At 41.2% G+C, this 51,174-nt stretch carries 41 protein-coding genes, 9 tRNA genes and 1 pseudogene (1 of these 51 only partly in view); 10 read left to right on the top strand and 41 right to left on the bottom strand.

Translation table 11 applies throughout. From position 1 onward, the window contains the following. The 5 genes from BQ2679_RS00040 to BQ2679_RS00060 all read right to left on the bottom strand — a co-directional run. Nucleotides 1-373 carry the 5' portion of a response regulator transcription factor gene (locus tag BQ2679_RS00040; RefSeq protein ID WP_075564934.1) on the bottom strand. Its footprint begins 326 nt before the window's first position, so 373 of the gene's 699 nt are visible here — the first part of the coding sequence; it begins with the start codon at nt 371-373; its stop codon lies beyond the left edge, outside the window. Between the two features lie 80 nt (nt 374-453). After that, nucleotides 454-2,502, bottom strand: coding sequence for an SSURE domain-containing protein (locus tag BQ2679_RS00045; RefSeq protein ID WP_075564936.1), 2,049 nt, complete (start codon nt 2,500-2,502; stop codon nt 454-456). A 158-nt stretch (nt 2,503-2,660) separates the two neighbouring features. Further along, entirely contained in the window at nt 2,661-3,326 is a 666-nt protein-coding gene (locus BQ2679_RS00050) for a potassium channel family protein (protein ID WP_075564938.1), read from the bottom strand. Nucleotides 3,327-3,339: 13 nt separating this feature from the next. Beyond that, complete coding sequence (locus BQ2679_RS00055; RefSeq protein ID WP_075564940.1) at nt 3,340-4,716, bottom strand: TrkH family potassium uptake protein; 1,377 nt, start codon at nt 4,714-4,716, stop codon at nt 3,340-3,342. Between the two features lie 32 nt (nt 4,717-4,748). Further along, the gene (locus BQ2679_RS00060) at nt 4,749-5,513 is read right to left on the bottom strand and encodes a nucleoside phosphorylase (protein ID WP_075564942.1); all 765 of its coding nucleotides are present in this window, start codon (nt 5,511-5,513) and stop codon (nt 4,749-4,751) included. 188 nt (nt 5,514-5,701) lie between these two features. On the opposite strand from BQ2679_RS00060, the gene BQ2679_RS00065 reads away from it, so the two are divergent. Both BQ2679_RS00065 and BQ2679_RS00070 read left to right on the top strand, forming a co-directional pair. Continuing rightward, nucleotides 5,702-6,154: a DUF3290 family protein gene (locus BQ2679_RS00065; RefSeq protein WP_075564944.1), complete on the top strand. Its 453-nt coding sequence runs from the start codon at nt 5,702-5,704 to the stop codon at nt 6,152-6,154. Further along, the gene (locus BQ2679_RS00070) at nt 6,151-6,783 is read left to right on the top strand and encodes a DUF421 domain-containing protein (protein ID WP_075564946.1); all 633 of its coding nucleotides are present in this window, start codon (nt 6,151-6,153) and stop codon (nt 6,781-6,783) included. The genes BQ2679_RS00065 and BQ2679_RS00070 overlap by 4 nt, the downstream gene beginning before the upstream one ends. A 204-nt stretch (nt 6,784-6,987) precedes the next feature. Here the strand turns inward: BQ2679_RS00070 and BQ2679_RS00075 are convergent, their stop codons facing one another. Continuing rightward, nucleotides 6,988-8,223: a carbohydrate-binding domain-containing protein gene (locus BQ2679_RS00075; RefSeq protein ID WP_075565007.1), complete on the bottom strand. Its 1,236-nt coding sequence runs from the start codon at nt 8,221-8,223 to the stop codon at nt 6,988-6,990. 207 nt (nt 8,224-8,430) lie between these two features. On the opposite strand from BQ2679_RS00075, the pseudogene BQ2679_RS00080 reads away from it, so the two are divergent. Together BQ2679_RS00080 and BQ2679_RS00085 are read left to right on the top strand one after the other, a co-directional pair. After that, nucleotides 8,431-9,206 (top strand): annotated as a pseudogene (locus BQ2679_RS00080) (polyphosphate polymerase domain-containing protein). After that, nucleotides 9,199-9,882, top strand: coding sequence for a DUF4956 domain-containing protein (locus BQ2679_RS00085; RefSeq protein WP_075565013.1), 684 nt, complete (start codon nt 9,199-9,201; stop codon nt 9,880-9,882). Before BQ2679_RS00080 ends, BQ2679_RS00085 begins: the two are co-directional and overlap by 8 nt. Nucleotides 9,883-9,910: 28 nt before the next feature. Here BQ2679_RS00085 and BQ2679_RS00090 read toward each other — a convergent pair whose 3' ends face one another. From BQ2679_RS00090 to rpoB, 4 genes are all read right to left on the bottom strand, one after another. After that, nucleotides 9,911-10,474, bottom strand: coding sequence for a sugar O-acetyltransferase (locus BQ2679_RS00090; RefSeq protein ID WP_075564951.1), 564 nt, complete (start codon nt 10,472-10,474; stop codon nt 9,911-9,913). A 145-nt stretch (nt 10,475-10,619) separates the two neighbouring features. Further along, entirely contained in the window at nt 10,620-16,118 is a 5,499-nt protein-coding gene (locus BQ2679_RS00095; RefSeq protein WP_187364747.1) for a CshA/CshB family fibrillar adhesin-related protein, read from the bottom strand. A 264-nt stretch (nt 16,119-16,382) separates the two neighbouring features. Beyond that, a complete protein-coding gene (gene rpoC / locus BQ2679_RS00100) occupies nt 16,383-20,036 on the bottom strand; it encodes a DNA-directed RNA polymerase subunit beta' (RefSeq protein WP_075564955.1) in 3,654 nt (1,217 codons plus the stop codon). A 32-nt stretch (nt 20,037-20,068) separates the two neighbouring features. Beyond that, on the bottom strand, nt 20,069-23,659 hold the full coding sequence (gene rpoB / locus BQ2679_RS00105) for a DNA-directed RNA polymerase subunit beta (protein WP_075564957.1): 3,591 nt from the start codon (nt 23,657-23,659) through the stop codon (nt 20,069-20,071). Nucleotides 23,660-24,189: 530 nt separating this feature from the next. Here rpoB and BQ2679_RS00110 point away from each other — a divergent pair. From BQ2679_RS00110 to BQ2679_RS00120, 3 genes are read left to right on the top strand one after another with little or no spacing between them, the layout of a single operon-like run. Next, the gene (locus tag BQ2679_RS00110; RefSeq protein ID WP_075564959.1) at nt 24,190-24,495 is read left to right on the top strand and encodes a rhodanese-like domain-containing protein; all 306 of its coding nucleotides are present in this window, start codon (nt 24,190-24,192) and stop codon (nt 24,493-24,495) included. 20 nt (nt 24,496-24,515) lie between these two features. Then, nucleotides 24,516-26,171, top strand: a complete 1,656-nt coding sequence (locus tag BQ2679_RS00115; protein ID WP_075564961.1) for an FAD-dependent oxidoreductase — start codon at nt 24,516-24,518, stop codon at nt 26,169-26,171. Beyond that, complete coding sequence (locus tag BQ2679_RS00120) at nt 26,161-26,457, top strand: rhodanese-like domain-containing protein (protein ID WP_075564963.1); 297 nt, start codon at nt 26,161-26,163, stop codon at nt 26,455-26,457. The genes BQ2679_RS00115 and BQ2679_RS00120 overlap by 11 nt, the downstream gene beginning before the upstream one ends. A gap of 91 nt (nt 26,458-26,548) precedes the next feature. Here the strand turns inward: BQ2679_RS00120 and BQ2679_RS00125 are convergent, their stop codons facing one another. From BQ2679_RS00125 to BQ2679_RS00175, 11 genes are all read right to left on the bottom strand, one after another. Beyond that, nucleotides 26,549-26,806 carry a metal-sensitive transcriptional regulator gene (locus BQ2679_RS00125; protein WP_003002739.1) on the bottom strand — a complete coding sequence of 86 codons (258 nt, stop codon included), beginning with the start codon at nt 26,804-26,806 and terminating at the stop codon, nt 26,549-26,551. A gap of 86 nt (nt 26,807-26,892) precedes the next feature. Continuing rightward, nucleotides 26,893-27,747, bottom strand: a complete 855-nt coding sequence (locus BQ2679_RS00130; protein WP_075564966.1) for a VOC family protein — start codon at nt 27,745-27,747, stop codon at nt 26,893-26,895. A 130-nt stretch (nt 27,748-27,877) separates the two neighbouring features. After that, nucleotides 27,878-29,377 carry a zinc ABC transporter substrate-binding protein AdcA gene (locus tag BQ2679_RS00135; protein ID WP_075564968.1) on the bottom strand — a complete coding sequence of 500 codons (1,500 nt, stop codon included), beginning with the start codon at nt 29,375-29,377 and terminating at the stop codon, nt 27,878-27,880. A 10-nt stretch (nt 29,378-29,387) separates the two neighbouring features. Further along, nucleotides 29,388-30,194 (bottom strand): metal ABC transporter permease, encoded by an 807-nt coding sequence (locus tag BQ2679_RS00140; RefSeq protein ID WP_075564970.1) that lies wholly within the window; start codon nt 30,192-30,194, stop codon nt 29,388-29,390. Further along, on the bottom strand, nt 30,187-30,891 hold the full coding sequence (locus BQ2679_RS00145) for a metal ABC transporter ATP-binding protein (RefSeq protein ID WP_006147770.1): 705 nt from the start codon (nt 30,889-30,891) through the stop codon (nt 30,187-30,189). Before BQ2679_RS00145 ends, BQ2679_RS00140 begins: the two co-directional genes overlap by 8 nt. Continuing rightward, nucleotides 30,891-31,331, bottom strand: coding sequence for a zinc-dependent transcriptional regulator AdcR (adcR, locus tag BQ2679_RS00150; RefSeq protein WP_075564972.1), 441 nt, complete (start codon nt 31,329-31,331; stop codon nt 30,891-30,893). The genes BQ2679_RS00145 and adcR overlap by 1 nt, the downstream gene beginning before the upstream one ends. A gap of 246 nt (nt 31,332-31,577) precedes the next feature. Next, the gene (gene dltD, locus BQ2679_RS00155; RefSeq protein ID WP_075564974.1) at nt 31,578-32,846 is read right to left on the bottom strand and encodes a D-alanyl-lipoteichoic acid biosynthesis protein DltD; all 1,269 of its coding nucleotides are present in this window, start codon (nt 32,844-32,846) and stop codon (nt 31,578-31,580) included. Continuing rightward, on the bottom strand, nt 32,839-33,078 hold the full coding sequence (gene dltC / locus BQ2679_RS00160) for a D-alanine--poly(phosphoribitol) ligase subunit DltC (RefSeq protein WP_000351968.1): 240 nt from the start codon (nt 33,076-33,078) through the stop codon (nt 32,839-32,841). Before dltC ends, dltD begins: the two co-directional genes overlap by 8 nt. Nucleotides 33,079-33,109: 31 nt before the next feature. Next, the gene (gene dltB, locus BQ2679_RS00165) at nt 33,110-34,354 is read right to left on the bottom strand and encodes a D-alanyl-lipoteichoic acid biosynthesis protein DltB (protein WP_075564976.1); all 1,245 of its coding nucleotides are present in this window, start codon (nt 34,352-34,354) and stop codon (nt 33,110-33,112) included. After that, nucleotides 34,351-35,901: a D-alanine--poly(phosphoribitol) ligase subunit DltA gene (gene dltA / locus BQ2679_RS00170; protein WP_075564978.1), complete on the bottom strand. Its 1,551-nt coding sequence runs from the start codon at nt 35,899-35,901 to the stop codon at nt 34,351-34,353. The genes dltB and dltA overlap by 4 nt, the downstream gene beginning before the upstream one ends. A gap of 13 nt (nt 35,902-35,914) precedes the next feature. Then, nucleotides 35,915-36,046, bottom strand: a complete 132-nt coding sequence (locus BQ2679_RS00175) for a teichoic acid D-Ala incorporation-associated protein DltX (RefSeq protein WP_075564980.1) — start codon at nt 36,044-36,046, stop codon at nt 35,915-35,917. A 282-nt stretch (nt 36,047-36,328) separates the two neighbouring features. Here BQ2679_RS00175 and hslO point away from each other — a divergent pair, with 282 nt between their 5' ends. Both hslO and dusB read left to right on the top strand, forming a co-directional pair. After that, complete coding sequence (hslO, locus tag BQ2679_RS00180; protein ID WP_075565015.1) at nt 36,329-37,201, top strand: Hsp33 family molecular chaperone HslO; 873 nt, start codon at nt 36,329-36,331, stop codon at nt 37,199-37,201. Then, complete coding sequence (gene dusB, locus BQ2679_RS00185; RefSeq protein WP_075564982.1) at nt 37,188-38,168, top strand: tRNA dihydrouridine synthase DusB; 981 nt, start codon at nt 37,188-37,190, stop codon at nt 38,166-38,168. Before hslO ends, dusB begins: the two co-directional genes overlap by 14 nt. A 79-nt stretch (nt 38,169-38,247) precedes the next feature. On the opposite strand, the gene BQ2679_RS00190 is transcribed toward dusB, so the two are convergent. After that, nucleotides 38,248-38,952: a hypothetical protein gene (locus tag BQ2679_RS00190; RefSeq protein WP_075564984.1), complete on the bottom strand. Its 705-nt coding sequence runs from the start codon at nt 38,950-38,952 to the stop codon at nt 38,248-38,250. 293 nt (nt 38,953-39,245) lie between these two features. Between BQ2679_RS00190 and BQ2679_RS11010 the strand changes: the two genes are divergently transcribed. Next, the gene (locus BQ2679_RS11010; RefSeq protein ID WP_075564986.1) at nt 39,246-39,476 is read left to right on the top strand and encodes a hypothetical protein; all 231 of its coding nucleotides are present in this window, start codon (nt 39,246-39,248) and stop codon (nt 39,474-39,476) included. A 199-nt stretch (nt 39,477-39,675) separates the two neighbouring features. Here BQ2679_RS11010 and BQ2679_RS00200 read toward each other — a convergent pair whose 3' ends face one another. From BQ2679_RS00200 to BQ2679_RS00290, 19 genes are all read right to left on the bottom strand, one after another. Next, a complete protein-coding gene (locus BQ2679_RS00200) occupies nt 39,676-40,449 on the bottom strand; it encodes an NUDIX domain-containing protein (RefSeq protein WP_142324030.1) in 774 nt (257 codons plus the stop codon). A gap of 1 nt (nt 40,450) precedes the next feature. Beyond that, nucleotides 40,451-41,227: a nicotinamide riboside transporter PnuC gene (gene pnuC / locus BQ2679_RS00205; protein ID WP_075564988.1), complete on the bottom strand. Its 777-nt coding sequence runs from the start codon at nt 41,225-41,227 to the stop codon at nt 40,451-40,453. 9 nt (nt 41,228-41,236) lie between these two features. Continuing rightward, nucleotides 41,237-42,295, bottom strand: a complete 1,059-nt coding sequence (locus BQ2679_RS00210) for an AAA family ATPase (RefSeq protein WP_075564990.1) — start codon at nt 42,293-42,295, stop codon at nt 41,237-41,239. A 253-nt stretch (nt 42,296-42,548) separates the two neighbouring features. After that, the gene (locus BQ2679_RS00215) at nt 42,549-44,981 is read right to left on the bottom strand and encodes an ATP-dependent Clp protease ATP-binding subunit (protein WP_075564992.1); all 2,433 of its coding nucleotides are present in this window, start codon (nt 44,979-44,981) and stop codon (nt 42,549-42,551) included. Between the two features lie 6 nt (nt 44,982-44,987). Then, nucleotides 44,988-45,446, bottom strand: a complete 459-nt coding sequence (locus tag BQ2679_RS00220; protein ID WP_075564995.1) for a CtsR family transcriptional regulator — start codon at nt 45,444-45,446, stop codon at nt 44,988-44,990. A 118-nt stretch (nt 45,447-45,564) separates the two neighbouring features. Continuing rightward, the gene (locus BQ2679_RS00225; RefSeq protein WP_075564997.1) at nt 45,565-46,293 is read right to left on the bottom strand and encodes an ABC transporter ATP-binding protein; all 729 of its coding nucleotides are present in this window, start codon (nt 46,291-46,293) and stop codon (nt 45,565-45,567) included. Continuing rightward, a complete protein-coding gene (locus BQ2679_RS00230) occupies nt 46,293-47,300 on the bottom strand; it encodes an ABC transporter substrate-binding protein (protein ID WP_075564999.1) in 1,008 nt (335 codons plus the stop codon). The genes BQ2679_RS00225 and BQ2679_RS00230 overlap by 1 nt, the downstream gene beginning before the upstream one ends. Before the next feature lie 36 nt (nt 47,301-47,336). Then, nucleotides 47,337-48,095: an ABC transporter permease gene (locus BQ2679_RS00235; protein WP_075565001.1), complete on the bottom strand. Its 759-nt coding sequence runs from the start codon at nt 48,093-48,095 to the stop codon at nt 47,337-47,339. Further along, a complete protein-coding gene (locus BQ2679_RS00240; RefSeq protein WP_075565003.1) occupies nt 48,058-48,348 on the bottom strand; it encodes a thiamine-binding protein in 291 nt (96 codons plus the stop codon). Before BQ2679_RS00240 ends, BQ2679_RS00235 begins: the two co-directional genes overlap by 38 nt. A 286-nt stretch (nt 48,349-48,634) precedes the next feature. Beyond that, nucleotides 48,635-50,167 carry a cardiolipin synthase gene (gene cls, locus BQ2679_RS00245; protein WP_075565005.1) on the bottom strand — a complete coding sequence of 511 codons (1,533 nt, stop codon included), beginning with the start codon at nt 50,165-50,167 and terminating at the stop codon, nt 48,635-48,637. 181 nt (nt 50,168-50,348) lie between these two features. Further along, nucleotides 50,349-50,422, bottom strand: a tRNA-Pro gene (locus tag BQ2679_RS00250). Between the two features lie 15 nt (nt 50,423-50,437). Further along, nucleotides 50,438-50,511 (bottom strand) — tRNA-Arg (locus BQ2679_RS00255). Nucleotides 50,512-50,518: 7 nt separating this feature from the next. Then, nucleotides 50,519-50,604: transfer RNA gene (locus BQ2679_RS00260), tRNA-Leu, on the bottom strand. 7 nt (nt 50,605-50,611) lie between these two features. Then, a tRNA-Gly gene (locus BQ2679_RS00265) sits at nt 50,612-50,683 on the bottom strand. A gap of 27 nt (nt 50,684-50,710) precedes the next feature. Then, nucleotides 50,711-50,783: transfer RNA gene (locus BQ2679_RS00270), tRNA-Thr, on the bottom strand. Between the two features lie 12 nt (nt 50,784-50,795). Then, nucleotides 50,796-50,877: transfer RNA gene (locus BQ2679_RS00275), tRNA-Leu, on the bottom strand. Nucleotides 50,878-50,882: 5 nt separating this feature from the next. Next, nucleotides 50,883-50,955: transfer RNA gene (locus BQ2679_RS00280), tRNA-Lys, on the bottom strand. Between the two features lie 18 nt (nt 50,956-50,973). After that, nucleotides 50,974-51,046 (bottom strand) — tRNA-Asp (locus BQ2679_RS00285). A 2-nt stretch (nt 51,047-51,048) separates the two neighbouring features. Then, nucleotides 51,049-51,121, bottom strand: a tRNA-Val gene (locus BQ2679_RS00290). Between the last annotated feature and the right edge of the window lie 53 nt (nt 51,122-51,174).

Consider the following 51,174-nt stretch of genomic DNA (forward strand, 5'->3'; position numbering starts at 1 on the left):
CGCCTCGACTAAGGCGGCGCAAGATATTATTCACTCTCAAAACCAATTCCCGTGGGCTAAACGGTTTAGCTATAAAATCATCTGCCCCCAAACTTAATCCATAAATCTTATCTTGTTCGCTTGTCTTAGCAGTTGTAAAGAGAAAGGGTTGATCAGGAGCAATATACTGAACTTCGCTGATGAAATCATAACCGTCCATATTAGGCATCATAATATCTGTGATAATGAGATCGATAGATTTTTTTCTAAAAAGTTCTAATCCTTCCTTACCGTCTTGGGCAACTAAAACATCGTAACCTGCCTGTAAAAGATAGCGATTTTGAATATCTAGAATATCTATCTCATCATCAACCAACAAAATTGTCTTTTTCATCTGACACTCCTTTGACAAAAACAGTGTTATACTTTCTTTAGTATAACACTATTTTCCGTAATGTTTAAATGATTTGAGTCTTAATCTTCTCTTTTGGTTTTCCAACCCAAAAGTCCAACAATACCTGCCAAGGCTAGACCAACGATACCAAGGCTAGCTGTAGCTGGTTGAGCTTCCCCAGTATTTGGTAGCGTCGCTTTATCATCTTTTTTCATCATATTAGCCATTGGGCTAGAAGCTGGTTGATCTACTTTCATATCTGACATATGGTAATTTGTACCCATCATACCCTCAGTCGTACCTGTAGAGCCTGTTTCAGAAGGCTTCGTATCCATCTGACCTTGTTGAGATGGCATTGTCGCCATTTCTTTTCCACGAAGCTGAATCGTTACTTGACGAGTAGCAATCAGATTAGTCAAATCAGGTTTGCCATCTTTAGCACCATAGACTTTAACAGTAGCCAGATATGTATGGGTTCCGTTAGCTCGAAGTTGCTCCAGCAAGGCCTGACCATCTTTGCTAACCGTATTGTCATTCAAATCCACTTCGTAGAAATATTGGCCTTTAGCCAAGCCTTCAAGTGGCAATAGAGCAGGATTTTTAGCTGTTCCGTTGTCTGACCATGGGGCTTTGTCTGAGGCTTTTAATAAGAGGCGAGTCAACATACCATCTCCACCAAAAGCTTCGTATGGAATAACTTGGTTGACACCGGCCAAGAAAGGTCCAGGAACCTTAGCCTTATCAAGGTAGCTAGCTGGAACATCAATCATGTCTTTGACATTGTTAACAACAGACTCTTTAACCTGATTTGGTGTGGTCAAACCATTCAAATTAACAGTCAAATCTTTAGTAGCTACCAGATTAGTTAAGTCAGGCTTGCCGTCTTTTGCACCGTACACCTTGATAGTAGCTTTATAACTTTGCGTTCCATTTTGTTTCAAGAGGTCAAGAAGCTCTTTATCTGATTTACCTTGAGTACCTGCCAAATCCACTTCATAGAAGTAAAGGCCTTTGCCCAATTTCTCTACCGGTGGGAGAGCGGGATTTTTAGCTGAACCATTGTCTGACCATGGAGCCTTATCAGATGCTTTCAAGATAAGGCGAGTCAACATGCCGTCACCAGCGAAGAATTCGTATGGAATGACTTGGTTGATACCAGCTGTAAATGGTCCTGGGAAATTAGCTCTATCCAAGTAAGAAGCTGGGACATCTACTGTATCTTTGGTGTTGTCGGTCACACCCTTTTGCACTTCAGCTGGAGTAGTTAAGCCGTTCAAGTTGACATCCAAATCCTTAGTCGCTACGAGGTTGCTCAAATCCGCCTTGCCGTCTTTCGCACCGTACACTTTAATAGTAGCTTTATAACTTTGCGTTCCATTTTGTTTCAAGAGGTCAAGAAGCTCTTTATCTGATTTACCTTGAGTACCTGCCAAATCCACTTCATAGAAGTAAAGGCCTTTACCCAATTTTTCTACTGGTGGAAGAGCAGGATTTTTAGCTGATCCGTTGTCTGACCATGGGGCCTTGTCAGAAGCTTTCAAGATAAGGCGAGTCAACATACCGTCACCAGCGAAGAATTCATATGGAATGACTTGATTGACACCGGCTGTGAACGGACCTGGGTAATTGGCCTTGTCCAAGTAAGTAGCTGGGACGTCCACTGTATCTTTGGTATTGTCGGCCACGCCTTTTTGCACTTCAGCTGGAGTAGTCGCTGGTTGCGCTTCACTAGCTTCACGGTCTTGTCCAGAAACTGTAGACTCAGAATCTTCCACAGGTTTAACTGCATCTTCTTTTGGTGCTACTACTGGCTCTTTATCAGCATCATCCAATTTTTCTGAAGAGCTTGTAGTATCCACACTTGCTTGAGGTGTTGGAATAGACTGTTCTGAAGAAAGATCTACATCTACTGCTTTATTTAGAACCTCTGATGATCGATCGCCCTTTTCACTCACTGAGGCGTCGTTTGACACGACTTGGGCAGGAGTCGGATTGACGACATCAGCACGTGCAGAACTTGGTTGACCGACTAGGACAAAGAAGCCACTAGCCACAACAACTGAAGCAACACCTACACTGAGGCGGCGAATAGACCAACGAGTATATCTCTGATTTGGATTGAATTTCATAGGATTCTCCTTAGAGTTTTCTTTTTTTTTGATGACTCTAGTATAATCTCCTAAAATTAAAAAGGATTAAGAAAAAGTTAAAACTTTTCTTAAATCCTTCTTATAAAATACTTATATTGACTCAGTAGTCACTAGAAAAAAGAATGGTCATTTCTCTTTTAATCATTGAGGTGTGCTAGATTATCCAAATATTGGTTATTGATTACTGCCATCATATAGCCATCAGCTCTTAATTGATCATTCGGCCCAAATTGAACATCCAAAGGAGCATTTTCATAGTCACGAAAACCAAGAATATTGAGATTGTATTGTCCTCGAAGATCAAGTTGACTTAGACTCTTGCCTGACCACGATTGTGGAATTTTCATCTCGACAATAGAGACATTCTTGTCCAACTGAAAGACATCTACGCTATTATTAAACAGAATAGTCTGTGCTAACGAGCGACCCATCTCATACTCTGGGGAAATAACTGAATCCGCACCAATTTTTTCAAGGACTTTTTTTGCTGTATGGCTTTTAACCTTAGCAATAACAGTCGGCACTCCAAGGCTCTTGCAATGCATAACTGCAAGCACACTAGATTCTAAATTTTCCCCAGTTGCCACCACAACTGTATCGCAGGTATCAATTCCTGCTGAGAGCAAGAGCTCTTCATCTGTTATATCTCCAACAACTCCACGTACCAAGGCTGGTTCGAATTGATTGATTCGCTCCTCATGGTCGTCAATGGCGATTATATTTATATCATGCTGAGCGAGAGCGGTAAGTACACTACTCCCAAAAATACCCAAACCTAAAATTCCAATTGTTCGATCTGACATAGCCTTTCCTTTCTTATCCTATGGTAATATCAGCTTTCATATAATGAATCATGTCTTTCTTATCTGGTTGATATTCAGCCAAACTGACTAATAGTGTGAGTGGTCCGATCCGTCCTATAAACATCAGTAACATGACGATGCTAAGAGCTAATTTGCCTAATTCTGGTGTCAGATTGGCAGTCACTCCGACCGTGGCAAGCGCTGAAATTGTCTCGAACATGATGTAGATAAAGCGCGGATTCCCTTCTGCGGTTACCCCTAACAGGATCAAGCCCAGCAAGAAAGTTAGCAAGAAGATAATAAAGACACTGAATGATTTTTGGACTGTCCGAGGTAAAATTGTTCTCCGAGCTACATTCGCATGAGGCAAGCCTAAAAGTTCACTGCGTGCAAATACTAATAATACAAAGAAGGTTGTGATTTTAAGCCCCCCGGCTGTTCCACCAGGCGCCCCACCGAGAAACATTTGTAAGATATAAATCAGCAAAGTAACAGGCCGAGCCTGGGTGTAATCAATAGAAGCAAAACCTGCCGTTCTCATGCTAACTGTTTGGAAAAAACTGACTAGTAATTTATCAGGGATGCTGAGATTGCCAATCGTTCCCGGATTGTTCCACTCTATCAAGAGGGTTGAAACTGTTCCAGTAAATAAAATTCCAGCCGTCAAGAAGAGAACCAACTTGGTATGGAAGCGAAGCCGACGTTTTTTCTTGCTCAACTGTGTAGCCAGGTCAAACCAAACCATAAATCCTAAACCACCTGTGATGATCAAAGCAGCAAGCACTAGATTAATCAAAGGATCAGTTTGAAAAGCTACTAAACTTGTACTTCCAAAATTATCAAAACCAGCATTACAGAAAGCTGAAATAGCTACGAAGATAGAGGTAAAAATCCCTCGACCCCAACCAAATTCCGGAACAAAACGAAAACTTAACAGGACGGCTCCTAGTCCTTCAACGATAAAAGTCGTCAAGAAAATCGAACGTATGAAAACTATTAAAGACTGAGTTTCTCCATAACTAAAGCTCTCCAGAATTGTTTCACGGCTACGAAGACTTAGCTTTTGCTTACTTTGAATATAAAAGACCCCTATAAAGGTCATGAGACCCAAACCACCAATCTGGATCAAAAACATACAGATTAACTGACCCCAGATGTTATATGTTGCTGCTACTGGTTGAGTAAAGAGTCCTGTCACACAGACCATGGATACTGCTGTAAAGAGATGGTCGAAATAGGTCGCTTGGGAGCTTGTTGCTTGCACAAAAGGCATACTCAAAAGGAGAGAGCCTGCGAAAATAACCAAAGCAAAACTTAAAAAAATTCGACGAGCAGGTGATAAACGTCCCAAGGTCGTGTTTATTTTTTCCGAAAATGATTTGAATAACATAGCTACATTGTACCATAAAACAGTTAAAGCAGTCACATATGACTAACAATTTCAAGACAGAGTTCTAACGCCTTGTCAAAAGCTTCTGCGCCCCAATCACGCTGGTCATAGTTATCAAGATCTGCCAATGAATCAGCAGTGAACAGCAACTCACCCCAAACCACTCCTCGAAGCTGGGCAACTGCTGCCAATGCCGAACACTCCATCTCCACAACTGCACAGCCTTCTTCCTTACGATAGGCCACTTTTTCAGCTGTTTCTCGGTAAAAACCATCTGTCGACCAAGTCATAACCTCTTCATAAGGAACGCCTAGCTGTTCCAAGACTTGCTCGATAGCAGAAATCGCTTCTACATGTACATCCATATAACGAGAAGGTGGCGCATAATGGTAACTAGTCCCTTCATCACGCAGGGCTCGGACCGGAACCAGGAAGGCATTTTCTTCTATATTCATTAACACTCCACAAGTACCGGTGGAAATGATTTTCTCCACACCATAGCCAATCAACCAATCCAAAAACTGGGCCGCAGGGGCAGAACCGACAGGAGCTTGGGCTAGACACACTTTTTCGCCTTTGTAGTCCATGACATAAACCGGGTAGGTCTTAGTGGCAGAAATGAACTCGCCTGCGCACTCTGCTCCTACTTCTCGAGCATAACGATCAATCTCCTCCTCCAAAAATGCATAGATGCACTTCTTTGGTAACTGTAAATCCAAGCCTTCATGATTCGGCATAATGACTGCTTGAGGATTATCATCAAACTCTAAAATAGGAATAGCATGTTTTTGAATCATAGAATACCTCCTCTAAATTTGTACTATTATAACAAAAGCTAAACGAAAGTCAAGACGGGAGGCTAAGTCAAATCAGAAAAACCTACCTTAAGTAGGAAACAACAATTAAATGCTTTTTTCGTCATAATAAAATTGCTATAACTTAGGAATTAGTTTATAATAGATTGTATTTTAAAAAGGAGGTTCTTATGAAATTCTATTCATACGACTATGTTCTCAGTCAGATTAGTCAGCAGAATTGGGCCATGATTATTGTGTCAACGCTCTTAGTAATTGCGACTGGTTTTTTTGCATTTAAAGCTTTCAAAGATAAAAAAGGAAGCAAGTTCCGTGAATTATCGATTATTTCTATTTTGACTTTAATTGCTTTTGTACTGATTAGTATTGCGAATTTCCAAACTAGTCAATCAAATGATAATCAATTTCGTAGTTCCTTACACTTCATCGAGATTGTATCAAAAGAGTTAGGTGTTGATAAAAAAGATGTTTATGTCAATACTTCAGCTACAACTGATGGAGCTATCATTAAGGTTGGCGATAATTTTTATCGTGCTATTAACGGGACTGACCCAGATAGCTATTTATTAGAAAAAATGGAACTGTATAAAGCAGACGTTGAACTCGTGGAGGTTGAAAAATGATAAGCTATTTTGCTACAATTGCAATTAAATTAGCCTTGGGGCTTCTTTCTCTTGTTTTTGTTATCAATGTAACAGGTAAAGGAAATCTAGCACCAAATTCTGCAGTGGACCAGATACAAAACTTTGTTCTCGGGGGTATTATCGGCGGGGTCATCTACAATAGTTCGATTACTATCATCCAGTATGTAACAATCTTAATTATTTGGACTATTCTCATCTTACTCCTTAAATGGCTGAACACCAATGTTTCTTTTATTAAACAACTGATTGACGGAAACCCTACTATTATTATTAAAAATGGAAAATTAGATTCAGAAGCTTGTCGTTCAAAAGGTCTTACAGCTGCAGATGTAGCTCTTAAATTGCGTGCCCAAGGAATTTTCCAATTAAAGGATGTCAAAAGAGCTGTGATTGAACAAAACGGTCAATTGATTGTCGTAAAAATGGGTGACGAGAATCCTAAGTACCCAATCATCACAGACGGTGTCGTCCAAGTTGAAATTCTAGAAACCATTGGTAAATCAGAGGAATGGCTATCAGAAAAATTGAAAGAAGAAGGTTTCCAAGAAGTCTCAAATATCTTTATCGCTGAATATGATAAAGGTCAATTGAATGTTGTAACCTATTAATTTCACGCTATCTGCACTAAAAACACCTTACACTTGTAGGGTGTTTTTCATATTCGAGTAAATTTTTATCAATGAAAGAGGCAAACTAGCATGTATAAGAAATAGATGTGGGTTAGATATAAGATAGAGTAGAAACTTTTATCTCCTCTTCCTTTTTCTATAACATAAAAATCTCCCTTCTCTTTCGAGAAAGGGGATTTTCTTTTATGGTCGTCTACCAGGGGCACCACCGCCAGGTCCTCCATTTCCTTGAGGGCCTCCACCACCAGGCATAGAATTGACAATCTCAGTTTGTTTTTCACCATTGAGATAGATGTCTCCGCCTGTATAAGTCGCTGTTCCATCAACGTCAAAACCAGTTTGACCAGTCATTTTGATAGTTCCTCCATTAACTGTAATGTTCCCGTTTGAGTCAATTGGATCCGTGTCCCCTTGACCAACTTCAACGGTCAAATTCCCACCATTCATAGTAAAGAAGATTTCACTTTGTTGGGCGTTTTTGTTGGCCGCATTGACACCATCATCTGTTGAGTATATGGTGATGTCTCCACCGTTGATAGTGATTGACTTACCTTCAAGCCCTTCTGTAGAATTCTTAACGGTATAGGTACCACTATCAATAACCAAATCACCTGATGCGTGGATACCATCGTCCCCTGCAGTAACAGTGATGGTATTATCAGAGAGATACATGGTTCCTACAGATGTGTCCTCATCATTGTCGACCTTAACTCCGTCTTTCTTGGCATCGATAGTCATGGTTGTGCCAGTAATATTGAGTTCATCATTGACATTAAAGGCATCTCCAACTGCTGTTATATTGTATGTTCCACCTGTGATGTGAAGTGTATCGTTGGCCTTAATACCATTGTTTTTCTTACCATCTACATTGAGAGTTCCTTTACCATTGATGGTCAAGTCTACTTTAGAGAAGAGGGCTGCATCAGCTTTCTCGTCACTATTAGAAGCAGAATCTGATAGACTATTGGTTGTACCATCTGCTAGAGTTAGATATACATGACCAGCTGATGTCGCGGAAATAGCTGCATTGGTATTGGTCATGGTCACACCCTTTAGAACAATATGTACATCATCAGTCTTTTCGGCTTCAATCTTGATTTGAATTCCGTCGGATTGACCAGATATGACATAGGTTCCTGCCTTAGAAATAGTAACAGTCGAACCTGATACGGAAACTCCGTCACCTGATACCTTCGCTGTTGTTCCTGATAAGGTTACAGTTGCTGCTGTCTTTTCATCATAAGAAGTATCATAGTCCTTGTCTGTAAAATAGCTAGTTTTCTTAGCTTCTGTAGTTGATGTCGTTTTCGTTGTCGCAGTATTGCTAGCTGTTGTATTTGAAGTTGACTGGGTACAAGCTGTTACTAGTGCTAGAGTTGCTATACTCGTTAATAAGAATGTCCATTTTTTTGCTTTCATGCTCGTTTCCTCGACTTTCATTTTACATGCTCTTAGTCTACGGGACTTTCCTAAAATAAGCCTAAACTTTTTCTGAAAGTTTTCTTAAATTTAGTTTCAATTAAGTTAAATTTAACAAAAGTTTTAGATAAACTCTTTAAAATCCTAGACAAACAAGCTCATCCTTGTTTAAAAATAGTATAACCTAAGATTAGAGGAGAAGAACTTATGAAACCAATCGAAACAACTTTTAAACGGATTGAAACCAAATATGTTATCTCCAAAGAAATATTAGACAAACTGGTTCAGGATTTAAAGAAATATTTGGTAGAAGACGACTATCCAATTTCAACGATATCAAATATCTACTTTGATACAGAAGACTTTGATATTCTCCAAGATGAGCATCTTGGCGACAAACGAAAAGAAAAGGTACGGATGCGGACCTATCTCAGCCAACCTAAAATAGATAGTCAAGTTTTTTTAGAAATCAAAACAAAGGACCAAGAAGGGATTGGCCGCAAATACCGACTACTCTCAACTCCTATTTCTATCCTTAACTTTATGACCAAAGGACACTTGGATTCTAGCATTACTGATACAGTCGTCATTGAAACAGTGAAAAAACTTCAGCGTGATTACAAATTCGCCGTCAAGCCTCGTATGTATATCTACTACGATCGTTATTCATTAAAAGAAAAGAAATCTATCAAGGGCTACAACTATAACAAAATTCGTATCACAATTGACCAAAATCTAGTCTATAGAGATGAATCTGTCAGTCTATTCGCAGGAAACCACGGGGCTCCTCTGTTGGACAATAATAGTGTGATAATGGAAATCAAGGCTCCTGGAAACAAGCCCCAGTGGTTGCAAGACATCCTAGAAAAGTATGGTTTGATGGAGCACAAATTTTCAAAATACAGTTGTGCTTACCACAAATCTCAAGGACTCTCTTATGCCCTCGTCTCAGTATAGAAAGTGCAGGTACTACTTATACTTAATCTATTTAATTCAATTTTTAATAATGCAACTGCAAACGCAAATCCCCTTCAACTAATACTGACACTGCTAGTAAGTCTAGCCCTAGGCTTAGCTCTCTCTTGGACTTACAAGTATAGAACCCTCTACACCAGAGAATTTGCTATCAGCTTGAGTCTGCTTCCCTGCCTCATGACCTTGGTTATTTTTCTAGTCAATGGAAGCTTGGGCACCTCAATTGCTGTAGCCGGAACCTTTAGTTTAATTCGTTTCCGTTCAGCAACGAGTGGTTCCCGAGAATTAATTGCTATTTTCCTAGTCATGATTATCGGTTTGGCTTGCGGAACAGGCTACCTCTTCTTGTCTATTCTCTTTACACTCTTTATCTTGGGTGTTTGGTTCCTTTTAGAAAATCAGCAGATTAAGTCCGACAATCAGCGCCGTAGACTTTTGACAATCACAGTAGCTAATCAAGACAAGGTACAGGAAGTTATCCAATCATCTCTTAACCAATTCTGCTTAGAGATTGATATGATTACGATTAATAGCACAAACGCTGGTGAAAGTCTCAGCATTGTCTATGAAGTCGAGCTAAAATCTGATACCGATGACTTCCAAGTCGCTAGCTATCTTACAAGCAACATTGCTGAATGCGATGTGGCTCTCACTAAAAAAGCTAAAAAGAGAAAAAATCTCTAGCAAAAAAGAACAGCATGTCGCTGTTCTTTTAATTTTCTTTGACTGGAATTTCTTTGATAACTCGTGCTGGGTTGCCTGCCAGAACTACATTATCGCCAAAAGATTTAGTAATAACAGCTCCCGCTCCTGCAACAACATTATCACCTAGTGTAACACCTGGAAGGACAATAACCCCACCACCTGCCCAGAAGTTCTTACCAATCGTAATGGGTTTCCCAAATTCTAAACCTGAATTTCGTTCATCTGGATCCAGTGGATGAAGGGGTGTTAAAAATTGGCAGTTAGGACCAATCATAGCATTGTCACCGATGGTAATAGGACAAACATCTAACATGGTCAGATTCCAATTGGAATAGAAATTTTCTCCTAAATGAATATTGACACCATAATCCACCACCAATCGAGTATTGACATAGAGATTTTTACCAGTTGAACCAAACCATCCTTTGATTATTTCCACACCTTTTACTGGGTCGAACTCTTCATTAAAGGAGGCTTGCTTTTGTCGTGCTGTTTGTGCTAGAGCACGAAGTTCTGGATCGAACGGGTGATATGGTTCTCCTGCAATCATTTTTTGGTATTCACTTTTCATATCTTGATATCCTTGTTTATTTTACAAGATTGTAGCATAGTTCTATCCTTAAAACAAGCAGCAAATAGATAAAAAAACTAGTACATCCAAAGATGTACTAGTTTTTAATTAGAAAGGTGACTTTCTCACTATTCTACAGAGTTGATTAGTCTTCTTTCTTTTTACGAGCGATAAGTCCAAATCCACTCAAGACACCTACTAAACCAAGGGCAGCAAGGCTAGCGTGGTCTTCAGTACCAGTATTTGGCAATTGGTCAGTTACCCAAACTACCTCTTCAGCTACTGGAGCTGGTTTTTCTTGAACTGGTGTTGGCACTGGATCTGGCGTTGGCACTGGATCTGGCGTTGGTACTGGATCTGGCGTTGGTACTGGATCTGGCGTTGGCACTGGATCTGGTGTTGGTACTGGATCTGGCGTTGGCACTGGATCTGGCGTTGGCACTGGATCTGGCGTTGGCACTGGATCTGGCGTTGGCACTGGATCTGGTGTTGGCACTTTCTCATAAACGTGCTCTGTATCACCGTTTGGAAGTTTCTTAGTCTCTACGAAGCGGTAACCTGGAATATCTCTCTTAGGATTTTCACCGTCTTCGATTGGATAACCTGGAATCTCGTTACCTTCCTTATCCTTATGACTTGTCTTCACTTTTTCATAGACATGTTCAGTGTCACCATTAGGCAATTTCTTAGTTTCAACGAAACGGTAACCTGGGATCTCAGCTTTAGGTTGTTCACCATCCTCTGTTGGGTATCCTGGGATTGCTTTTCCTTCTTTATCTACGAATGTAGTAACAGGAATTACAGTTGGTGTGTACGTTGCAGAAGCTTTAGTACCATTCATATCTTCACGAACAACTGTCACTGATGGAGCAGTTCCAGTAAATTCTGGTTCTGGTTTGAAGGTTACACGTCCGTCAGGAGTTACTGTATACGTACCTACACCTGGAATAGTCTTAGTTGTTGAACCATCGTCAAATGTAGCTGGAACATCATCATTCATAGGAACACTGCTATCGCCTTCCTTGAATGTTGGTTTACCAGATTGTTCTTGTCCTTTCGGTCCAATTGTTATTGCTGGTTCACCTGTAGGTGTTACCGGTGTTACTGTTGGTGTGTACTTACCTGTTACTGGTGTACCGTTCTTATCTACACGCTTAACTGTTACACCTGTTCCTGTTCCGATGAATGATTTTTCTGGTACGAAAGTCACACTTCCATCTGGTGCGACTGTATAAGTACCTTCGCCTGGAATTGTCTTCGTTGTTGAGCCATCTTCGAATGTAGCTGGCGTATCATCATCCATTGGAATGTTTGGATTTCCTTCTGTAAACTTAGGCTTACCTGTTTGAGTTTGGCCTTGTTTATCTTTTGAAGTTACATCCTCTGCTGTTGGAACAACTGGAGTAATCTTTGGTGTGTAAGTTGTTTCAGCTGGTGTACCGTTGGCGTCCTTAGCTTGAACCTTAACGGCAACTACATCACCTGAATAGGTCTTATCAGTTGGTGTGAAAGTGACTACACCTGTTGCTTTATCAACTGTGAAGGTACCGATAACCTTACCGTCTGGTGACTTAGCATCTACTGAAGCTGCTGGTTGACCATTTTCATCAAGAAGGGTAATGGTATCCTTGTCGATTGGTGCAACTGGATCACCTTCTGTGAAAGTAACAGTTCCAGTTTGAACTACACCTTGAGGTGCTACTGATTCAGCTGGAGTTGCTGTTGGTGTTACTGGTGTTACTGTTGGTGTGTATGTTGCAGAAGCTTTTGTTCCGTTCATGTCTTCACGAACTACTGTTACTGCTGGTGCTTTACCAACAAATGATTTTTCTGGAACAAATGTAACTGTTCCGTCTGGAGCTACTGTGTAAGTACCTACTCCTTCAACCTTCTTACTTGTTGTACCATCATCAAATTTAGCAGGAACAGCTTCGTTAATGGCTACAGCCTTTTCAACACCGTCAACATCAGCAGTACCACCTTTAAATTCTGGTTTACCTTTTTGAGTCGCACCTTGAACATTTATAGTTTCAGCAGGTGTCGCTGTTGGTGTTACTGGTACAATCTCTGGAGTGTAAGTAGTATCTACTTTAAGGCCATTTGTACTTTCAGCTTGAACTTTAACTGGGGTAACTTTACCTGTATAAGATTTATCAGTTGGTGTGAAAGTTACCTTACCTGTAGTTGAATCAATAGAGAAAGTACCAATTGGTGTTGTTCCATCTTCTGCGTATGCTGTTGTGTTAGAGACTTCATTTCCATCATTATCCAAAAGCTTGTAGCTATTTTCTTTCAGAGGAATTTGTTTGTCTTGACCATTTACATTAACTGTCGCACCTGCAAAAGTTGGCGTTCCAGTTTGTACAGCTCCCTGAATATCTTTAGATGTTGCAGGTTGTGCCGTTGGAGCTGCAGAAAGTACAGTTGGTGTGTATTTCGCATCGGAAGTAATTGTAACTGTATTACCAGGCTCATTTCTAACAGTTGCAGTTGCTTGTACTGTTATACCTTTTGCTGTGCCGACAAAGTCTTTTTCAGGAGTAAATGTAACTGCTCCTGTAGAAGGATCGATTGTGTATGTTCCTTCGCCAGGCACGGTGACAGTTTTTTCATCAGTAGGTTGACCAGTTGCTGGATCCACTAGCTTCTTACTTGTGATTTTAGCTGTCTTATCACTACTCAAATCAAATGTTGGAGTTTGAGTTTGAGGAACATTTTGAATGTCCACTGACTCCTTGTTAGTAGGAGTAATTGTTACAGGTGTTACAGTTGGAATGTACTTCGCAGTAGCTGTCTTGATGTACTCCTTTTGAACCTTACCATCTTTATTGCGACCAACTGGCGCTGACAATGTAACTTCCACACCTTTGGCTGTACCAGTAAAGCTTGGTTCTGGAGTGAAGGTTACTTCTCCAGTTGAAGGATTAATCGTATAAGTTCCTTCTCCTTCAACTGTTACAGATGGCTCATCAATCGTGCGACCTGTAGCTGGATCTACCAACTTAGCCGGGTATTCTGCACTTGGAGTGATTGCAATCCTATCACCATTTAAGTTAGTAGCAGTTGTATTAAAGGTAGGTGTTTCTTTTTGAGTTGCCCCTTGAACATCAGTCGAAGTTTTGTCAACCCCTTCAATTTCAATTGGAGTGACTGTTGGAACGTATTGACCATCCATGGTATTTAACTGACCATTAATGTTTGGTTCTTGGTCTGGGAATTTGGTTGACCAACCAGTATCATAACCATTATTATCTGAACGACGGATAGAGATACCATCAGCTGTTCCAAGGAAGTTATCTTCTGGGATAAACTCAACGTCTACATCTTTACCTTTAGCAGTAATCTTGTACTTACCTTGTCCTTGAACGACGTAGTAACCGTCTGCGTCAAGGGTTGCGCGGTTGCCATCTTTGTCAACGATGTATGGTTCTAAAGTTTCATCAATAACAGCAGTAGAATTACGTTCATACTTGTGTTCACCACGAGCTGTAAAGGTTACTGTTGCGGTTTGTTTAGTAGCTTGAGGACCAGAAGTTTCCTTAAATTCCCCTTTTGGTGGGTGGGTGATTTGAGTCTTGAAGTCTTCTACTTCCCCTGAGAATGCCATGCCAGTTGGGCTTTCGATCTCGTTCGCTTTCTTAGCGATACGAACACGAGCACCTAACTCTTTAACGCTTGGGTCGACGTAAGTCTTGCTGTTTGCAAAGGTCAACTCAACAGTACCATCTTGTGTGATTGTAGCGAGATTTGAGCGTTCATCTTCATCGAATTTACCATTTTGGTTAAAGTCTACCCAACCATAGATATGTGCTTCTGAAGCTCCATCCGTATGAGCTTGAATTGACATCTTGTAGTTACCTGGTTTGGTACGGTCCATTTGGATCATCTCATTGGTTGTCCCTTTGAGTTCCTCTGGAAGCAATTGGTTAATTCCTTCATCGGCCGTAGTTGAGTTATCATCACCGAACCAGTCTTGAGTAGTGTTTTCATCCATATCTGGGCTCACATTACCAATATACGGTTGATTTACTTTAGCTCCAGTAACACCGTCTACAGTTGCAATGGTATGGACTGCCTTACCATATGACTCAGGCGCATCCCCTTCATCAATTGGGAAGAATCCAAGCATAGCTGACTGTTTACCAGCTGAAGCGATATAAAGTCCCACTTCAGATGCTCCACGTGTCATCACGAGTGGAACTGTTCTATTTCCTTCAGAAATGTTTGGTCCAAAGATACCGGTTCCTAGACCACCCGTAACTTGGTCAGGATTTCCAAAGTACTTCCATGCTACTGGTTTCTTATCTGGTCCAGCTTGAGTAGAATTATCACGAAGTTGTCTTAGGTTAATGTTATTATATTTAGGTTTAGAACCAAAAAGATTCTCTGTATCTTGTGGTTCATAAGGAACAGAGGTGGCTGGTCTAGTAGTTTTCTTCCATTCCCCAATGTGCTGCCAACCTTGTCCGTTGGTAGTGAACATAACAAATTCACCAGGGTTAGCAGACTCACCATCAGCCATAACAATAGCTGGCTTAACTTTCTTGCCACGGAAGGTTGCAGAGATTTCGAACTGAACTCCAATATTCCCACCATTATATGCAGAACTCATGGTAGTCTTTTTGGCTTTCGTATCAACGTTTTCATGTTGAATTTCAGTCCAACGGTTTTGGGCATCAGCGATAACGTCGGCTTCTTTGCCATCAGCAAAATATTGCCTAGCAATTGGTGAAGTAACACCCTTTACATATCCATTTTTTGCATTTGGATCATAGGTCGCTTTTTCAGCTTCTGTAGCCCCTTGTTCTTCCATCCGTTTTTTATAGATTTCAGTCGCTTGGAATGGTTTCAAGGATTTAACTTTTACAGTGACTACATAACCAGGCATGATTTCCTTGGTATAGGTAGCCCCAACTTGAAGTGCTAAGCTCTCTGTTAGTTCATTTGGTTTAGTTTCTTTTTTTGCGACCTGGATTGTTTTTGCTCCTGTCCAGTTGGCTACATCTCCAAAGTCCAACCAAGAAATTTGGCTAGTCAAAGATTTGGCATCAAGATTTGTTGTAAAGCCTGGTTTCTCAACCTTAGGAGTTGATGTTGCGTCTTCCACATCATCCGCGATCAAGTTAGGGTCATTGGCGTCACCAAGAGCACGACGGCTACGACGTTTCCCAGTTTTTTCTGCTGGGACTGTTTCAGCTTTCTCTTCTTTTGCTGGTGCCTCTACGCCTGCAGCGGTAACTTCTTCTTTCTTATCTGCTTGAGCTGGTGCAGGTGCCACAACTGGAGTTTTTTCTTCAACAGGAGCTGTTGTAGTTGGAGCAGTTTCTGTAGGAGTTACAGGAGCTTCAGCTTTATCAGTTGTTGCTGGAGCTGTTTTTTCTGCAGGAACTACAGGAGTTGCATCTGCTTGATAAGTTGTCTCAGGCGTCTTTTCTGCTTCAACAGTTGGAAGACTAGCTGGACTTTCTACCTCTGTAGTCGCAACAACTCCCTCAACTTGTTTGTCCTCAGCAACTTCATCCGCACTAACGTTTGCAGCTGTACCGAGCATAACTAATGTTCCGAGAAGGACCGAGCAAACTCCAACGTTTAGTTTACGAATCGAAAATCGACTGATACGATCGTTAAACAAATCATTTTTCACGATATTACCTCCAATACCCTTGCGGGATTGCATATATTGTTATATTTTATGCGTTGTTTTTCATGAATACACAAACAACCACTTAACATTTTAGCATTCAATTACCTAAAATACAAAGTATTGTGCTTAATATTTTCAAAAAGAATATATATACTTCGAAGTGTCAAAATATTGCTATTTTTTGCATTTTTTGCGCGATTTTATGCAATGCTTTTACCCGGAAAAAGAGGGGTATCCCCTCTTTTTCATTTCAAGTAAAATATTCTATTCGTTTACTTCAACTTGAGCCTCTACAACAAGATTGGTTTCTTCATCTTCTTGAGACGGTTCAAGGTAAACTTCTTCATTGATAGCTTTTGGTTCAAGGTTACGGTAGCGAGCCATACCAGTACCTGCTGGGATGATCTTACCGATGATGACATTTTCCTTAAGTCCAAGGAGATGGTCCTTCTTACCACGGATAGCCGCGTCTGTAAGGACACGAGTTGTTTCCTGGAAGGAAGCAGCTGACAAGAAGCTGTTTGTTTCAAGTGAGGCTTTAGTGATTCCCATAAGAACTGGGCGACCAGTCGCTGGAACTCCACCTGAGATGAGGACATCCTTGTTGGCATCGGTAAAGTCGTTGATATCCATAAGAGTACCCATGAGAAGATCTGTATCACCTGGATCCATGACACGAACTTTACGAATCATTTGACGGACCATTACCTCGATGTGTTTGTCACCGATTTCTACCCCTTGGCTACGGTAAACTTTTTGAACTTCACCAAGGAGGTATGTTTCTACTGACAAGACATCACGAACAGCAAGGAGTCTTTTTGGTTGGATAGAACCTTCTGTTAGAGCTGCACCACGAGATACTTGATCACCAACTTCTACACGCATACGTGCTGTAAATGGTACCACGTACTCACCTTCGCCAGTTTCGCCCTTGACAAAGACTTTCTTAGTACGAGTAGAAGCATCTTCTTCGATAGCGGTAACTTGTCCTTTAACCTCTGTGATAACCGCTTCCCCTTTTGGATTGCGGGCTTCAAAGATTTCTTGGACACGAGGAAGACCCTGAGTGATATCGGTATTTGAGGCAACCCCACCCGTGTGGAAGGTACGCATTGTAAGCTGTGTACCAGGTTCCCCGATAGATTGGGCAGCGATTGTACCAACTGCTTCACCAACTTCAACCGCATCACCAGTCGCCAAGTTGATACCGTAACAGTGACGGCAGACACCATGACGGGTGTTACATGTAAATGCTGAACGGATCGTTACTTCTTCAACACCCGCGTTAACGATTTCGCGCGCCTTGTCTTCAGTAATCAATTCATTAGCACCGATAAGGACTGCACCTGTCTCTGGGTGTTTAACAGTTTTCTTAGTGTAACGACCATTGAGACGTTCTTCAAGAGACTCAATCATCTCTTTACCTTCAGTAATAGAACGGATCAAGAGACCACGGTCAGTTCCACAGTCATCCTCACGGATGATAACGTCTTGGGCAACGTCAACCAAACGACGAGTCAAGTAACCTGAGTCGGCTGTCTTAAGGGCCGTATCGGTCATCCCTTTACGGGCACCGTGAGTTGAGAAGAACATTTCAAGTACTGACAAACCTTCACGGAAGTTTGAAAGGATTGGCAATTCCATGATACGTCCATTCGGAGCAGCCATCAGACCACGCATACCGGCAAGCTGTGAGAAGTTTGAGATATTACCACGGGCTCCAGAATCCATCATCATAACGATAGGATTCTTAGGATCTTGGTTGGCAACCAAACGTTTCTCCAATTTTTCACGGGCAGCACGCCATTCAGCTGTAACAGCATTGTAGCGCTCGTCATCTGTGATCATACCACGACGGAATTGTTTTGTGATTTGTTCTACACGTTTATGTGATTCTTCGATGATTTCAGCCTTGTCTTCAACGACTGGAATATCGGCAATACCCACTGTCAAACCTGCAAGAGTTGAATGGTGGTAACCGAGGTTCTTCATACGGTCAAGTAGGGCAGATGTTTCTGTCGTACGGAAACGTTTGAAGATTTCAGCGATGATATTTCCAAGGTTTTTCTTCTTGAATGGCGGGTTGAGTTCAAGGCCATTGATAGCTTCCTTGATATTTCCACCTAGCGGCAAGAAGTATTTAGCTGGAACACCCTCTGTCAAGTTAGCGTTTGTTGGCTCTTGCAAGTAAGGTAGTCCTTCTGGCATGATATCGTTGAAGAGTATCTTACCTACAGTTGTAAGCAATATTTTGTGTTTTTGCTCTTCTGTCCATGGTTTGTTAAGGCTATCTGTTGCGATACCTACACGTGAGTGGAGGTGAACATAACCATTACGGTAAGCCATGACAGCTTCGTCACGGTCCTTGAAGACCATACCTTCACCTTCACGACCAGCTTCTTCCATAGTCAAATAGTAGTTACCCAAAACCATGTCCTGAGATGGAGTAACAACTGGTTTACCATCTTTAGGGTTCAAGATATGCTCAGCAGCAAGCATCAAGATACGAGCTTCTGCTTGGGCTTCTTCTGAAAGAGGTACGTGGATGGCCATTTGGTCCCCGTCAAAGTCGGCATTGTAGGCTTCACAGACAAGCGGGTGCAAGCGAAGGGCTTTACCGTCAATCAAGACAGGTTCAAAGGCTTGGATACCCAAACGGTGAAGGGTAGGTGCGCGGTTCAAAAGTACTGGGTGTTCTTTGATAACTTCTTCGAGGATATCCCAGATACGTTCATCTCCACGTTCTACCAAGCGTTTAGCCGCTTTAACGTTTTGAACGATATCGCGCGCAACGATTTCACGCATAACGAATGGTTTAAAGAGCTCGATTGCCATTTCACGTGGCACACCACATTGGTACATCTTAAGAGTTGGACCAACGGCGATAACAGAACGTCCTGAGAAGTCAACACGTTTACCGAGCAAGTTTTGACGGAAGCGTCCTTGTTTCCCTTTGAGCATATGGCTCAATGATTTAAGCGGACGGCTACCTGGTCCAGTAATTGGACGACCACGACGTCCATTGTCAATTAAAGCATCTACTGCTTCTTGAAGCATACGCTTCTCATTTTGAACGATGATACCTGGCGCGTTCAACTCAAGCAAACGAGCCAAACGATTGTTACGGTTGATAACACGACGGTAAAGGTCGTTCAAGTCAGATGAAGCAAAACGGCCACCATCCAACTGCAACATTGGACGAAGGTCTGGTGGAATAACTGGAAGGATGTTGAGAATCATCCATTCAGGCTTGTTTCCAGACTTGTGGAAAGCATCCAAAACATCCAAACGACGGATAGCTTTCACACGTTTTTGTCCAGTAGCTGTTTTCAACTCTTCTTTGAGTTCAACAATTTCTTTTTCAAGGTCTACTTGCTTTAAGAGGTCTTGGATAGCTTCAGCACCCATTTTGGCAACGAATGATCCGTAACCAAACTCACGCAAGCGCTCACGGTATTCGCGCTCTGTCATGATAGACTTGTGCTCAAGTGGAGTATCCTTAGGATCAATTACCACATAAGCTGCAAAGTAGATAACTTCCTCGAGGGCACGAGGACTCATATCAAGGGTCAAGCCCATACGGCTTGGAATCCCCTTGAAATACCAGATGTGAGATACAGGAGCTTTCAATTCGATATGTCCCATACGTTCACGACGAACTTTAGTACGCGTTACTTCAACCCCACAGCGGTCACAAACAATTCCTCTGTAACGAATACGTTTGTACTTACCACAAGCACATTCCCAGTCTTTTGTAGGACCAAAGATGACTTCGTCAAATAGTCCTTCACGTTCTGGTTTCAACGTACGGTAATTGATTGTTTCAGGTTTTTTGACTTCTCCATAAGACCATGAACGGACTTTGCTTGGAGAAGCTAGCGTGATTTGCATACTTTTAAAACGATTTACATCAACCACTATTTCTTCCCTTTCTATTATAAGTGAACTACTTATTCTTGTTCAGTAGCTTCCGCTTTTGCTTTTTCTTCTGCTTCAAAGGCTGCTTTTGCCTCTTGAGCTGCTTTTTCGCGGGCTTTTTCAAGGTCATCTACGTGGATGACATCTTCGTCCATTCCTTCATCAAGGTCACGAAGTTCCACTTCTTGATCGTCTTCGTCAAGGACACGCATGTCAAGACCAAGAGATTGCAATTCTTTTACAAGAACTCGGAATGATTCTGGAACACCTGGTTTTGGAATTGGTTTTCCTTTTGTAATAGCTTCATAAGCTTTCAAACGTCCGTTGATATCGTCAGACTTGTAAGTCAAGATTTCTTGAAGGACATTTGAAGCACCGTAGGCTTCAAGCGCCCAAACCTCCATCTCACCGAAACGTTGTCCACCAAACTGAGCTTTACCTCCGAGCGGTTGTTGCGTTACGGTTGAGTATGGTCCGACTGAACGTGCGTGCAATTTATCATCAACCATGTGGTGGAGTTTGATCATGTACATGACACCAACTGACACACGGTTGTCAAATGGTTCACCAGTACGCCCGTCGTATAGAATCGTCTTAGCATCACTATCCATACCTGCTTCTTTAACAGTGTCCCAAAGATCTTCTGAACTTGCTCCGTCAAAGACAGGCGTTGCGATGTGAATGCCAAGAGTACGAGCCGCCATACCAAGGTGAAGCTCCATAACCTGACCGATATTCATACGTGATGGTACCCCAAGTGGGTTCAACATGATATCGACTGGAGTTCCATCCGGAAGGTAAGGCATGTCTTCTACAGGAACGATACGAGAGACAACCCCTTTGTTTCCGTGGCGTCCCGCCATCTTGTCTCCGACCTTAATCTTACGTTTTTGAGCGATGTATACGCGAACAAGCATATTCACACCAGATTGCAATTCATCACCGTTTGCACGTGTAAAGATTTTGACATCTCGAACGACACCATCAGCACCGTGTGGCACACGAAGTGACGTATCACGAACTTCGCGGGACTTGTCTCCGAAGATAGCGTGCAAGAGACGTTCTTCAGCTGAAAGATCTTTTTCACCCTTAGGTGTTACTTTACCTACAAGGATATCCCCTTCTTTAACCTCAGCACCGATACGGATAATACCCATCTCGTCAAGGTCTTTAAGGGCATCTTCACCAACGTTTGGAATTTCACGAGTGATTTCTTCAGGCCCAAGCTTTGTATCGCGTGTTTCTGATTCGTATTCTTCGAGGTGAACAGATGTATAAACATCGTCTTTCACCAAGCGTTCGCTCATGATAACGGCATCCTCGAAGTTGTAACCTTCCCATGTCATGTAGGCAACGATTGGGTTTTGTCCAAGCGCCATTTCACCTTTCTCCATAGAAGGTCCATCAGCGATAAAGTCACCTTTTTCGATGACATCACCAACTCGAACAAGGGTACGTTGGTTATAAGCAGTACCTGAGTTTGAACGACGGAATTTTTGGATGTGGTAAACATCCAGAGAACCATCTTCACGGCGGACTTCTACTTTGTCAGCGTCCGCATAAGTAACCTTACCGCCATGTTGCGCAATAACCGCAGCTCCAGAGTCGTGGGCTGCTTGGTATTCCATACCAGTACCTACGAAAGGTGCTTTAGGATCGATCAACGGAACAGCCTGACGTTGCATGTTGGCACCCATGAGGGCACGGTTGGAGTCATCGTTTTCCAAGAAAGGAATACATGCTGTCGCAACGGCAACTACCTGTTTAGGAGAAACGTCCATATAGTCAACGCTTGATGCTGGATATTCTTGGTTAACCCCTTGGTGGCGTCCCATGACAACTTTTTCAGCAAAAGTTCCATCTGCGTTCAATTTAGAGTTAGCCTGAGCTACTGTGTATTCATCTTCTTCATCGGCAGTCAACCAAACGATTTCGTTAGTTACTTTACCAGTTGCACGGTCAACCTTGCGGTATGGAGTTTGAATGAAGCCATACTTGTTAAGGTGTCCATATGAAGACAAGTTATTGATCAAACCGATGTTTGGTCCTTCAGGGGTCTCAATCGGACACATACGACCATAGTGAGTGTAGTGCACGTCACGTACTTCGTATCCTGCACGGTCACGTGTCAAACCACCAGGTCCTAAGGCAGACAAACGACGTTTGTGTGATAATTCTGATAGTGGGTTGTGTTGGTCCATGAACTGTGACAACTGTGATGAACCAAAGAACTCTTTAACTGCGGCCGTTACAGGACGAATGTTGATGATTTGTTGAGGTGTCAACACTTCATTGTCCTGAACTGACATACGCTCACGAACATTACGTTCCATACGAGAAAGTCCTAATCGAACTTGGTTAGCAAGCAATTCACCAACTGCACGGATACGACGGTTCCCAAGGTGGTCGATATCGTCCACACGTCCGATACCTTCAGCCAAGTTAAGGAAGTAACTCATCTCAGCAAGAATATCTGCAGGAGTCACTACGCGAACCTTGTCATCTGGATTTGCATTACCAATTATAGTTACAACACGGTCTGGATCAGTCGGCGCAACTACCTTGAATTTTTGAAGAACTACCGGCTCTGTCAATACAGCAGAATCATTTGGTGTATAGACAATCTTATTCAAGTCGCCATCCAAGTGACTTTCGATACTCTCGATAACATCACGAGTCATGACAGTCCCTTTTTCTACCAAGATTTCACCAGTTTCAGGATCTACCAATGGCTCTGCAATCGTAAGATTGAGCAAGCGAGTCTTGATATTGAGTTTCTTGTTAATCTTGTAACGTCCAACTGCAGCCAAGTCGTAACGACGTGGATCAAAGAAACGAGCTACAAGCAAGGTACGTGAACTCTCAGCCGTTTTTGGCTCACCTGGACGAAGGCGTTCGTAGATTTCTTTCAAGGCTTCGTCAGTACGAGAGTCCGCAGGATTCTTATGGATATCTTTTTCTACTGTATTGCGAACTAACTCGCTATCACCAAAGATATCGAAAATCTCATCATCGCCTGAGAAACCTAGCGCACGAACCAAGGTCGTAAACGGAATTTTACGAGTACGGTCAATACGAGTGTAGGCAATGTCTTTTGAGTCGCTTTCAAGTTCCAACCACGCTCCACGGTTAGGGATAACAGTTGAACCGTAACCAACTTTACCGTTTTTGTCTACTTTGTCGTTAAAGTAAACACCAGGAGAACGAACTAATTGTGATACAATGATACGCTCACCACCATTGATGATGAAGGTACCCATCTCAGTCATGATTGGGAAATCTCCAAAAAAGACTTCTTGAGTCTTGATTTCGCCAGTTTCTTTGTTAATCAAACGGAAAGTTACAAAGATTGGCGCAGAGTAGCTAGCATCATGGATACGTGCTTCCTCTAGCGTGTATTTTGGTTCTCTGATTTCGTAGCCAACAAACTCCAACTCCATAGTTTCTGTAAAGTTTGCAATTGGCAATACGTCTTCAAACACTTCCTTAAGACCATGATCTAGGAAATCTTTAAATGAATCTGTTTGAATTTCAATCAAATTTGGTAAGTCAAGAACTTCTTTGATTCTTGAAAAACTACGACGGGTACGATGTTTCCCGTATTGAACGTCATGTCCTGCCAAGATGATTCTCCTTTTAGTTAAAATTCCAAGCCTAATTAACTAGACCTTTGATTATCGTTAGATGGTTAACAAACCCCTATCACCTTATCCTTCTAGGTAATTTTCAGAATCTTTAAATCTCTGTTACAGATGGAAAAAATACTGAAAAAAAGCACAAAAAGAGCAGCTAAATCTGACTTTTGTAAGAAGATTTAACTGCTGTGAGCCTTGTCTGGACAATATTTCAGACAAAACCTACGACAAATGATTACTCATATTATACCTGATTTGCTCTGATTTTTCAAGGGCTTTGCTTGTTTTTTCTTACTTTAGTATAGATGGTCTTCGTTTTCTGAAAAGGTAATTTTCTAGACAAGTAGTTGTTAAATAAATAAGACAGGTTCTATTCATTAACCTATCAACCAACTCTTTAGTTTGTAAGTTGGTATCTTGTATACTGAAAAGGAAATAATACTAATCAATTCAACTTACTTGACAAAAGCCTTGCTTAGTGGTTTAATATACCCCATAAGGGTATATTGGAGGTACCTATGTTTTACTTATTTACAAAAATTGATAGTATTTCTACCAGCGAATTAGAAGCTAAACTCAAGGAACCAATTCAGCTACTGGATGTGCGGACGCCTACGGAGTTCCTTAGAGGCCATATCAAAAACGCCAAGAATGTTCCTCTAACCGAAATCGGAGCTTACACACCTGCGACAAATGAAACACTTTATGTCATTTGTCATTCTGGTGTTCGAAGCAAGATGGCTGCTAAAAAGCTCAAGAAAAAAGGCTATGATGTTATCAACGTCCGAGGTGGTATGAGCGCTTGGACAGGTAAGATCATATAGAACAAAAAGGGAGAAAATTAATGAAAATTATCATCATTGGAGGAGTTGCAGGCGGCATGTCTGCAGCAACCCGTCTCAGACGTCTCATAGAAGACGCTGAAATCACTATTTTTGAGAAAGGTCCCTTTGTTTCCTTTGCAAACTGCGGACTTCCTTACTATGTTTCAGGAGAAATTGCAAGTCGTGACAGCTTATTAGTCCAAACTCCTGAAAGTCTCAAAGCACGGTTTAATCTTGATGTGCGACCATTTCACGAGGTCGTCCAGATTTCTCCAGACAATCACACTGTCACTGTCCGACATGATGGACAGGAATTCACAGAAAGCTACGATAAGCTGATTCTCTCTCCAGGAGCTAAGCCATTTGTTCCTGCCATTGATGGCTTGGCAGAAGCTAAGAATGCCTACACGCTCCGCAATGTTCCTGATCTCGATGAAATTATGGCAGCCTTGGAAAATCATCCAAAAGAAGCTGTCGTCATCGGTGCAGGTTTTATCGGGCTTGAAATGGCTGAAAACCTGGCAAAACGTGGCTTGCATGTCACCATCGTAGAAAAAGCTCCTCATGTCTTGCCACCATTAGATCAAGAAATGGCAGCCTTTGTCCAAGCAGAATTGGTTAAAAACAGCGTTCGTGTTATCACTTCCCAATCTGCGACTCGATTTGAAGAACAAGGAAAAATCATCGTTCTCGAAAATGGTCAAAAGATTACTTCTGACCTCACCATCCTTTCTGTCGGTGTTGAACCTGAAAACGGTCTGGCCAAAGCTGCAGGTATTGAACTGGGACTTCGTGGTGGAATCTTGGTAGATGAAAACTACGAAACCAGTCAAAAAGGTATTTTTGCAGTTGGGGATGCCATCATCGTCAAACAAGAAATCACAGGGCAAGACGCCCTCATTTCTCTAGCTTCTCCTGCAAACCGTCAAGGACGTCAAGTGGCAGACGTAATTGCTGGAATGGAGCGCAAAAACAAGGGTAGTATTGGTACTGCTATTGTTCGTGCCTTTGATATGACAGCGGCTTCGACTGGTCTCAGCGAACGTATCCTTAGCATGAACCAACTTCCTTATAAGGCACTTCATGTCAGTGGGAAAGACCACGCTGGTTATTATCCAGGTGCTACTGATATGACCTTGAAGCTCCTCTTCGACCCAACCACTGGAGAAATCTATGGTGCCCAAGGAGTTGGGAAGAAAGGTGTTGACAAGCGAATTGATATCCTAGCAACTGCTATCAAGGCAAATCTCACCGTCTTTGACTTGCCAGAGTTAGAGTTTACTTATGCACCGCCATTTGGCTCTGCCAAAGATCCAGTAAATATGCTGGGATACGCAGCCTTGAACCTTATCGAAGGTCTGAGCGACAATATACAGTGGTACCAGCTAGAAGATGAAATAGCTACTGGCAAGAAATTCCTGGATGTACGGACCAGTAGCGAATTCCAAAGTGGTCGACTTAAGGTTGACACCATCCACATCCCCCTAAACGAACTACGGGAACGCTTGGATGAACTAGACAAGAACCAAGCCTACATCGTTAGCTGCCACAGTGGTTTGCGCAGCTATATCGCAGAGCGGATCCTCAAGCAAGCAGGATTTACAGTCCAAAACCTTGACGGCGCTTATTCACTATACAAAATGGCTAATCCAGAAGGAGTAGAATATGCTAACTAATATCAGCATGGCTGACTTTTATGAAAAATATCAAAATGAACATCTAGATCTTATCGATGTCCGTGAAGTACATGAATTCCAAGCAGGACATGTACCAGGTGCCAAAAACCTTCCGTTAAGTACCTTGGAGCAAGGCTACAAAGAACTCAAACCTGACCATGAATACCATGTCATCTGTCAAGGAGGAGTGCGCTCTGCCTCTGCCTGTCAATTTCTCAGCGCCCAAGGCCTCACCGTTACCAATGTAGAAGGTGGCATGAATGCCTGGCCCGGTGATGTAGAATAAATCAAATACAAAAAGAGCAGTTGGTTTACTCTAAAGAAAACCAACTGCTCTTTTACTATTCTATCAACTTTTCAAGTAAGCCTTTATTCTGTTACTTCCGTTTAATCAAGTATTTAACTGCCTTTTCCAATCTTTCCTTCTGCGCTTGAGGGTCGCCTAAAGGTTCATTAATACAAGCTGTTAAATTCTCGGTTATCATCAACTCAATAATACGATCAACGCTTGAACGAACTGCTGTTAATTGGGTGATGATATCGACACAATCCCGCTCTTCCTCCATCATTTTTTGGATACCCCGCAATTGACCCTCTGAGCGTTTGAGGCGTGTAATGTACTTTGATTTTGTCATATCTTTATCCTTAAACGATTTTTTTACATTATATCTCTAATAAAGCCCTTTGTCAAAAGTATCACTTCTCTTAAAGATAAAGCCTCCTAGTTCTCTACTCTAACTCGCGTAACAATACCATCTTTGTCAGTCACGCTGAATTCTGCAGACGAAAACCACTTAGTTATCGCCTTGTTAGTTTGAGATTGAGCAAATACTTTCAACAACTCCTCTTTATTCTCAACTTCAACCACATAGTAAGCAAGACCTGCCATGCTATTTTCACGTCGAGCTAAATCTTTACCACCCCATTCATTAACAGCTAAATGGTGATGGTAAGCCCCTGATGCTATCCAACTGGCATGTGGAATCGTGAATTTATCCTCAAGACCAAGAGACTCTTGGTAGAACACACTCGCTTCTCGACTATTTTTTACAGATAGGTGAACATGCCCCATGCTAGTGCCTTTTGCAATCACAAAAGGCTCGATTTCTTTTCCTAGTTGGTAGATATCTTGGGCAGACAACTCTTCTGTGACCCCAATAATACGGCCATCCTCACGAATATCCCATTCTGCCTCAGGCTTGTCTCTGTAAAGTTCTATGCCATTACCCTCCAGGTCTTCTAGGTAGATAGCCTCACTATAGCCATGATCAGCTCCACCAACTAATGGAATCTTTAAGTCTAATAAGTGTTTGAAAACATTAGCCAAATCTTCACGAGTCGGCAAAAGAAGTGCCATATGATAAAGACCATAACTTTGCTTAGGATTACTAATGTCATCTGTCTTAATTAGCCGAACTAGTGGTTTCCCACCAGCACCTAAAAGAACTTGATTTTCCGATTGATTCAAAATCTCCAACCCAAGCAACTGATGATAAAATGCTGTCTGGCTTTCTAAGTCCTTGACATTTAAAGCTACTTCAGCTAAATAAATCTGACTATTATATTCGTAAACCATAGAAAACCTCTCTTTGTTGTAACTATTTTTATTACATATATTGTACTCCCTTCTCAGCCAATGTCAATCTAGATGCTCAACGCTGATAAAACAAGAAAAATCCTCCCCATGTAGGAAGGATTGTTTCGCTTTAATGAGCCAACATTTCTTGAGCAATCTCTTGACCTGATAAGCCATCTGGATAATAGGTTGGCCAGTTGTCCATCTCTTCAAAGAGGGCTTCTTGGCTAGTGCCTCCAAAGAAGATATGGAAATGTTCTGCCTTGACCGGAGCGATATTGTGGTCGCTAAACTGAACATACTTGAATTGTCCAGCGTCTGTATCAGTCGCTTCAAAGAGGAAGCGTACTCCACGATTCCCTTTCTTATAAGTCAAGATTTTCTTGCCGACATACTTGTAAGTATATTTCTTACTTTGGCCACCTTGGATGAATTCCATAGTATTATCTGTAATATTAATCTTGCTTACATCTGTTTGGTAACCCTTTTGATAGTAGGCCTTATACTCATCCTTGGTCATCTTGCCAGTCAATTTAGCCTTGTAGTCAAAGACTTGGTCAAGAGTCCCATCCTCAAGGAAAGGATAGACAGACTGCCAGTTACCAGCATAATCACTCAGGGTACGGTCCTTAACATCGGCATCCTCAAAGTAGCCATTATGAACTGTTTTAGTTTCCTCTGCTTTTTCCGGTTCAATTTCTGCTCCTGCCTGATCAGTTGTCTGCTTGAGGGCCTTGAGGTTTTTCTCCATGACAGAGATGTAATTCTCACCGGCTTTCATGTCCTCTTCTGTCAAGCTTTCAAGAGGATTCAGAACATCTAACTTGACACCTGTTTCTTTTGAGAGGGTATTAGCTAGGGCTTGTGAGGCATTTTCTTCAAAGTAGATATAAGAGATTTTGTTTTTCTTGATGTACTCGGTCAATTCTGCCAAACGGCTTGCTGAAGGCTCCGCATCTGGTGAAAGGCCTGAAATAGACACTTGATTAAGTCCGTAGTCTAGAGCTAGATAACGGAAGGCAGCGTGTTGAGTCACAAAACTCTTTTGCTTAGCATTAGAAAGCCCTTCACTATAGGTCTTATCCAAGGCTTGTAGTTTTTTGATATAAGCTGCTGCATTTTGCTCAAAAGTCGCCTTCTTATCTGGATAATCAGCTGAAAGACTATCACGGATATGTTCTACAAGTTTGATTGCACGCGCAGGAGACAACCATACATGAGGGTCATACTCGTGATGATGACCTTCTTCACCATGGTCGTGGTCTTCTTCTTCACTTCCAGGAAGAAGTAGCATATCTCCAGTAGCTTTAATGGTTTTTACTTTTTTCGCATCTAGGGATTCTAATAACTTAGGAACCCAAGTTTCCATATTTTCATTCTCATAAACAAAGGCATCAGCATCTTGGATTTTAGCGACTGCCTTAGGTGATGGTTCATAGTCATGTGGCTCTGTTCCAGCCCCGATTAAGAGTTCAACATTGGCTGTGTCGCCTGCTACTTGCTTGGTAAATTCGTAGACAGGGTAGAAAGTTGTAACGATATTTAATTTTCCATCTGCTTGTTTTTGATTGGAACAAGCAACTAAGAATAAGGTCACAAGACTTGTCAAAAGTAGGCTTAGTTTTTTCATTTTATTTCTCCTATTTGATAAAACGTTTGAGTAAGCTGACTAGTAAAAAGACAACTACAAAGATAATGGTGATACTTGCACTTGGTGGTGTCTCTGCATAATAGGAAATATAAAGCCCCGCAACCATGCCTAGAAAACCAATGGCGCTAGCAAGTATCATCACAGAACTAAAGTTTTTACCTAGACGTAAAGCAATACTTGCTGGTAAGACCATGATAGTCGATACCAAAAGTGCTCCCGCTGCTGGGATCATGAGGGCTATAGCCACACCCGTTACCATGTTAAAGAGAATAGACATGGTGCGTACAGGCAATCCATCTACAAAAGCTGTATCCTCGTCAAAAGTTAGAATATACATAGGTCTTAAAAAGAGGAAGGTCAGGATTAAAACAACCGCAGCGATGACAAATAGACCAATTACCTGCTCTTGACTAATGGTTACGATAGAACCAAAAAGATACTGATCCAGACTCATCGAACTAGAGCTCTTACCCTTACTCATGACAATAAGTGAAACTGCAAGTCCTGTAGACATGAGAATGGCTGTCCCAATCTCCATAAAGCTTTTATAAACCGTACGTAGGTATTCAAGGAAGACCGCTGCAATCAAGACAATCACAATGGTTGAGATGGTCGGAGAAATTCCTAAAACCAAGCCAAAGGCAACCCCTGAAAGCGAGACGTGACTCAGAGTATCACTCATAAGACTTTGACGACGCAAGATAAGGAAGGTCCCCAGAACTGGTGAAAATAGGCTCATGGCAATAACAGCCAAAAAGGCCCGCTGCATAAAATCATAAGACAATAGATTAAGCATGCTCCACCTCCTGGTCACTTTCATGGACATTGAAGCAACGCCATGGGGAATCTTGGTCTCGGACCAGGTGAATATTACGATCTGCGTAGTCCTTGACTTCTTCAGGATCGTGAGTAATCATCAAAACAGCCTTCCCATGATGGTGGGCACTGTGGTGCATGAGTTCATAAAACTCATCCTTGGTTCCCGCATCCATCCCTGTCGTCGGCTCATCCAAGATAAAGATATCAGGATCTGAAGCAAACATACGTGCGATAACAGCCCTCTGCTTTTGCCCACCAGAGAGGGAGCCAATGCGTTTATCCCGATGCTCCCACATACCAACAGAGTTTAAACTAGCCTTGATATGTTCCTCATCGTGAGCATTTAGACGACGGAACCAGCCCTTTCTTGGATAACGACCTGATTTTACAAATTCATAAACGGTACTTGGAAATCCTGCATTAAAACTTGCAATCTGTTGAGGAAGGTAGGCAATTCTTAGTTTTGTCCCACGAGTGTTGGTCTTTGAAATGGTAACTTTGCCAAATCTTGGTTGTAGAATACCAAGACTGGCCTTGATAAGAGTCGTCTTGGCAGCTCCATTTTCTCCAGTAAGGGTGACAAATTCCCCACTATCAACACTGTAATTGATATGCTCAAGCACAGGTTCCTTGTCATAATAGAAGGACAAATCCTCTACTGTGATGTATCTCATTACTTGATTTCTCCTACTAAAGCAGTTAAAAACCGCTGGATAATTTTTTGCTCCTCAGCCGAGAATTGACTGGTAACTTGTTCATAAGTCGAGAGGGTGTGCTCATGATGATGATGGTGCTCTTCAGCGATTGGTCGAGCCAGGTCTGTCAATTGATAGAAAATCACTCGAGCATCCTTGGGATCCTTGGATGTCTCCAACATCCCCTCTTTAATCAAAGATTTTATAGCCTTGGTAACGGCTGCTTGACTGACATTGAGACGGCGCGCCAACTCAGAGTTGGTTAGCGACTCCTCTGATAAAAGCATAAGAATATGCTCCTGAGTATTGGTCAAAGCCACATTACTGGTACAATGGCCAATAAGGATTTCATGCTGGTTTTCAGCTTTCAGGATTACTTCATTTAAAAAATGATCAATGTCTTTTGCTAATTGTCTCATGAACTTCCCCTTTCTTAGTTATCTTTTTCCTAAAACAATATAGATCACCACAGATTCTTTACTGGTTAATTATATCATAAACCAAAAAAGAATCAAGAAAAAAGATGAAAACACCTAATATGTTTTCATCTTCTCGATCTCTTTTTACTTACCTTTATTCAAATGAGGAGGCCGCTACCACACTGTCCATTACCAAAAATTATTCATTACAAAGAGCCCAAACCAAGGCTCAGGCTCTTTTGCTATTTATTGAAAATCTTTAATATTCCCATCGTAATTTGCCCAATCCTGGCTAAAGAATCGATCATTCATTTGGTAAATAGGTGCTGTTGTTGGATTACTTAAAAAAGGATTTACAACCTTATCAAACGCCAGCCAGCCTAACCAACCAATATGAATCGTATCCTTAACAAAGTAAGGATCACCTCCGTTTTTTGAGAAATCAGCAATATTGGTGAATCCTTGACTTTCCAACTGGTAACGAATTTTTTCGACAGAATGTTGATACATTTCCTCACTCAGTCCAGTATAATCCATCCATTTTTTATTGACAGGTTGAAAGACAAAGAGCACATTCACCTTGGATTTGGCAAATTGATCGAGCACTAGCTGCAAATCATTGTACTCAGAAGACTTGAGAAAGTTGTAATTTTTTTGATACCCTTCCCACTTTTTCAAATCTTTCTTTATCTGAGTATTGTAAAAATGGTTCTCCATTCCCAAATCATTATTGGTTGTATTTTCTTCACCCTCTTTTCGAGCGATATTTTCCAATTCTTCATAAGAAAATTGATCTGGGAGACTGCTCAAAAATTTTTCAATATGATCTTTATACTCTAATCGACCTCGAATCAAGAATTGCCCAAAAAGAGCAGCTTGTTTTTCATTGAACTCTGCAGAAGCTGTAATAATTGAATGATTAAAGTCCGACAATTGCTCGTTCTTAGCTAGCTTCTCAACAATCCCCTTCATCGGTACGCTTGGATTCTGCTTCAAGAGTCTATTAGCCGCATACTGAGCGGCCACATCCCCAGATTGATTTTCCAAGAAGGCAGTCAACTGATCATTGTTAAAATAAGTTTGAAAAATAGTCGGGTCATGATCCTCTTTTGTAAACCACTGTGGAGAGATTACAAATACCGCTTGTTTGTTTTCAAGTTCAGACGTAATTTGTTGCATCCCAAAATACTGACTAAGTGAAGCAGCTCCTGCCTGCCCCATAAAATAAGGTCGGTAGGAGCGATTGTACTTTTCAGCTAATACTCCTGGATGCATGCTGTCGAAGCGAATCCATTCACTTGATCCAAAGAAAGGAACAAAACGCATATCGGGATCTGTAAGGGCTCTTACTTTTTGACTTCTCTCCTTGAAGCTTTCTGCACTTATCGAAGCCGCAGAGTATTTCTCCTCCGTCAGATTATGGCTTCTTATACTTGGATAAAAAAAGATCAATAGAAGAACCAACAATCCCGCTACAAAGATAGGTCCAAAGATTAACCACAGGCGTTTAAGCATTCTTTAACTCCGTAATCCCTGCCACGATTTTATTGGCTGTATTCCAATCATCACGGCCAAATTCTGTAACCGGGACACGTATATCAAAGCGATTTTCGATTTCTACAATCAATTCAACCGTTCCCATACTGTCCAAGACACCTGCATCGAAAAGATCTTCATCCATCATGTCAGAAACATCTTCCATAAATAATTCATCGATAATTTCAATAACTTCTGATTTGATATCCATTTTTAAATTTCCTTCTATTTTTTAATTCCATTTATTTTTTAAACCATAAATCATTCAAAAATCCAGAAAAGATTAAGAATGAAACCATTACGACATGGAAGGTTATAACCATGCCAAGCAACTGAATCCAACGGTTCTCAGGAAAAGGTGGTCGCCCTACTTTTTTCCGTTCTTTATTGAGCGTTTTTTTCTTTCGAACCCAGACATCATTAATGACTAGGCCCACTCCATGAAAGAGTCCGTAAACGATATAAAACCATGTTATCCCATGCCAGAACCCCATAATCAGCATATTTACAATATAGGCGACACTTGAGGTCACATTTCGATTCTTAAAAAGCTTCTTTCTCGTCATCACCATGACCATGCGCATAAAGACAAAGTCACGAAACCAGAAGGATAAACTCATGTGCCAGCGATTCCAAAACTCTTTCAAATCTCTTGACAAGAAAGGTTTGTTGAAGTTAATAGGACTACGAATTCCCATCAGATTTGAAATAGCTATAGCAAACATAGAGTAACCTGCAAAATCAAAGAAGAGTTCCAAACCAAATGTGTACATGATGGCCACTACATAATAGTTAAAGACGCCACCTGTTTGTAAAGCTAAATTCTTTAGCGGTGGTAATAAAATCTCGCCTAAAATATGAGCTAGGATAAATTTATACAGAAATCCCCACATGATATACCGAACGGACTCGGCTAGCATATCTAGCAACTCATCGCGCTCTGGTATCGTCTTATAATTTTCATTAAAACGTTTGAAACGATCAATAGGACCACTTGAAAATGTCGGCATAAAGAGAAGAAAACGCAAATACTCCCCTATCTTCAAATCCTTAATGACTCCATCTCTGAGTTCGATGATAATCCCCACCGAACGAAAGGTCAAATAAGAAATTCCCAAGAACCCGAACAAAGACTGCGTTCCATTGATAGCCGGCTGCACCTTTACAAAGATAATCGGAAGGAGGGACAGAAAACTAACGAGGTAGAATACCCACTTGCCATCCTTACTTTTTCGATAGTGCTTGTAGAAAAGCAGGAGCAATATTTCCCAGCACAGATAAATACCCAAGGCAGCTAATTGATTGGTCTTGCCTCCCGTCAACATAGTGACTATAAAGAAGAGACTAACCAGCATTTCATACCAGGCAAAGCGTTTTTTGAAAAAAAGACCGATAAAGATTGGCAAAGTAGCAGTAATCACGTATACAAAGTACTGCGGATTCCCATACGGCTCAATATGAGGCAGCTGTTTCAGGAAATCCATCATCTATTATTCACCTCGTTAATCAATCCTTTGATATCAATCTTACCATTTGGAGTCAGTGGCAATTCCTCTCTGTAAAGAAACTTAGATGGCATCATGTAAGACATCATAATATCTTCCAAATCTTCCTTGATAGCTTTGGTAATATCAATCTCGCGCTCAAATTGTTCTTTGACCCCATCTTTTAAGATAACATAGGCCAAGAGATTTTGAACCTTGTGATCTTTATTATAGCGCGGTACCGCAACAGCCGAGTCAATGTACTGAGATTTGTTCAAGTTTTGAGAAACATCTTCTAGCTCAATACGGTAGCCGTTAAACTTGATTTGGAAATCCATCCGTCCACCGTAGAGAAGAAGGCCTTCATCCGTCATAGTTCCGACATCTCCCGTATGGTAGGCTGGCAGACCTTCAAATTCGAAGAAAGCTTCTGCTGTTTTCTCTGGATTATTTATATAACCTTTTGAAACAGCCGGTCCAGACACGATGATCTCACCTTGCTCACCATTTGGCAATTTATTTCCTGCCTCATCAATGATGAAGGTTGGAGAATCTTCTTTCGTGTAACCAATTGGCAGACGTTTCAAAGTTGCTAACATCTCATCTGTAATAGCAACTGCCGACAAAGCAACTGTTGCTTCCGTTGGCCCGTAAGCATTGATGATGCGAGCATTTGGGAAACGCTCGCGCAGTTTTTGAGCCGTTTTAACAGTCAGCTCTTCCCCATCAAAGTAGAAATGGGTAATACCTGACATCTTTTCAGCATTGAAATCTTCAGACAGCATGGCCATATCTGCAAATGATGGCGTTGAAGTCCAGATAGCAATCGGAAGAGAAAAGATGGTCGCAAAGAGTTGTTTAAAGTCTTGAATGATGGCTGATGGAAGAGCAAAAAGCGTTCCTCCAAGAGCCAAAGTTGGTGCCCAGTACATAACAGATAAGTCAAAGGAATAGGGCGGTTGCGCCAACATTTGCGGACGCTCTGGCGTCGCAAATTCCTTGTCTGTAACCATCCAGTTGGTGAAGCTGAGCAAGTTATCATGCGAAATTTGTACCCCTTTTGGTTTCCCAGTTGTCCCTGAAGTAAAGATGATGTAGTAGTTATCATCCCCTTTGACCGGATGTTGCAAATCATAGGCATGCTGAGCCGCATAAGCTTCACGCACTTGCTCCAAGGACATGATTGGAGTAGCTGGGTTTTCAATTGGAAACTCATTGATGGCGATGATTAAGCTTGGCTCTGCTACTTCAACAATCGCAGACACGCGCTCCAAGGCAGAATGGCTGTCAATTGGGATATAGGCATGGCCAGATTTGGTCAAGGCCACAAAGGTTGCTAACATTTCATATTCTTGGCCACCAAAGACCACAACAGGTGACTTTTCAGGAAGTCCCATTTGGTCAAGATGGGCTGCTAAGCTATCTGAATCAGCCTTCAATTGGCCATAGGTATACTCTTCTCCAAGGACATTGTAGACAGGATAGTCTGGTTGCAGTTGGGCGTAACGCTCAATCGCCTCAAGCATATCAGTAATTGGTTGGTTTGACACGTAGGGATCTCCTTTAGAATTCATTGTAAATAAAGCCGCCTTGACCTTGACCAAGGTAACTAAAGAAGTAAAGCAAACCCAGTAAAATAATAAAATACAGGACAGTTTGTCCAAAAAAAACATAGTATCTCTTCTTTTTATTCATATTAGATTCTTTTCTGTACACTTTCATTGTATTTTCGCAAACTTACAATTCTATTTTATCTTGCTCCCATTTTACCACTTTACTTTTTCTATTTTCAACTATTTTTTGTTTTTTAGAAGTTGATTTTAGAATATTTTAAGAAAAGCTAAGATATCGATAAAAATATTCTAAAAAAACCAGTTTCTTTGCCATCCTAAGATTGACAATTATAAATGGGACAATTTGAAAGACTTGCAAACACACCACTCCCCCTTTAAGCAGTTTTATGCTAAAATAGTAGCTATGGATAAAATTATTAAAACTATATCAGAAAGCGGGGCTTTTCGTGCTTATGTACTAGACAGCACTGAAACTGTCCGCACTGCTCAAGAAAAACATCAAACCCAGGCTAGTTCAACCGTAGCGCTTGGCCGTACCCTTATCGCCAGCCAAATTCTCGCTGCCAACGAAAAAGGAAATACCAAGCTAACCGTCAAGGTTCTTGGAACTAGCTCCCTCGGTGCCATTATCACAGTTGCAGATACCAAGGGTAACGTCAAAGGCTACGTTCAAAACCCTGGAGTTGACATTAAAAAGACTGCAACAGGCGAAGTCCTAGTAGGTCCTTTTGTCGGAAACGGTCAATTCCTAGTCATTACTGACTACGGTACTGGTAATCCTTATAACTCTATGACTCCACTCATCTCTGGAGAAATTGGTGAAGATCTTGCTTTCTACCTGACAGAAAGCCAACAAACACCATCAGCTGTTGGCCTTAATGTCCTTTTAGATGAAGAAGACAAGGTCAAGGTCGCAGGTGGTTTCCTGCTCCAAGTTTTACCAGGAGCCAAGGAAGAAGAAATTGCTCGCTTCGAAAAACGCATCCAAGAAATGCCAGCTATTTCTACACTTCTTGAAAGTGAGAATCACATCGAAGCTCTTCTAAAAGCTATCTACGGAGATGAAGCCTACAAACGTCTGTCCGAAGAAGAAATTCGTTTCCAATGCGACTGCAGTAAAGAACGCTTTATGAACGCTCTAGCTAGCCTGCCAAGCTCTGACCTGCAAGAAATGAAGGATGAAGATCACGGAGTTGAAATTATCTGCCAATTCTGCCAAACAACTTATAACTTTGACGAGAACGACCTGGAGGAACTCATCCGTGACAAATCTTAATACACCTTTTATGATTGGCAATGTTGAGATTCCCAATCGTACCGTTTTAGCGCCCATGGCAGGAGTAACCAACTCTGCCTTTCGTACTATCGCAAAAGAACTTGGCGCAGGGCTCGTTGTTATGGAAATGGTCTCTGACAAGGGTATCCAATACAACAACGAGAAAACTCTTCATATGCTTCATATTGATGAAGGAGAGAACCCAGTTTCTATCCAGCTCTTTGGTAGTGATGAAGATAGCCTCGCACGCGCAGCAGAATTTATCCAAGAAAATACCAAGACCGATATCGTTGATATCAACATGGGCTGCCCAGTGAATAAAATCGTGAAAAACGAGGCGGGTGCTATGTGGCTCAAAGACCCTGATAAGATATACTCTATCATCAACAAGGTCCAATCTGTCCTTGATATCCCTCTCACTGTCAAAATGCGTACAGGCTGGTCTGACCCATCCCTAGCAGTTGAGAATGCCCTAGCCGCTGAAGCTGCTGGTGTTTCTGCCCTTGCTATGCACGGTCGTACACGCGAGCAAATGTATACTGGCCATGCGGACCTTGAGACTCTTCATAAGGTTGCACAAGCTCTGACAAAGATTCCATTCATCGCTAACGGTGACATCCGCACTGTCCAAGAAGCTAAACAGCGTATCGAAGAAGTCGGTGCCGATGCAGTCATGATCGGTCGTGCTGCTATGGGGAATCCTTATCTCTTTAATCAGATCAATCACTACTTTGAAACTGGAGAAATCCTCCCTGATTTAACCTTTGAAGACAAGTTGAAAATCGCCTACGAGCACTTGAAACGCTTGATTGACCTAAAAGGCGAGAATATCGCAGTTCGTGAATTCCGTGGCCTAGCTCCTCACTACCTTCGAGGCACATCTGGCGCTGCTAAACTCCGTGGAGCCATTTCACAAGCTAGCACTCTGGCAGAGATTGAAGCCCTCTTGCAGTTAGATAAAGATTAGTAAACATAGAATAAAAACCCGTAACTAAAATGAATTACGGGTTTTCTTGTTGTAAGAAGAGATATTAAAACACTAATATCTATGGTTGAACCAAAGCGACATTAGAAACAGCTCCATCCGCTCCTGTTGTAATTTGGATGATCTTTCCTCCACCTACTTTAGCATTATATTTACCATCATCAAGGGTATAAGAATATCCTTGAACAGAGTAGCTCTCTTTCTTCCCATCAGCAGTTTCTACTGTAAATTGGCCTCCAGATGAAACAGTGATAGTTTCTCCGTTGCCCCCTTTCCAACTACCAGCTGCTGCAGAAAAATCTCCATCAACCATTGTTAGGACGCCTTTATAACGTTTGTTGTGTTCAGCTTGCTTGTCATGAAGTTTACGATCAGTTGTTGGGTCATAGCTTGATTGAGCAGTTTGACTAGACTGACTCGCTTGTGCTTGTTGATTTGAAGTAGCTTGAGAATTATTCCCTTGGGTTGGTTGTTTGTCTTGACTTTGCTTACTGTTATCTGTTTTTTTAGTTTCTTGTCCTTGAGTGCCTGAGTTTGAACTTTGCTCAGAAGCACTTGTGTTTTGTTCTGTAGTTGATGTAGTAGTTGTTGTTTTTGGTTTACTTTCTTTAGCTGAGGAACTTGCCTTACTACTAGAAGTAGCTTGAGTAGTCGTGTTTGATTTATCACTGCTAGTATTTTCTTTCTTGTTTCCGCAAGCTCCCAAAAGTAGAGTTGAAGCCAATACAGTTGCTGCCATCAATTTAATAGAAGTTTTATTTTTCATATCTTACTCCTTCTGTAATATATTTGAAATATTACGAAATATTTTTGTAATGTTATTGTAGTCCTTATTTTTAAATCTGTCAATCATTTATAGCAGATTTTTAAATTTATTTTTTAGTATCTCTTTCTACACTTATTATCTCCTTTGCCCTCCTATTTTTATTATTCGCAAAAGACTTTAAAAAATAGGAAAATTTTTTCTACTGGAATCCTATATTTTATGGTGTAATCGCTTGCATTTTTTTCTTGAAGGGCTATAATAAAATTGAAATAGGATATTGGAGGTGTAGGTTTATGTCAAGCAACTATTACAAGTATCTTCCTTGGTTGATTATTGGTGCTTTCTCTTCTTATGGGGTTGCTACTCATTACGCTCAAACAACATTTGATTTGTTTTACTTAACCACTATTTTCATGATTGTTTATGTGTCTCTAATGTACTTACACGAACATTATTTAAAATATAAATACAAAGATTTATTCATTCGAATCATGAGCAATTCTAATAAAGATAAACATCCTTAAACAAAAAGAGGTCGGGACAAAATCCCGACCTCGCTTTTTTATGACTAATAAGTCTTTGACACGATGGCTGAATTGACTTTTGACACAAACTTTATTTTCTCTATTCTCAAGCTCAACCAGTCATCGGACTTGTTGAAACTTCTCAGGACTGAAACTAGGAAACCAAGATTTGGGCTATCGATATCTGCTTCCAAAGTTTTTATTTCAATCGATAGGTTTTTCTTGGTTTCTTTTTAGGCACTCGTTTTAGCCCAACTTCTTCTATATACTCACCGTATTTTACGAGGAAGTTATTGCTGACGATTGGTCGTCCTGGGTTGATGAGATTGACTAATTCGGTTCCTTCATAGACAGTGAATTCCTCCTCTAGCAGATAGAGAAAGGTCGGATTCCAGTCAAGACGCCCTTGGATTCGTTTAATAGACTCTTGGATAATGGCATAATGGTCAAAGGCGAAGGCTTGCTCCCCCAGCTCTAGTCCCTCTAGGAAGCACTTGCCCGTCTGAAAATCAACATCGACAAAAACCACATCCTTGGCATCATCACCAGCTTGAACGAGATCAAGTGCGCGGCTAGGTAGATACACCAAGTGGGCGATAGTAACCGTCCAGCCCCGCGGATCACGACCTGGAGTAGATACTGTCATCAACTGTTCGATTTTTTCCAAAGGAAGGTCAAGGTTAACCTCCTCTCTCACTTCACGCTGACAAGCATACCTTGCATCTTCGTTCTTATCTATAAAACCACCGACCAAAGCCAAACAGTTTTGATAAGGATGGCCCTTGCGACGAATTAGCAAGAGTTTGATTTTCCCTTCCAAAAAGCAATAAGCTACCATATCCACCGTCACGCTCGGTTTTTCATACTGAGGAAGGTCCTGTTTGCAGTACCAATCTAGAAATTCCTTCTCAGTCGCATGAATCTCAAAATATTCTCTCTCTGTCATTCCAGCCGGGATTATCGTTTCAGTCAACTTATCCCTCCTTGACAGCCTTAGTCCATTGGTACCAACCGACTAGACTATTGAGAGTGTAGACCCAGTACATTCCTTGGATATGGATGTTTTCACCCCACCAGAGGTAGATACTAAAGAGATTGGTTGCAATCCAGAAAATCCACTGCTCACGGTAAAGACGTGTCATCAAGAGCTGACCAACACCATTGGTCGCATCCGTTACACTATCACGGAATGGACGAGCACTATGGATACTTTGGTAAGCCAAACCCATGCCAATCCAGATGATAGCTGTCAAGGCCAAGTACTTGAGCCAATCAACCAGACCAAGTTTCTTAGCTTCAAAGTGAGACTCCTCTGGTCTTCCTTGTTCATTGATCCGATTAGACAACCAAGCATAGAGACCAATAGGCTGCATGACAAAGAAATAAACTGTTGTCAAAACTTCGCCGTAGAAAGTGGCATTCATAGATAAGACCAAGTAAATTGCAGAGTTAATAGCTCCAAAAAGATAGTTACTAGCTCGACCTTCAGCTACCAAGATAACGCAGACAATTCCTGTCCAAGAGGCCAAGAGGCCAATCCAGTCATGACTTTCCGTGTTTTGTGTAAACTCCAGAATAAGAGGAACACTTGATAAAACAATCAAATAGAGCCACTGGAAAAGACTGCGTCCCACAAAGAGGTCATTCCAAAGTAAACGCATAACTCCTGCAAAACCAATTTTACGAGCTTCCGCGTGAACATTTTTAAAGTTTTCGATAAATTGTGTGATTTTTTCTACTATTTTTTTCATTTTCTTCTCCTAATCTGCTTGGTAAATAGCATCGATAGCCACTTTGGCTGCTTCATAATTTCCTAGATAGTCATCAGCTAGATAAACATGAGGGATATTGGCTAGATATTGTTCCCTCATCATATCCAAATGCTGAGAAAAACTGTGACGGATATGGTCTTCTGCCATGGTCATGTCGCGAAAACCATCATTGACATAAGAGCCAATAGGTTGCACAAAGAGGATTAAATCCCACTTTTCCTTGGCTAAGATGGAAACAAAGAGATTATCAAAGGTCTCTACGGACAAGTCCTCCTGCTCTTCGCTTTCCATGTAGTAATCGTAGTAGCCCTTGGTTACTAGTGAGTTGGTATCTGCAATGACTAGGCCTCGATTGGCATTGCTATCGATTAACTTGGAAGTTTGATCATATTGGCCCAAAAGAAGGTAATAATAATCTTTGGAGATAAGCTCATCATCTCGGACATTATTTTTTATCTGATACTCACGAGCATACTCCATACTGACTGGCGCATCATAAAAGCGAGCTAAATCCTTGGCTAGAGTTGTTTTACCATTACTAGCACTTCCCATAATCAACACTTTTTTCGTAAACTGACGGCGGAAAGGTTGAGCGATATATTTCCAATATTTGCTTGGATTTTCTCGAATCATGGTAGCCGAAATTCCAAATTTTCTTTCCTGTAGAACAGTCTCGAAACCACGTTCTGACAATTCTTGTTGGTATTCGGACTCTCCTACAAAAAAGATTAGTTCCTCACCAGTCTGGTCATAGGAAATGGCCTGCAACATCTGATCCAACCACTCCTGCCAGCCCATTGGATAGCGTGGAATATTGGTTTCGTCAAGTTTACAAACAGAGGTCAACTCATCATCTCGAAATGCTTCACGAATATAGCGAAATCTCTTTTGTAGTGTAAGTCCAACCTCTTCACCACGATCTCCCTCATAACCTGAAACTACCACCCATACAGCATCGCATTGTCGTTTTGCTCTTTGGATTAAATCAATATGCCCCTGATGCAAGGGAGCAAAGGTTCCAAAAACCACTGCTATCTTTTTTTTCAAGTCTTTTCAACCTTTTTATAAATTTTTATATTTTATATCATACTACTCCTTCTATTGTTCGTCAACACTTTTTTATTATTTTTTATAAAAATATTTTCTACATGATAGAATTTTTTTCTTGATATACAAAACTTGATCAGTAGAAATTCGTTTTTGAATTCCTTAAACTAAATGCACAATTCAAATGCTTATTATAGTGACAACTTTCAAAAAAAAAAAAGAGGCTGAAACAATCTGTTCCAACCTCACAATTTTAAACAATCTCAAATTTTAACTGACCAGCTTTGACACCAATCTTAAGGGTCTTGCCTGCTTCCAATTCTCCTTTGAGTAAGAGTTCAGCTAGTTTATCTTCCACTTCAGTTTGTAGAGTTCTACGAAGCGGTCGCGCACCCATTTCTGGATCATAGCCATGTTGGGCTAAAAGTTTTAGAGCAGATGCTTGAAGTTTTAAGTCTACCCCTTTTTCTGCCAAGCTTGCAATCAAAGGTTTGACCATAATCTTAACCACTTCCTGCATATCTTGACTTGACAAGCTGTGGAAGACCACCTTTTCGTCAATACGGTTAATAAACTCTGGACGATAAGCTTTTTTCAACTCTTCAAACATACGTTTTTCCATATTTTCCTGGTCAAAACGAATATCTCGAGCTCCAAAACCGACTGTCTTATCATCACGAAGGGAAGTCGCACCAAGGTTTGATGTCATAATAATGATGGTGTTTGAGAAGTCAACTTTGCGTCCCTTGCTATCTGTTAGAACCCCATCGTCCAAGACTTGTAAGAGGACATTAAAGATGTCTGGGTGAGCCTTCTCTACTTCATCAAAGAGCAGAACAGAGTATGGCTTATTACGGACTTTTTCAGTCAACTCTCCGCCTTCTTCGTAGCCTACATAACCTGGAGGAGCACCATTGAGACGGCTAGCCGCAAATTTCTCCATGTATTCACTCATGTCAAAGCGGATAAGGGCAGATTCATCATCAAAGAGAACCTCTGCCAAGGCCTTAGCTAACTCTGTCTTACCGACACCAGTTGGTCCTAAGAACATAAAGGAACCAATCGGACGTTTGTTATTGCGAATACCAGATTGATTACGGCGAATAGCTCGGCTAATACTTGAGACCGCCTGTTCTTGTCCAATAACACGCTTGTGGAGTTCAGCCTCCAAATTAAGGTACTTCTTAGCATCGCTTTGAGTTAATTTTTGAACTGGGATTCCTGACAAACGACTGAGTGTTGTCAAGATATCAGATTCGGTTACAGAGTCTTTATAGACAGGTAATTCCTGTTCTTTTGCAATGAGTTGAGCTGCCTGCTTCCATTTACCATCCATCAGAGCCTTATCAGCCGTAGACAAGCCCGACTCATCATTTTTCCCATATTTCGACTTGTTCTGAACAGTGGCAGCCGCTTCGTCCAAAAGATCAATAGCAGAGTCTGGTAAATGACGGCTGGTTAGGTAACGATGAGCCATTTTGACAGCTGTATCGACTGCATCATCTGTAATTTGAACATGATGGTGTTTTTCATAAGTTGATTTCAAACCTTGTAAGATTTCAATACTATCTGCCACACTTGGCTCTTCAATCGTCACTTTGGCAAATCGACGAGAAAGGGCTGCGTCTTTTTCAATATGTTTTTGATATTCTTCCTGGGTTGTAGCTCCGACAGTTCTCAGAGTCCCGCGCGCCAAGGCAGGTTTTAAGATGTTAGCTGCATCCAAGGTCGAATCAATACCGCTACCCGATCCCATGATGGTATGGAGCTCATCGATAAAGAGAATAACCTGACCATCTTCCTCAATGTCTTTAATGATGTTGTTCATGCGCTCTTCAAAATCACCACGGAAACGTGTCCCTGCAACCACATTCATCAAATCGAGTTCTAAGACTCGCATCTTAGCCATTTCAACCGGTACATCCCCACTAGCAATTCGCTGAGCTAGTCCAAGTGCCAGAGCTGTTTTACCAACACCTGCGTCACCAACTAGTACAGGATTATTCTTTGTCTTCCGACTCAAGATTTGAATCATGCGAGAAATTTCTTGATCACGACCGATGACTGGTTCCAATTTGCCAGAACGAGCTTGTTCCGTAAGGTCATGAGTATAATCCTCCAAGCCACCACTCGGATTTTGAGGCATTCCCATCATATTAGCCATAGAATTTTGCTTATCTGCTACTGAACGATGACGTTGACGAAGAGCCTTCAAATCTTCTCTAGTCCATCCAGCACGCGCTTCAAGTTTGCGACGAAGTCCAGCAATCTTAACCTGGTCCTTCTTATCTTCGTAAGAAAATCCAGATTGCTCTAGGATACGAGTAGCTAAGGCATTCCCATCATGCAAAATAGCATAGAGAACATGTTCAGTTCCCAAAACTTTTGCATGCACTACAGAAGCAATATGTTCAGCCTCTAGAAACAAAACTTTCAAACGGTGTGAAAAAGAAAGCTCCTGATACTCTTCTTTATCGCCGTGCTTTGCCTCTGTCAGTTCTGCCGCAACTTCCTCCAAACGATCAATTTCATATGGAAATTCATTTAAGGTCGCCCCAGCTACACTGTAATTATGATTTGCCATTGCAATCAAAAGGTGCCAAGACTCTAAGTATTCTGCCTCATAATGACTTGCTACTAGAAAGGCACTGTCTATACATTCTTTTAATGCTTTTGAATATTTCATGTGGTCTTATTTTCCTTTTCTATCTACCTCTTGTAGTAACTGTTTAAGCATATTAGCACGGATTTGATTTGCTTCCTCACCTAAAATACGGTCTGGAGCCATAGCTACTAATAAATTCATCTCTTGGCTTGTCAGCAAGTCTTGCTCAAACAAGAGTCTTAAAACATCTTCAAAAACAACCTGGCTAACTTCCTCACCTACTGAATACAACAAATCTCGAAGCATTTCATGATGATTGGAGAATTCGATTCGTCCAATACGAATATAGCCTCCACCTCCCCGTTTACTCTCAACTAGATAGCCTCTACTTTCTGTAAAACGAGTTTTGATAACATAGTTAATTTGACTAGGAACTACTTGAAAAGTATCCGCTAATTGGCTTCGTTGCAATTCAACCATACCTGACTGCTCCAGAATCGCCTTAATATAAGCTTCTATATGGTCTGATGTATTTTTAAATCTCATAGCACTCCACCTCTTTCTTTAAACCTTGACTATCTTTGACTATTATACCGAATTTTTCGATTTTTTTAAAGAAAAAAGAGAGTAAGTAAAGAATAAACTTCACCCACTCTCTATGTTTCTAATTATTTAAGCCTAATTCCCCTAATATCTGGCGTTTATAGGCAATTTTTTGAACTTCCTTGTCTTCGCCTGCAGACCAATCAAGTTTGACTTCAGAAACAATCTGCCCCGGCCGATTTTTTAGGATGTAGATGCGATCACTGAGATTGAGGGCCTCCTCGATACTATGCGTGATGATGAGCGTCGTCAACCCTAGCTGTTTGTGAATCTCCAAATACCAAGCGTGGAGTTCCATCTTAGTCATCTCATCCAAGGCACTAAAGGCCTCGTCTAGAAGAAAGAGCTTATGGCCAAAAAGGTAGGTACGGAGCAAGGCTACACGCTGCCGCATCCCTCCACTGAGTTCATGAGGATACTTATCCCTTACAGCCGTCAACTGAAAGGTAGTAAGGATTTCATCTGCTTTAGCAATAGCTTCTGCCTTATCCACTTTTTGAATCAAGAGGGGCAGGATGATATTACCAAGTACCGTCTTGTGTTCCAGGAGCAGGTCCTTTTGTAGCATATAGCTTACACGCCCCTTGGGATTTTCCTCACCGTCAAGAATGATACGTCCAGACTGGACTTCTAAAATCCCTGCAATCAGGTTAAAGAGAGTGGTCTTCCCTACACCACTGGGTCCTAGGATAGAGACCACTTCACCTAAAGTCACTTGTAGGTTGATATCCTCTAAAATCTTCTCCTCACCATAGGCATAACTTACGTGTTCTAGTCTAATTTCTGTCATTATTTTACAAATTCGTTAGTGAATCCTTTATCAGTCAAGTCTTCCTTAAGGATACCATTTTCTTTATCCCATTTGTAGAAGGCATTCCAGCGATCAGCATCAAACTGTCCCCATTTTTCCTTATCACTTGCATATTCTTTTGACAAGTATTTTTGAGATTCAATGACAAAGTCACGTTTATCCTTTAACTCAGGGGCATTCTTGATCAAGATATCAGCCGCTTCTTCTGGGTGATCCATAGCGTATTGGTAACCTTTTTTAATAGCTTGGATGACTTTACGAGCTTCTTCTTTGTTGTCTTTCAGATAGTCATTGTTAGCGATGATAACTGGTGAGTAGTAGTCAAACTCTTTGACGTAGTCTTTCAAATACATAAAGTTGGCATCCACTCCTTGAGATTTAGCAAGAATACCGTCCCAACCATAATAAATCCAAGCAGAGTCAAAAACTCCATTGGCAATCGGTGTGATCGAGTTCGAATCGTTGTTTGGTACTTTTTCAACCTTCTCAAAGTCTCCACCTTGAGATTCTACCAAGGTTTTCAGCATAGCAAGCTCAGTTGGATCATTCCAAGTTCCGTATTTCTTACCAACCAAGTCTTTAGGACTATTGATATTGTCAGACTTACGAGAGATAATCCCTGATGTATTGTGCTCAACGATAGCTGCAACGGCAGTAATACCTGCTCCTTTTTCCAATTTCTTAGCCATGTAATCTTGGAAATAAATAGCAAATGGCGCCTTGCCATTGATAACCAAGTCAGATGAACTTTCTTCTGGTGGCAATTTCAAATCAACATCCACTCCAGCTTCTTTGAAATAACCTTTTTCTTTAGCTACATAAAGCCCTGTATGGTTGGTATTGGGTGTCCAGTCTAGGATAAAGTCAATTTTTTTGAGTTCTGCTTCTTTGTTATCCTTAGAAGCTGTTCCTTGCCCACAAGCCACAAGCACGACAGCTAGAAGAGCTGTTACAATCGTTAAAAACACTTTCCATGTTTTCTTCATTTATATTTCCTCTTTTCTTTTTACAAAACGCTTCTTTTAAGCACGTTTCCATTTAATCACATATTTTTCACTGATATCGACTAGCCTCATACCCAGAAGGCTAATCAGCGATACCAGAATAATAATTGCGAACATGGTGTCATACTGAAACAGTTTCTTGGACTGAATCATATAGACACCAAGTCCTTCAAAGCCTCCCAACCACTCAGATACCACTGTTGTAATGAAAGCATAGGAGACACTGACCCTCAGACCTGCATAAAAGTAGGGCAGGCTGACAGGGATTTTAAAATGCCACAGGATTTGCCAAGGATTCGCTCTCATCAAACTAAACAAGGTCAGCATGTCCTTGTCGCAATGCCTAAAACCATCTAAAATACTAACGATGATAGGAAAAGTAGTCGTCAAGATAATCAAAACAATCTTGGGCAAGATTCCATAACCCAACCATAAAACTAGGATAGGGGCTATGGCAATTGTCGGTATGGTCTGGACAACTACCATCATGGGGTAAATCAAGTCATTGAGCCAACTCAGGCTATCCATAAGGACTGCCATGATACAGGCTATCAAGACACCCAAGACTAATCCTAATAAGGCTACTCTCAAGGTTGCCCAACTATGGTACCAGAGAAATTCTCTGTCACGAACAAAAGACTGGAGAATCTCAAGTGGCGTCGGTAGGATGAACTTTGGTAAGAGTTGTAAGAATCCCGCCACCTGCCAAACGGATAAGACACCCAAAAATCCTAGCAGACTAATATGCCGTCTCATTATACTTTTCAAGTTTCTCATCGATGCTTAAAATCTCTCCTATATTTATTTTCACATTGGCAAAAACATTGTCTGCCCCTTGACCAGCTACCTCCAACGCTTCTTTAAGAATACACATGAGTTCATCAAACTCTCCCTCTAAAACTGTTTCAAAGGGAGTCGCCACCATGGTCACTCCTTGAGTTTGCAGATATTCAATAACCTTATCAATTACCGCTATACGATCAATCCCCTGTGATAGGGGCAGGACTTGTAAAGCAATGCTTGCCTTCATTAAAACCTCCTTCTAATTTACAGTCTTCCTTTGTAAAAAAAGAAAAACCTCTTTCATATATGAAAAAGGTGCAAAATTAGGCCAAGTATTCGTTCCCTACGCTGGCATTACCCAGATCAGGTGCGGTCGAAGTTTAACACTTCCTCTCAGACTGTACACAGACTCCCATATATTATATGGATATATAATAGCCTAATAATGACCTAATGTCAAGGTTTCTGCTCATATAAAAAGAGGCGTTCATTCGCCTCTTACTCTATTATTATTTGCATTTCAGCCATTTTATTTACAGCATAGGTGCAAATAACTGTGTCACTTCTTTTATCAACATTTGATACCAAGTAGGATTTATGGTGTCAGAGAAGATTTCTTGAGATTGTTCAAAAATATTTTCAAAATCCTTGTGAATATCTGCTATTGACTCTGTCTTGTACAGTAATACTGCATTTTCATAGTGGTGAACCAAACTACGATAATCTAAGTTAATCGTACCTACAGCTGCAAACCGACCATCAACAATGATTTGTTTACTATGAATAAATCCAGGAGTATATTCGTAAATACGTACCCCAGCTGATAAAAGATCTGGATAAGCACCTCTTGTTACAAGCTGAATGAGCTTCTTATCTGGTATATAGGGGGTAACTATTCGTACATCTACACCACGCATAGCTGCATTTTTAATATCCTCCGTCAAATCATAATCAATGATTAAGTAAGGAGTAGTGATATATACGAAATCTGTTGCTTGATTAATCAAGTTTTGATAAACTATTTTCCCTACCTTAGATTTATAGATTGGCTTTGGTCCGCTTCCATAAGGAATGCACAAACCAGGAGCCGGAACAGCTTGATGCTCTATACGATATTGATCAAAATTACTAATATCTCCACCGTTAATATACCAGTTCATAAGAAATAGTCTTGTAAAAGCTTGAACAGCCGGACCATCTATCCTAATGCCGCTATCTTTCCAATAACCAAAGCGTTCAATATGATTGATGTATTCATCAGCTAGATTGATTCCCCCAGTATAAGCAATCTGTCCATCAATCACCAAGATTTTACGGTGATCACGGTTATTATAAGTTACTGTCATTCGAGGAATTACTTTGTTAAACTTATGAGTCTCAATCCCTTTAGATCTCAAATGTACTGTATAATCTCCTGGCAAAGTAACCATACAGCCAATATCATCGTAGAGCATCTTGATTTCAACACCTTGAGCAGCCTTTTCTTCGAGAATCTCACGTATGCTGTCCCACATCACCCCTTCGTCAACTATGTAGTACTCAAGAAAAATGAACTTTTCTGCACTTCTTAAGTCCTCTAACATTTGCTGCCACATATCTTCACCAGAAGAAAAAAACTTAGAAGCAGTTTGGTCATAGACCTCTGAGTTGCTATCCATACTCAGCAGAGATTTTATAATACCATAAGCGGACTTATCCCGCTCTTCTAACTGGTGATGGAGGTTGTTACCAGTATCCTCATGAAATGCGATAACTTTTAATTCCTGAAGCTGTTTCAGTTCCTTTTTTGATAATCTTCTCTCACCAAACATGATATAAAGCAGTGGACCAAATACCGGAAAAAAAGCAACTAAAAGCCAGGTAACCTTGCTCTCTGGTGACATATTCCGATTGACAATCGATAAGATTGTCGCCACACTTATCAAAACAACAAGAATAATCCAAACATATGGTACTATCTGACTTAAGAATAAAAACAAACCAAAAATCAGAATTAATTCTATCAGTATGATTGTAATGCTAAAACCATACTTTGACATCAATAATCGAAATTTCCTAAAACCCATAACTTACACTCATTTACAACATAATCTGTCATTTACAATTTTTAAAAACAACTATTAATTACTAGTATACCTTAGTTAAGGTAAAGATAGCAACTATTTTTAAGAAATTAAGAATTTAAAAAAAGAAAGTATAATGAAAATAAAAAAAGACCTACTTGGTCTACTAAATAAGCTATATTAATCGGGAAGACAGGATTCGAACCTGCGACACCTTGGTCCCAAACCAAGTACTCTACCAAGCTGAGCTACTTCCCGAAGTAAATAAAAAAATGCACCCTAGAGGAGTCGAACCTCTAACCGCCTGATTCGTAGTCAGGTACTCTATCCAGTTGAGCTAAGGGTGCTCATTTATGCCGAGGACCGGAATCGAACCGGTACGATCGTTACCAATCGCAGGATTTTAAGTCCTGTGCGTCTGCCAGTTCCGCCACCCCGGCCTCTCTAAGCGAACGACGGGATTCGAACCCGCGACCCCCACCTTGGCAAGGTGGTGTTCTACCACTGAACTACGTTCGCATTCATGAGTCTGAATATTAAAAAAAATGCCGGCTACATGACTTGAACACGCGACCCTCTGATTACAAATCAGATGCTCTACCAACTGAGCTAAGCCGGCCTATTTCTATTATGCGGGTTAAGGGACTTGAACCCCCACGCCGTTAAGCGCCAGATCCTAAATCTGGTGCGTCTGCCAATTCCGCCAAACCCGCAATGATGACCCGTACTGGGCTCGAACCAGTGACCCATTGATTAAAAGTCAATTGCTCTACCAACTGAGCTAACGAGTCAAATAACTTTCGTTATTACGGTCCCGACGGGAATCGAACCCGCGATCTTCGCCGTGACAGGGCGACGTGATAACCGCTACACTACGGGACCTATGGGAGTTAACGGGATCGAACCGCTGACCCTCTGCTTGTAAGGCAGATGCTCTCCCAGCTGAGCTAAACTCCCTCTAGCTAAGCGACTTCCATATCTCACAGGGGGCAACCCCCAACTACTTCCGG

Origin of the sequence: Streptococcus timonensis (genome assembly GCF_900095845.1) — a bacterium.
Classification (GTDB): domain Bacteria; phylum Bacillota; class Bacilli; order Lactobacillales; family Streptococcaceae; genus Streptococcus; species Streptococcus timonensis.

What these genes read in the sequence shown, in the direction of transcription:
- BQ2679_RS00220 (WP_075564995.1), bottom strand. Translation starts at nt 45,446, where the DNA reads ATGAGATTTAAAAATACATCAGACCATATAGAAGCTTATATTAAGGCG.
- BQ2679_RS00050 (WP_075564938.1), bottom strand. Translation starts at nt 3,326, where the DNA reads ATGTCAGATCGAACAATTGGAATTTTAGGTTTGGGTATTTTTGGGAGT.
- BQ2679_RS00045 (WP_075564936.1), bottom strand. Translation starts at nt 2,502, where the DNA reads ATGAAATTCAATCCAAATCAGAGATATACTCGTTGGTCTATTCGCCGC.
- BQ2679_RS00230 (WP_075564999.1), bottom strand. Translation starts at nt 47,300, where the DNA reads ATGAAGAAAACATGGAAAGTGTTTTTAACGATTGTAACAGCTCTTCTA.
- BQ2679_RS00225 (WP_075564997.1), bottom strand. Translation starts at nt 46,293, where the DNA reads ATGACAGAAATTAGACTAGAACACGTAAGTTATGCCTATGGTGAGGAG.
- BQ2679_RS00120 (WP_075564963.1), top strand. Translation starts at nt 26,161, where the DNA reads ATGCTAACTAATATCAGCATGGCTGACTTTTATGAAAAATATCAAAAT.
- BQ2679_RS00215 (WP_075564992.1), bottom strand. Translation starts at nt 44,981, where the DNA reads ATGAAATATTCAAAAGCATTAAAAGAATGTATAGACAGTGCCTTTCTA.
- adcR (WP_075564972.1), bottom strand. Translation starts at nt 31,331, where the DNA reads ATGAGACAATTAGCAAAAGACATTGATCATTTTTTAAATGAAGTAATC.
- dltC (WP_000351968.1), bottom strand. Translation starts at nt 33,078, where the DNA reads ATGGATATCAAATCAGAAGTTATTGAAATTATCGATGAATTATTTATG.
- BQ2679_RS00145 (WP_006147770.1), bottom strand. Translation starts at nt 30,891, where the DNA reads ATGAGATACATCACAGTAGAGGATTTGTCCTTCTATTATGACAAGGAA.
- BQ2679_RS00240 (WP_075565003.1), bottom strand. Translation starts at nt 48,348, where the DNA reads ATGAAGGCAAGCATTGCTTTACAAGTCCTGCCCCTATCACAGGGGATT.
- BQ2679_RS00070 (WP_075564946.1), top strand. Translation starts at nt 6,151, where the DNA reads ATGATAAGCTATTTTGCTACAATTGCAATTAAATTAGCCTTGGGGCTT.
- BQ2679_RS00190 (WP_075564984.1), bottom strand. Translation starts at nt 38,952, where the DNA reads ATGAAAAATAAAACTTCTATTAAATTGATGGCAGCAACTGTATTGGCT.
- dltD (WP_075564974.1), bottom strand. Translation starts at nt 32,846, where the DNA reads ATGCTTAAACGCCTGTGGTTAATCTTTGGACCTATCTTTGTAGCGGGA.
- pnuC (WP_075564988.1), bottom strand. Translation starts at nt 41,227, where the DNA reads ATGAAAAAAATAGTAGAAAAAATCACACAATTTATCGAAAACTTTAAA.
- BQ2679_RS00125 (WP_003002739.1), bottom strand. Translation starts at nt 26,806, where the DNA reads ATGACAAAATCAAAGTACATTACACGCCTCAAACGCTCAGAGGGTCAA.
- BQ2679_RS00090 (WP_075564951.1), bottom strand. Translation starts at nt 10,474, where the DNA reads ATGAAAAGTGAATACCAAAAAATGATTGCAGGAGAACCATATCACCCG.
- BQ2679_RS00055 (WP_075564940.1), bottom strand. Translation starts at nt 4,716, where the DNA reads ATGTTATTCAAATCATTTTCGGAAAAAATAAACACGACCTTGGGACGT.
- cls (WP_075565005.1), bottom strand. Translation starts at nt 50,167, where the DNA reads ATGGGTTTTAGGAAATTTCGATTATTGATGTCAAAGTATGGTTTTAGC.
- BQ2679_RS00075 (WP_075565007.1), bottom strand. Translation starts at nt 8,223, where the DNA reads ATGAAAGCAAAAAAATGGACATTCTTATTAACGAGTATAGCAACTCTA.
- BQ2679_RS00115 (WP_075564961.1), top strand. Translation starts at nt 24,516, where the DNA reads ATGAAAATTATCATCATTGGAGGAGTTGCAGGCGGCATGTCTGCAGCA.
- BQ2679_RS00060 (WP_075564942.1), bottom strand. Translation starts at nt 5,513, where the DNA reads ATGATTCAAAAACATGCTATTCCTATTTTAGAGTTTGATGATAATCCT.
- BQ2679_RS00065 (WP_075564944.1), top strand. Translation starts at nt 5,702, where the DNA reads ATGAAATTCTATTCATACGACTATGTTCTCAGTCAGATTAGTCAGCAG.
- BQ2679_RS00130 (WP_075564966.1), bottom strand. Translation starts at nt 27,747, where the DNA reads ATGGTTTACGAATATAATAGTCAGATTTATTTAGCTGAAGTAGCTTTA.
- BQ2679_RS00175 (WP_075564980.1), bottom strand. Translation starts at nt 36,046, where the DNA reads ATGAATAAAAAGAAGAGATACTATGTTTTTTTTGGACAAACTGTCCTG.
- BQ2679_RS00235 (WP_075565001.1), bottom strand. Translation starts at nt 48,095, where the DNA reads ATGAGAAACTTGAAAAGTATAATGAGACGGCATATTAGTCTGCTAGGA.
- BQ2679_RS00110 (WP_075564959.1), top strand. Translation starts at nt 24,190, where the DNA reads ATGTTTTACTTATTTACAAAAATTGATAGTATTTCTACCAGCGAATTA.
- BQ2679_RS11010 (WP_075564986.1), top strand. Translation starts at nt 39,246, where the DNA reads ATGTCAAGCAACTATTACAAGTATCTTCCTTGGTTGATTATTGGTGCT.
- BQ2679_RS00135 (WP_075564968.1), bottom strand. Translation starts at nt 29,377, where the DNA reads ATGAAAAAACTAAGCCTACTTTTGACAAGTCTTGTGACCTTATTCTTA.
- hslO (WP_075565015.1), top strand. Translation starts at nt 36,329, where the DNA reads ATGGATAAAATTATTAAAACTATATCAGAAAGCGGGGCTTTTCGTGCT.
- BQ2679_RS00140 (WP_075564970.1), bottom strand. Translation starts at nt 30,194, where the DNA reads ATGCTTAATCTATTGTCTTATGATTTTATGCAGCGGGCCTTTTTGGCT.
- dltB (WP_075564976.1), bottom strand. Translation starts at nt 34,354, where the DNA reads ATGATGGATTTCCTGAAACAGCTGCCTCATATTGAGCCGTATGGGAAT.